Source organism: Nonomuraea sp. CA-218870 (assembly GCF_050936535.1).
Classification (GTDB): Bacteria; Actinomycetota; Actinomycetes; order Streptosporangiales; family Streptosporangiaceae; genus Nonomuraea; species Nonomuraea corallina.
The window spans coordinates 165,266-222,936 of sequence record NZ_JBNJMN010000002.1 but is presented as its reverse complement, the minus strand read 5'-3'; the positions used below and the strand labels follow the sequence as shown (position 1 = coordinate 222,936).

Here is a 57,671-nt window from a genome sequence, read left to right as displayed (position 1 = left end):
CGTCACCCCCGTCGTCCGCCGGGGGCCGCCGCCAGCGGCCGTCCGGGCGATCGGAACGTGCGGGTTGATCGTTCGTCCCCTGATGAACGTCCTGAGCGCCCCCACAGGCCGGATAACGGCACGCGGAACCCCGTGCCCAAACACCCTCCGCAGCCGGCACCGCATCGCCGACCCATCATCCGCCGTAACCGGCCACCGAACAGTGCCGTGCCGTCCACACCACGGCCACCCCGTCGGCCGGCGCAGCGTCTGTCCCAGGTCACCTTGCGGCTTCAAACGCCTCGTCTACCCAGAAGGACGGTACGTCGTGCGCCACGCAAGTAAGGAACGGCTGGTCGCGAAGATCCCAGCCGATGTGGAGATGCCGGACAAGCTCTTCGCGAACCTGACAGTCCGGCAAGCCGCGATCCTGGCCGGCACCGGGGTGCTGGCGGCCTGGGTGTACCTCATGGCCGGCGACCGGTTGCCCGTCCCGGCCCTCGTCGCGACCCTCCTGCCGATGATCGCCTGCGGGTCCGCGTTGGCACTCGGCAGGCGGGACGGGCTCAGCCTCGACCGGCTCGTCCTCCACGCCTTCGCTTACCTGCGGCGGGATCGCAGGCTCGTCACGACCGAGGAAGGAGTCCTCCCGCCGCCGGCCTGGTGTCGCGTGCGGGGCCGCCTGCCGGGTGCGTTGCGGCTCCCTGTCCGGGCGATTCGCGAGGACGGTGTCATGGAGTTGGCCGAAGGCGGGAGCGTCGCCGTTGTTCGAGCCGGGACCGTGGCGTTCGGGCTGCGGACGGGCGAGGAGCAGGCGGCGCTGGTCGGGGTGTTCGCCGGGTGGCTGAACTCGTTGGACGCTCCCGTGCAGATCCTGCTGCAGGCGCGGCCGGTCGACCTGTCCGATCTCGCCGACGTGATCGAGGGGTCGGCAGGGCGTCTGGCTGATCCAGCGCTTGAGCAGGCGGCCCGCCGGCATGCCGAGTTCCTCAGCGAGCTGAGCGCCACCCGAGATCTGCTGACGCGGGATGTTCTCGTTGTCGTTCGTCACCAGGACGCCGAGCAACCGCCCGGATGGATGCGGAGGTCCCGGCGCTCGGCTCGGCGGGACAGCTCGGCGGCGATCGTGATGCGTCGCGCTGAGGAGACCGTGCGTTCTCTGCTCGGTCTCGGGGTTCACGCCTCCGTTGTGGGTGCCGAGGACGCTCGCGATCTGCTCGTACGGTCGCTGTCGCCTCGTCGCCCCGACCCGGTTGGGGTCGCCCGTCCTGATGAGCCGATCACGCTTGGAGAGGGGACTCGATGAGGTTCGCCCGCCCTGCCGGCGACAGCGAGGAGCTGGCCCGTACCGCCGCCGCCTTGCCCGGCCCGTCATCGTTGAGGATCAACGCCCGCTCGGTCGAGTTCCCGGACGGGGTGTGTGCGTCGTTCGCGATCGCGGGGTACCCGCGAGAGGTCGGCGCGGGCTGGCTCGAACCGCTGACCGGCTATCCGGGGCACCTCGATGTGTCGCTGCACATTGAGCCGGTGCCGCCGCTGATCGCCGCCCAGCGTCTTCGCCGTCAGCTCGCCCGGCTGGAGTCCGCCTCTGCGGGTGCCCGGATGCCGGACTTCGCGGCCGAGGCGGCTGCCGACGATGCCGCGGAGCTGGCCGCCTCCCTCGCCCGAGGGCACGGCCGCCTGTTCCGTGTCGGCCTTTATCTCACCGTTCACGCCGCGGATGCCGATGAACTGGAGGCGGAGGTTCAGCACGTCAAGGCGCTGGCGGCGTCGCTGCTGCTCGACGCGCAGCCGGCGACGTTCCGGGCGATGCAGGGGTGGATGGCCACGCTTCCACTCGCTACGGACACGCTGAAGACCCGCCGGACCTTCGACACCTCGGCGCTCGCGGCGGCGTTCCCGTTCGCCTCGCCGGATTTGCGGCCACGGCTTGGCGAGACGCCGGTGTTGCTCGGGCTGAACGTCTACTCCTCTGGCGTCGTGCTGTGGGACCGGTTCGCCCACCACAACTACAACTCCGTGACGATCGCCAGGTCGGGGGCGGGCAAGTCGTACTTCACCAAGCTGGAGGTGCTGCGGCTGCTGTTCCACCAGGTCGAGGTGTGTGTCGTCGATCCCGAGGACGAGTATCGCCGCCTGTCGGACGCCGTCGGAGGAACCGTTCTCGGTCTTGGCACGCCAGGCGTGTGCTTCAACCCGTTCGATTTGCCCGCCTCCGCGGAAGACGACGCGCTCGACCGGCGCGCGATGTTCTTCCAGACCCTGGTCACGACCATGCTCGGCGAACCGCTCACCGCCGCGACGAAGGCGGTACTGGACAAGGCGGTGATCGCCACGTACGCAGCCCAGGGCATCACCTCCGACCAGCGCACGTGGAAGCGTCCTGCGCCGCTGCTCGCCGATCTGGTGACGATGCTGGAAGCCGCTGACGGGTCGGAGGCGTCCGAGCTGGCCGGGCGGCTCGCCCCGTACGTGTCCGGCTCCTACCGGAGCCTGTTCGCCGGTCCGACCACGACTCGGCCGGACGGCCACCTGATCGTGTTCTCGCTGCGGGACCTGCCCGAGGAGACGCGGCCGGTCGGGATGCTCCTGGCGCTCGACGCGATCTGGCGGCGCGTGTCCAACCCCGCCGACCGGCGTCGTCGCCTGGTCGTGGTCGACGAGGCGTGGACGCTCATGCGCGAGAACGAGGGCGCGAGGTTCCTCTACCGGCTCGCCAAATCCGCCCGCAAGCACTGGGCCGGCCTTGCCGTCGTCACCCAGGACGCCGCCGATCTGCTCGGCTCCAACCTCGGCAAGGCGGTCGTCTCCAACGCCAGTACGCAGGTACTGCTGCGGCAGGCTCCGCAGGCCATCGACGAGATCGCCGAAGCCTTCGACCTCACCGAAGGGGAACGGCTCTTCCTGCTGTCGGCCGGCCAGGGTGAGGGCCTGGTCTGCGGCGGCGCAGGAGATCGTGCCGCTTTCGTCGCTGTCGCCAGTGCATCGGAGCATGCGCTCGCCACAACGGATCCGGCCGAATGATCCAGGGCCTTTCTGATCCAGCGCTCTGGGGAGCCGTGGTTGGGGGTGCCGTCGGTCTCAGCACCGCCGAAGCCGTCCTCTGGCGGTGGCGCAACGCGCGCTTCGCGCGTAACGCTCGGCTGGTCGAGATCGCGGTCCCGCCGCAGGTCGAGCCCGGTAGCGCGGCTGCCTGGTGGTCGCAGGTGATGGGGCTGACCGCGCCGCGCTGGAAGCGTCTTCTGTTCGGCCAGCCTCATCTGGCTTGGGAGTACGTGGCCGATGCCGCCGGCGTTCGGGTGCAGTTGTGGGTGCCGGGGCTCGTACCGCCTGGGCTGGTGGAGAAGGCGATCCGGTCGGCTTGGCCAGGCGCGTCTGTGACCACTCGCCCGGCCGGTCCGCCTATGCCGCGCGGTGCCACAGCTTCCCGAGGGCGGATGGTTCTGGCTCGGCCTGACCACTACCCACTCATGACTGCGCACCGCAATGATCCGCTGCGCGCGCTCCTCGGCGCGCTTTCGGGGTTGCGGCAAGGTGAGCATGCCGCCGTCCAGGTCCTGGTCCGCCCGGTGACGGGGCGGCGGCTGTCAGCCGCTCACCGCGCCGCTTCAGGGTTGCGGAACGGGAGGTCCAGCAGCTTCCGGGCTGATCTGTTCGATGTCGTCACTCCCGGCGGTCTGGGCCGCGACCGGCCCGGTGAGCTGTCGCGGTTGTTCCCCGAGCGTGCTGAGGAGATCCGGACCGTCCTCGCCAAGGCGAACCAGCCGCGCTTCGCCGTTCAGATCTCGTATGCCGTCACGAGTGATCGGCCTGACGCCCGCGACCGGCTCCGTGGGCGCGCCCACGAGATCGCCGCCACCTTCGCGCTCTACGCCTCCGGCCACCAGTACTTGCGCCGCCTGCGCGGCCTCGACTTCCCCGGTCGCATGTCGAACCGCCGCATGAACTCCGGCTACCTGCTGGCCGTCGACGAGCTGGCCGCGCTCGCCCACCTGCCCTACGACCAGGCCGCCCCGGGCATTGTCCGAGCCGGAGCCCGGCCCGTCCCGCCCGCGCCCGACGTCCCCGCGTTTGGCCAGGACGTCCGGGTCCTGGGTGACGCCGAGACCGGACACCCGCGCTCTGTGGGGGTCACCGTGGCATCGGCCCGCCAGCACCTGCATGTCCTTGGCCAGACCGGTGTCGGCAAGTCCACCTTCCTGGCCAACCTCATCCTCTCCGACGCCCACGCCGGCCGAGGTGTCCTCGTCATCGATCCCAAAGGTGACCTGATCGACGACGTACTCGACCGCCTGCCCGAACGCGCCATCAAACGGACGGTCCTTTTCGACCCCGCCGAACCCGGCAATCCGCCCTGCTTCAACGTCCTCGCCGGACCGGACCCGGCGTTCGCCGTCGACTCGATCGTCACGATCTTCCACCGCTGTTTCGCCTCGTCCTGGGGTCCGCGGCTGGACGACCTCATGCGCTCGGCCTGTCTCACCCTCGTACGGACCCAGCGCCACCGCGCGACCCTCGCCGACGTACCGAAGCTCCTTACGGACACGCCGTTCCGCGCCCGGATCGTCGGCAAGCTCGACGACGAGCTGCTGCGCGGCTTCTGGTCCGCGTACGACGAGCTGTCACCCGCCGCCCGTGCCTCAGTGATCAGCCCCGTTATGAACAAGCTCCGCGCCGTCCTCCTGCGCCCGTTCGTCCGCGACGCCCTGTCCGGCGGAGCCTCCACCTTCGACCTGGCCCGCACCCTGGACACAGGCGGCCTGGTCCTCGCCCGCCTGCCCAAGGGCGTCCTCGGCGAGGACGCCTCGCGCCTCTTCGGCTCGCTCCTGCTCGCCCACACCTGGCAGGCGATCACTCCCCGGGTCCGCCTGCCCGAGCACGAACGCCGGGATGCTGCCGCCTACATCGACGAGGCCCAGAACTTCCTCAACATGCCCATCTCCGTCAGCGACCTCCTGGCCGAGGCACGCGCGTACCGGTTCTCGCTCACGCTCGCCCACCAGCACCTGTCCCAGCTCCCCAGAGACCTTCGCGAAGCCGTCTCCGCCGACGCGCGTAACAAGGCCTACTTCACCGCCTCTCCGGAAGATGCCCACGACCTCGCCCGCCATGTCGGCCCCGTGCTCACGGCACACGACCTGTCCCACCTGGGCGCGTACCAAGCGGCCGGACGGATCATGACCGGCGCGGGAGGCCAATCACCGGCGTTCACCTTCCGCACCCGTCCCCTCCCCGATCCCATCCCTGGCCGTCAGGAAGCCGTCCGGGCCGCCTCCCGTGCGACGTTCGCCCGCCCCGAGACCGCCACCGCGACCAAGCCGAAGCTCCGCATCCCGACTGACCCACGCCGAACCCACGAGGAGGGCACTCCATGACCCGGCCGAACTCACCCCGCCGCCTGCTTCCTTCCCGGCACCCGCGCGTCCGCGCCGGCCAAGCCCTCGTCGCCGGCCTCGCCGAACGCCTCACGCCGCGAGACGCCGAGATCCTCGACGCCGTCTGGGAGCACCGCGTCCTCACCACGGACCAGCTCACCGCCATCTTCTTCCCCAGCGTCCACCGCGCCCGCCATCGCCTCCTGGACCTCTACGAACTACGCGCCCTGGACCGCTTCCGACCTTGGGCCCCTACCGGGAGCCGGCCCTGGCACTGGATCCTCGGCACCACCGGGGCCCACCACCTGGCCGCCCAGCGCGGCATCACTCCCGCCGAGCTCCGCTACCGCCCCGACTCGGCCGGCGCGATCGCCTTCTCGTCCCGGCTGATTCACCAGACAGGCGTGAACGAGTTCTTCGCCCAGCTGCACGCCACGGCCCGCCGCAGAGCTGACGGTTCCGAAGTCGCCGAATGGTGGCCCGAACGCCGGTGCACCGCCCTGTGGGGCGACCTCGCCCGGCCGGACGCCTTCGGCCGCTGGAGCGAGCCCTCCTCGACCGGCCAGCCGGACACGATCGACTTCTTCCTGGAATACGACACCGGCACCGAGCCGCTGTCCCGCGTCCTGGCCAAAGTCGATGGGTACGCCGCCCTGGCCGAAGCAACCGGCATCAGCACGCCCGTGCTCTTCTGGCTCCCGAGCCCCACCCGCGAAGCCAACTTCCGCAAGTTCCTGACGGCCCCCGACGTGCCCGTCGCCACGGCCGTCCACACACCCGCGACGGTCCCGGACGGTCCGGCCGGGCCCGTATGGCTACCAGCCGGATCAACCGGCCCCCGCCGCCGCCTGATCGCCCTACGGGGCGCGTGGGGCCCCACGGACGCTACCGGCCCCGACCACGTCCCCGCGTAATGCCGATCGTCACGGCCACGGCGATCGGGGCGCTCGCCCTGATCGCCGTCCTTCTCAGCGTCATCGCGACCGTGCTACCTGGTTACGACGCTCCGAGCGTTTCCTGCGGTACGTCCGCGCCCACCGACATCCCGTCCCACTACTTCGAGCTCTACCAGCAGGCCGCCGCCCGCCACGGCATCCCTTGGACCGTCCTGGCTGCGGTCGGCAAGGCCGAATCCGACCACGGCCGAGGCATCGGGCCTGGCGTCACCACCGGCACCAACTCCGCCGGAGCAGCAGGACCTATGCAGTTCATGCCGGCTACCTGGCCGTCCTTCGGTATGGACGACAACGCGGACGGTACCAAAGACATCTACGACCCCGCCGACGCCATCCCCGCCGCAGCCAGCTACCTTCGTCACAGCGGCGCACCGACCCGTCTCGACCAGGCCCTCTTGCGCTACAACCACGATCCCGCCTACGTCGCCAGGGTCCTGCGCATCGCCGACTCCTACGCCACAGCCTGCCCGCCCCTCCTCGTCAGCGGGTCAGAAAGCGGCTCAGCTGCGGTGGCGGCGGCGTCCCGTTGGCTCGGCACTCCCTACTCCTACGGAGGGGGCGGCCTCGATGGCCCCACCACAGGGATAGGACTGGGCGCGAAGGTGACGGGCTTCGACTGCTCTGGCCTCGTCCGTTACGCCTGGCACCAAGCCGGAATCGCCCTTCCTCGTACCGCCGAGGAACAGTGGCAGGCCATCCCCCATGTCCCGTCCGGCCGCCAGACGCCCGGCGATCTCGTGTTCTTCCAGGGCTCCGGCGGAGGCCCCGGCCGTCCCGGGCACGTCGGCATCGTCCTGGACGCTGGTCGCATGATCGAGGCCCCCCGCACCGGCCTACGCGTTCGCATCAGCAGCTACAGCGCACGCGCGGACATCATCGGTTACGGCCGTCCGATCAACTCGACGCGTACGTCCTAAGCTCTTCGGATGCTGCGATTACTGGTGACTTTGCTGGCGGTGACCGCACTCGCCAGAGGCGACCATCTCCTTCTTCAAAGCCTCACGTTCGACGACTACGCCACCCGCGCCGTCTGGACCTGGCGGCTTAGCGGCGCGGCCGAGATCTGGCGCAACGGCTTTGTCCCGATGGGCGGCCTGAGCCAGATGCAGCAGAACGTGAAGGAGCAGATTCTGCGTGATGAGGAGTACGGCTTCGCCGTGGCCGGCCCGCTCCCCGCCACTCCGAAGGAGGCGTGGATCCGCTGGGACGATGGCTCCACCATTCGGGTCCCCGTGATCAGTGCACGCCAGGCGCTGGTCGCGCTGTCCCCCTACGAAACCGAGGCCTCAGTCCAAGACGATCAGGCGTACAAGATGACCTCGGCGACGTTCACGACCATGCGTCTGCGAACCCTGCGCGGCATCGCCACCGTACCGGCGTGGCGGCTGTACTTCTCGAACCTGCCTGGCCCCATTGATCACCTCGCGGTCGACCAAACAACGCTTGGCACCATCGAGGGCGCCGTCGGTCGCGACCGGCCCTACGAAGTCACAGGCTTCCAGATGCTCGACGAACAGACGCTGCGTGTGAGCTACGACTACGGCGTCTGTCTCGGCCGGAGTACGCCGACCGTCCGCCTGCGGTCGAACGAGCGGGACGATGTCGTGGTCCTCGGAGTCGAGGTTCACCAGCACATTCCCAACGGCCTGTGCGCGGGGGTCGGAAAATCTGGCGAGGGCGTCGTACGGCTCGGGGAGCCGCTGGGCGATCGAGTGGTGCTGGATGCGAAAAGCCGAGGGCCCATCTGCCTCCATTGGTCGGCCCCCTGCCACGCCGGGCAATCTACAAGCGCGTCCTGACACCGACCGCCGCCGTCCGACACGACCCAACTTCCCAGCCCGCCGCCCGATCACTGATCCGGCTCGTGCCTGTGGCGCGATCGCCATTCGCCCGCCGTAGCGACGCTGCGGGACGACACACCTCCTGCAGGCGTGAGGCGGGGCGGGTCAGCCACAGCCGCCCCGCCCCCTCCTTCGCCGTATGTCAGATGTCGCCACCTCGTAGGCGACAGGTGCGCTCGTCGGCCGGGTCCAGGAGGATCGCGGGCAGCTTCTCCATTCCGAGGTCCAGGGCGCGGTGTATGCGGTGCCAGCCGTCGATCACCAGGCGGTTGCCGGGAGGCAGCGCGCACGGGAGCGGGACGACCAGGATGGGTTTGGTCAGGTCGACCGTCGCGGCGTGCTTGGGGTCGATGCGGATGAGGTCCTTGACGCCGGTCAACGTCCGGATAGCAGCCGGGCGTACTGGGTGGCGTCGGGCCAGGCGGGTGGCCAGGTCTACATCCCATGCCCACCCCAGGAGGGTGAACATCTCATCGGACATGGTTTCTCCTTTCATTCCAGGGACGTTGGGGCCCTGGCTAGGTGTTCTGGGGCTTGGCCGTGCGGAAGCGGTTGGGGCGCTCGCTGACGAGCTCGGCCTCGCCGTTACGGGCGAGGGTGTCCAGAGCGTTGGCGACCGCCCCGGAGGAACGGCCGAGCACCTTCGCGATCTCGTTCGCGGTGAACGTCAGGTCGGGGTACTTCGTCAGGTGAGCGACGACGTCCGGGCGCAGTGGCCGAGGTGCGCTACGGTCCCCATCCCGCGAGGAACCCCACCCGGTGGTGGTCTTGGGCTGGGTAGTGCGAGTGGCCTTTCGTACGTCTGCCGTACCGCTGTAGATGGCCTCCAGGCCGGTGCTGAACGCCGTGTCGTCATCAGACAGCAGGGCTGCGTATGTGGTGGTCACGGCGTTGAGCAGGTCGGTCAGGGCGCGGCGCGTGTCTTCGATCGTGCGAGCCTTGGCCAAGGTCGCGGCGGCCTGCTGGCGGCGGGCTTCCTCCTCCGCCTGGGCACGGGCCAGCTCGGCCTCGGCCGCCGCGCGGCGGTCGGCCTCCTGTTCGAGGATGCGCATGGCGTCTGTGAGAGACATGGTGGGCGCCGGGGCGTCCTCAGCGGTGGCGTCGGAGGCTTCCGGCGCCGTCGGGGGCTCGTTGCTCTCGTCTGCTGTTACGGCGGCGTCAGCGGTCGTGTCTGGAGGGACGTCGCCATCCTGATCACGCGCATCGTCGGCGAGGATCGGAGACCACGTGTCCGGCAGGGCGCGGCCTTCCTCGGAACGCCCGCCGGGGGTGCGGATGGCGCGGCCTGCCTCGGCGAACGCCGTCAGTGCCTTGGTCGCGGTCGGCCGCGAGACACCGGCCGCCTCGGCGATCATCGTGACGGATGCGGCCGGGGCGGCGGTCAGCGCCTCCCATACCTTGGCCGCCGTGCCTTCGGGGCGAAATTCGGCCGAGGCGTCGGCCTTCTCGGCCATCGTGTTCGTCGTCATTTCTTTTCTCCTTGACCTGGGATGCGGCCCCGGAATTATCCTGGGGCCAATTCGTTCGTACATGACGACTATTTCTCGACCCCGAATGCGAAGCAAGCCGATCCGGGCGTGCGCAGGTAAAAATAAATGACTCGCGACCGCCCGGCCAGGCAATAAATCGCCGCCGATTCTCATACCCCGATCGGTTAGGGCCTTGCAGCTCAACGGGCAACACAAAGAGCTGAACAGAAATCGTTGGACTTACGAGTTGTTGAGCGGAGCCATAGAGTATTCATCGATGGGATCAAAACGATCAGGGTTCGCTTCATGGCGAGTAGTCGACTCGTAAGGCGAGTCGGGCGAGCCACCGGTAGCCCGTGCGGCCCCATCCAGCTGCGCGCGCTCGCCGGCGCGGGAGTACCTGTCAAGGCGGCGGCCCGAACGGTAGGGCGATCGGCACACCGACCGGCGGCCCGAGCGACAGAGCGCAAAGTTCGCGCAACGAGGGCTTCCCGCCTCCGGAAGCCGGGCTCCTCACAGTGGGCTTGCCCGTACTCTGAGGGGGTGGGACCAACCGGATAGCAGCCGGTTGGTCCCACTTCTCGTGAAGGCCGGCGTGGCCTGGTGCATGCCAGGTCAGGTGGCCACGCCGCAGGGCGCCTCGCAGCCGCGTGCTGCGGCATGCACGCCACTGCGAGGCGTTCTTCGCCCCCGGATGCCTGTGCCCCTCACTGGCACCGGCAGTGAGGGGCACCAGAGCCACCGAAATTACTTACCTCGGCGACCCTTCCGGTTCAACCTGTAATAAACGCATGGGCGCACCCCCTTTCAATTATGCGTGCGCGTACGCACGGTTATATGAGGACCCACCTCAGCGCCTGTCGTCAAGCCATCAACAAGAGCCATTCCGACGGCTCAGCTGCTCACACGAAGCCAGTAACACCGCGATAGAGCTGCTCTGTTTGCGAGGACGGTTTTCTACCTCGGGCACGCAGCCGTTCGCGGAGTTCGTCATAGCAGTAGTGAATGGCTTGGAGCCTGCCGAGGCGGGCATAGACCTCCATTCGCCTGCGGTACAGATGTTCGGCGACGCCGTCGAGTTCGGTGGCGCGTTCGAGGTAAGCAATCTCGGCTTCGGGCTGCTCCTCCAGATCGGCGAGCTGGGCGAGGGCTTGGACGACGGCACGGTTGAGAGCGTCCGCCGCGTTCCGCGCCCAGCCATGCGGAACGTCGGGGAGGTAGGGGCCGGTGTAGAGGTCCGCGGCGGCGATCAGCGCTGCAACCTTCTCCGGGCCCTTGGCCCGCGCCGCGGTGGTGAGGAGGTCGCGGATCTGCCAGACGTCGCAGGTGTAGAGGTCGGGGTTGATCCGGTATCCGGTGCTGCCCATGAACTGGATGACGATCCGCCCGTAGTTACCGGGCATCCCGAGCGCCTCGCACATCTTGGCCCGCGTCGCCTTGAGCAGCCCGGCGAACCGGTCATGCGGAGCCTCGGCCTCCGGCCAGAGCTTGTCGCCGGCCGCGTTCTTGGTCAGCAGAGAGGAGCGGTGCTCGGCGAGCAGACCGAGGAGGGCCCAGGTGTCGGTTCCCCAACCGCCCGCCGTACGGTTTCGCCCCTCGATGACGCACTGGCCCACAAGGCGGATCACGCCACGCCGGTCAGCTACCGAGTTGCGCAGGACAGCTGTGGACCTGGTGGACGTAATGGCCGGTTCCGACGCGGGAGCTTCAGCGGGAGGAAGCACCGCCGGGGCACCATGTGGGCCTACGAGCGTAGGAACCGCCGCTGCCTCAGGGCGGACGTCGGCGGGTTGCTGCGCCGTACGGCTGCGCGAACCGAACGGGCCGAACATCACCAGGAGCCCGGCCAGGCTCCGCATTGCCCACGATCGTCTGGCGAGTGCCCTCGCCGTCGTTCTAACGAACTGCCGCCGCATGCTGCCTCCCTTGCCGCTCTTGAGCGTTCGCACTGATCAGATCGCGCACGGCATCGGATCAGAGAGCCTGAAACTCTCCACGGCGTCTACTGACCAGGGGCAGGACGTCCAGGATCATGGAAACGCCTCGCACAGCGGGGCTACGGGCCCCAGAACGCGGTGGTGAAAACCCACCATCGCGCGGAACCACTCACCCTCGACACGGCCCACAAAGGAGCATCACCGTAAGCATCGAAGCCACTACCCTCTGTCCGGGGGGTGTCAGTGGACGGGCAGAATCAGATCAACGCACAACGCCTGCTCGCGGGCGTTGTGCCGGACGAGATCTTCGCGTCGTACTCCAAGCTGCTCGCGGAGGACGGCTGTCCGGAGAGCGACGCCGCGTCCCTGCTGGGAAGCGCTGAGCAGGTGGCGGAGCTGACCGCCCGCGGGATGGCGCATCTGCGGCCGGACGGTCCACTGCTGCCGCCGCGTCTCATACCCGCGCCGCCCGAGCTCGCGCTGCAGGGCGTTCTGTCGGAACTCTCGCGCCGTCTCGTCAACGATCAGGAGCGGCTGCTGGCCGGGCACAAGCGGCTGAGCGACTTCCATCAGACGTCCGCGGCGTCGTCTTCGAGTTCTGGGATGGAAAGGCTCGTGCAGATCGTCACCGATCGGGACGAGATCAGCCGCCTGTCGTACGCGCTCATCAACGCCGCTCGGCACGACTGGCTCACTCTGGACAACTACGTCCTGGAGGCGCCCGTCGAGGACAGCACGGGGTACGCGCCGCTGCCGGTGTTCGAAGGCCAGGTGCAGTGCCGCGCCATCTACGAGATCCGCTGCGCGGAGCATCCGATCGGCGCGAAGACGATCGAGGCCGCGGTGGCCGCCGGTGAGCAGGCGCGGCTGCTGCCCCGCATCGGGATGAAGATGAAGCTCGCGGACGAGGCGGTCGCGCTCCTTCCGCTCACGCCCACGGGGATGGGCGGGGCGTTGCTCGTACGCTCGCCGGTCATCGTCGGCGCCCTGCGGGAGTATTTCGAGCTGCTGTGGGAGAAGGCGATCCCGTTCGGGAGCACGAAGGCCGCCGGGCCGCTCACGCCGGCACAGGCGCAGGTGCTGCAGCTGCTCACCCAAGGACTGTCCGACGAGGCGATCGCCCGCCGAATGGACATCAGCGTCAACACCATGCGCAGACACTGGACCGCCATCCGCGATGAGCTGGGTGTGGAGACCCGCTTCGCCGCAGGAGCCGCAGCGGTACGCCGCGGCTGGATCGACTGACTCGAGAGGCTGTCACATGCTCGGATACCTGGACTTCGTACCTCAGCAGCGATTCCAGCGCACCCTTGCGCTGTCTCCTGATGGCCGATTGGTCGCCTACTCCAGCCACGCCTCCGGCCACTACGACCTTTGGGTCGTCCCCGTAGCCGGCGGCGAACCGCGCCGGGTGACGGGTTTCGACAACCGGACGGTACGGCAGTTCGCCTGGACACCCTCCGGCAGCCAGCTCGTCTTCACCGCTGATGAAAACGGGGACGAGCAGTTCCGCATCTACATAGTCGCTCTGCAGGGCGGCGAACCGAGCGAGGTCAGCTCAGGGCCGGACTGCCAACGTATCTTGGCCGAGTCGCCCTTCGACCCCACCGGTCGTTTCCTGGCCTACACCGCCAACGACCGCGATCCCGCCGCCCAGGACCTCGTCGTCCATGACCTGACAACCGGCGAGCTCCGCCGCTTCACGCCGCCCGAAGGGGTCGCTTTCGAGGCCGTCAGCCTCTCCCCCGACAGCCGCTGGCTGCTGTCGACCGGTTTCCGTTCCAACACCGACATCGCTGTCTACCTCACCGATCTCGACGACCCGGACGCCAAGCCCGTCTGTGTGACGTCCGCCCTCGGCGAGGGTGTCTTCGAACCCGGTGCTTGGGCTCCGGACTCCAGCGGCTTCCACCTGCTCACCGACCACTGGAGCGAGTTCACCGCCGCCGCCTTCTACGACCTCGAAGCCAAGTCCCTGCACGCGATCGCCGCCCCGAACTGGGACGTCGAAACGCTCGACGTCGCCGCAGACGTACGCATCTGGTCCGTCAACGAGGGCGGCCGCTCTCGCCTGCACGCCGAACGCAACGGCTCCCCGCTTCCGCTTCCTGAGATCCCCCCTGGCGTCATCTCGGCGCTCTCTCTGGCACCGGACGCCTCCTTCGCGGTCCTCCTGATCGACTCGGCGGCGCGGCCGGCCGAACTCGCGGTCCTGGACCTGGCCCACCACGACTTCCGCTACCTCACCGACACGCGCCCCGCGGCCCTGCGTGTCATCAGGCCAATCGTCCCCGAGCTGATCACCTACCCGGCCCGCGACGGGCGCGACGTCCATGCCCTGCTCTACCGTCCGGACGGCCCAGGACCTCACCCGGTCCTGCTGTCCGTCCATGGTGGCCCGGAAGCCCAGGAACGCCCCATCTACGCCCGCTCGGGCCTCTACCAGCACCTTCTTCACCAGGGGATCGCCATCCTGGCTCCCAACGCCGCCGGCTCGACCGGGTACGGCACCGCCCACCAGAAGCTCATCTACCGCGACTGGGGCGGCATCGACCTCGACGACCTGGACCACGGCATCCGGTACCTGGAGAGCCTCGACTGGGCCGACACCAGCCGCCTAGCCGTCATGGGGGCGTCCTACGGCGGATTCGCCGCCCTGTCCTGCCTGGCCCGCCTGCCCTACTCATGGGCCGCGGGGGTCTCCATCTGCGGTCCCAGCAACCTCGTCACCCTCGCCAAGGCGTCGCCCCCCACCTGGAAGACCTTCGTCGCAACCGTCCTCGGAGATCCCGACACCTGCGCCGAACAGCTCCTTGAGCGCAGCCCTGTCACACACGCCGACGGCATCACCGCTCCCCTGTTCGTCATCCAGGGCGCCCACGACCCGCGCGTCCCCCAGGCCGAGTCCGACCAGATCGTCACCCGCCTGCGCGAACGCGGCGTCGAAGTCCGCTACGACATCTATCCCGACGAGGGCCACGGCTTCACCAACCGCGCCAACGAGCTCAAGGCGTACGAGGCCATCAGCGCTTTCCTCTATGCCCACCTCATCGCCATCGGTGCCGACAGTCCCGAAGCGCTCAGCGTGGGGTGACGCCCTAATGAGATAGGTGCCCGTCCGAGAACCGGACGGGCACCATCAATCACGCGATCCCGTTTTCAGACGCCACCGTCCGCACCGTCGTTGAGTCTCAACCTGCTGGCCGCGGGCAGGAGCAGGGACAGCGGGCCGAGGTGGTACTCAACCCGCATCTCGCGGACGTTCTCTTCGATGCCTTCAAGTACGCAGTCGAGGCTGAGGTTGAAGTCGCCGATCTCGTCGCTGCTCGCGTAGACGAAGGCCACGTCGCACATCAGCGCGAACAGCTGCGCGCGTACGTCACCGTCGTACCACGGGTAGAGCCTGTTCAGGACGGTCCCGAAGTCCATGGTGCTCAAAGTTCGCCCCTCTTCGTGTTGGATCTCTCGGTACGACGAGGTCGGCCTGATAGCAGCAGGCCGACCCCTCATCCCGCCCCGGCTCCCGTTCGCTCGACGTTCTTGGCTTCGAGGTCGAGGTGGACCCAGACCGTGTGCCCGGTTGCCGGGGTCCCGATCTGGGAGAGCTGCACGACGAGATCCCTGACGATCGCGAGCCCGAACCCGCCTACCGTCAGCTTCCCGTCAGTCGGTCGACGGTCGAACAGCGGTACGCCTGCTCCCCCGAGGTCGCACACCCCGAGGTAGGCCGGGCCGTTCTCCGGGAGGTGGACTTCTACCCCGAACCAGCCTCCGGCGAGGCCGGACCTGGTGTGCAGCAGGGCGTTCGTCGAGAGCTCGGAGACGATGAGTGCGGCATCATCCTCGCGGCCCGTTCCATCGAACAGCGCCTCGACCACGCGCCGCACGCGAGCCACCTGATCGTGTTCACCGGGGAACACAGCTCGCCAATCCATGCGGTCGGACGAGCGCATCCATTCCCATCGTTTCGTTGTGTACGGTATTTCGATCATTCGCGGCGTTCCTCCTGTCGTCGGTGGCCGTCGCACCCGGGCGGACACGACCGGCCCAATGAGCGCTCGACTTCATGTGAAGGGTCAAGTCATCCAGTACGTGCGGGGCTGCTCAGGAAGATCCATAGCGGTGTGGTGGCTCAGGACGTCACCCGCGGCGTACCCCTCTCCTGAGGCGAGCACCTCCAGTGACCGGACAGATGCTCATGCCGGGTGCTCCGAGAGCTTGTCGGGCCCTGGCCTCTGCCCCCGCGTGGTGTGGGTGCGCTGTGATCCCGAGTCGATGCGCGAGTACATCGAGTTCCGCAGGAGCGGCTCGTGATGCCTGGAAACTGTCAACTGGCAGACGTACGTCAGCGGCCTCAACACCGACACCAGCCCACCGACCGAGCACATCACCGTCGACAACCGCCTCAGCGTCGCGATCAGCCTCGCCGACAAGACGTGCGAGACCCTGAAACGGATCCTCACATGATGGGCGTCGTACTGTACGGGCCACCCGCCAGCGGCAAGAGCGCCACCACCGTCGCCCTCGGCGAAGTCGACCCGAGGTTCGCCCTGGTACGCAAGCTCAAGGTAGGGAACCGGCGCGGCACCGAGTATGAGTTCGTCAGCGCCGAGGAACTCACCCAGCTCCGGGCCGCCGGGCGGCTGTTGATCGAAACTCACCGCTACGGCAACAACTACGCCATCGACCGCCACCACATCGACCGGCTCACCGCAGCCGGGCAGGTGCCGATCGTCCACCTGGACAACATCGCCGACATCCGCCGCCTGATCCAGTCCGCGCCGTGGCTCGTCGTACTGCTCTGGACCCCCGCCAGGTCTGTGAGCAGCGCTCCCGCCAGCGTGGCGACAGCGACACCACCAATCGCCTCCAAGCATGGGACGAAACGCTGGCTGACCTGCACACCAACGACAGCGAGCTGTTCCACCGCCGCTTCACACCGATCTGGCCACCCCGCAAGAGATCGCCCAGCAGACTGCCGGCGTCTTCTTCAACCAGCGCGCGAGCACTCCGTAGTCACTGCGCCTCGCCGCTGAGGATCTGCCCCCACAGCTTATGTGCGGCGCGAGCGGGCATCCACGCGCTCTCCAGGATGCTCGCGGGGTCCCTGGTCGGGTGGCACCGGACGAACCACAGACCCCCGGACGTGCAGAACTCGAACATCGGGTACCTACACGAGCACGAATGGTCGCGGATCCGCAGCCGGTCAGCCCGAGGCAGGATCGGCGACCACTCCACTCGTACCGCCCCCACTCGGTCAGCCGGCACATGGGGGCCGTGATGCTTGAAGTGCGGGGGCGGGCCGACACTCACGACCTCACCGCCATCTGAGTCTGATCCCGAAGCAGCGACACGAAGACCTCCGCGTCGTCTGCACTGACGGTCTGCCACAGACCCTTGTCGATGTCGGCATCCCGGAGATGGACACCGCGCCGGGTCGCGTAGAAGACGCCCGCGTCGCTACAGAACAGCGACCAGGCCGGGAACGCCGCGCGAAGTATGTCGAGGTCATAGCCGCGTGCTGACATACAGTCACCGTACAGTCCTATGTATACCCACGTCTATCCACGTAGGCGAGCGTGGGGCGACCGGGCCGGTTTTCTACCGTTGACCCATGTTCGAGTTCGAGCCCGACCGGCCGAAGTGGCAGCAGGTGGCAGACGTCATTCGTCAGCGCATCCAGTCCGGCACCTATCCGCCCAAGTACCTGGTCTCCGAGCTCTCACTCGTCCAGGAATTCGGCATCGCTCGCGACACTGCCCGCAAAGCGGTACGCGCCCTCCGCGAAGAGGGCCTCCTCTACACCATCCCGCACATGGGCAGCTTCGTCAGCCCACCGTCTGACGCCGAACCTGCACACAGCTGAACGCCCCAACGCCCGAGCAGGCTGCATGACGTGAGCAGGCGGATCGCCAACAACGACCCGGACGCGCACGAGCTGAACAGCCTCGTGCCTTCTGTCAACAACGTGGCCCTCAATGAGGCTGGCGCCCCGGGACTGTAAAACTAACGGCGGATCTGATGATCAAGGAAGAGACGCTTGATGTCCGAGACCGCCGTGGAGTCGCTGTCCATGAACGAACTGCCTGTCGAGCCGGATCGCTCGCTGACGGACGAGCAGTTGATCTCGATGCTCGTGAACCGGGCCCGCAGCGACGGGCTGCAGCTGACCGGTGAGGGCGGCCTGCTGCAGCAGCTGACCAAGCGGGTGCTGGAGTCGGCCCTGGAAGGCGAGATCACCGATCATCTGGGCTATGGCAGGCACGACCCGGCCGGGAAGAACAGCGGCAACAGCCGCAACGGCACCCGTAGCAAGACCGTGGTGACCGATGTCGGCCCCGTAGAGGTGCGGGTGCCGCGTGATGTAGCGGGCACGTTCGAGCCCCAGCTCGTTCGCAAGCGGCAGCGCCGGCTGTCCGGCGTGGATGAGATGGTCCTGTCGCTTTCGGCCAAGGGGCTGACCCATGGGGAGATCTCCGCCCACCTGGCCGAGGTGTACGGGGCGAACGTGTCCAAGCAGACCATCTCCACCATCACCGACAAGGTCATGGACGGCATGGCCGAATGGCAGAACCGGCCGCTCGATCGCGTGTACCCGGTCCTGTTCGTGGACGCGATCAACGTCAAGATCCGGGACGGTCACGTCGCCAACCGGCCCATCTACCTGGTCATGGCCGTCACCGTCGAGGGGCACCGCGACATCCTGGGTATCTGGGCCGGCGACGGCGGTGAGGGCGCCAAGCACTGGCTGGCGGTGCTGACCGAGCTGAAGAACCGCGGCGTCGACGACGTGCTCATGCTGGTCTGCGACGGGCTCAAGGGCCTGCCGCAGGCGGTGGAGGCGGTCTGGCCCCGCACGATCGTGCAGACCTGCGTGATTCACCTGCTGCGCAACTCGTTCCGCTACGCATCCCGGCAGGACTGGGACAAGATCGCGCGTGCGCTCAAGCCCGTCTACACCGCCGCGACCGAGGAGGCGGCGCTGGAGCGGTTCTATGAGTTCTGCGAGACCTGGGGGCGCAAGTACCCGGCGATCGTGCGCCTGTGGGAGACCAGCTGGGCCGAGTTCGTGCCCTTCCTGGCCTTCGACGTCGAGATCCGCAAGGTGATCTGCTCCACCAACGCGATCGAGAGTGTCAACGCCCGCATCCGCAAGGCCGTGCGGGCCCGCGGCCACTTCCCGAACGAGAACGCCGCCCTGAAGTGCGTGTTCATGGCCCTGATGAGCCTCGATCCCACTGGGCAGGGCCGCAAGAGATGGACCATGCGCTGGAAAGCGCCCTTGAATGCCTTCCAGATCGCCTTCGAAGGCCGCCTCACCCCTGCCAACCTCTGACCACTTCAACAACCAAGATCAGCCGTTAAGTTGACACTCCCGGCGCCTCCTCCTGATCCGCCATACCGACAGCGGGCCGTGTCCCGGTCACGGGGGCGGAAGTTCTTCGATGGTCAGGTCGGAGAAGACCAGGGTGAGGTCGTGCACGTTGGTCTCGATCCGGACTTCATGGAAATCGATGCCGATGGCTGCGGCCCAACTGCGGGCGGTGGGTGAGTCGGTGATGAGCGTGGCGCCGGGATAAAGCTCCTGCCAGTTGACGCCCCAGACGTATCCGTCGAGCTCGACGCCGGTTTCGTAGGTGGTGAGCCGGTCATCGAGCGAGACCCGCCAGGTGTGGGCCGGCAGCGCGGTGGTGCAGGTGGCCTGCACGCAGTACCGGAACAGATAACGCCGCGTCGCCGGCGTGGTCCCGGTTCGGTGATCGGACATCGGCAGGATCACGAGCTGGTAGTCGCGCAGGTGATCCACGAAGCCATGCCGCAGCAGGGCCTGGTCGAAAAGATCGTCTAACGCCTGCTCCAGCTTGATCACGTCCATGGACGCAGTTCTACCCGCCCGAGGTGACCTTCCGTTGGTGCTGGGGCTTGCGGACTTTGAACCGGGCGATCGGCTTGGTGGTGGTGCGGGCGACCTCGGCGATGACCTGGCCGACATGCGTGGTGATGCGGAAGGTCCCGTCGGTGTCCTCGATGGTCACGGTCGTGGCGGCGTAGCCGATGCCCACACGGATGCGCTGGCCCGCGACCGAAAGCTGCCCGCGGCTGCTGACGCGCCGCTGCACGCGGACGGGTTCGGCGGCGAGGCGTGGTTCGGGCCCGGCGGGGCGGGCGTCCCGGAGGCGGGCCATCTCGGTGCTGGTGAGCGGGTTGGGCAGGGTGCGCAGCAGCGTGTGCCCATCGCTGAGGTGCAGCACGGCACCGTCGATGCGGACGGTCAACCGGCGCCCGGCGAACTGGTAGCCGACCGAGTGCTGCCGGCCGCCCAGGGCGACCAGGCCGCTGGCGTTGATGGTCCGGTCGACCAAGACCGCCTCACCGGCGCCGGGCCGGATCGGTGCGGGAGCGGGCCGGATGCGCCTGCCGCCCTCGACGATCAGCCGTTGCAGTTGCTGGTGGGTGAGCCGGGACGGGACCTTCTTGATCCTGACCCCGCCGGTCACCAGCTCGACGGTGCCGGTATCGGCCCGCAGCGTGAGGGTGAGGCCGGCGCGGTGGGTGCCCAGCCAGAACTGCTGCCCGCAAACGGCCAGGTTGCCCGAGGCGGGAACGACCCGGGTGAACTCCACGGCCAGCTCGACCGGGTCAACGTCGTCAGCCACCGGGTCGACCAGTAGCGGTGCCGGCGCCGGCTCAACCCGAGGTCGGGCTCGGACTCGGGCTGTGGTTCGGACGGGGCGCGCAGGGCCGGCGGCAGTCGTAGCGGCAAGGCGTCCTCGTGGCGGGGTTGGAACCGGTCGACGGGCCGGTCTATGTCCAGCGCCTGATGCGGCCGGTGGGTGTTGTAGTCGGCGACGAAGGCGTCCAGGACCTGCTGGGCGTGCTCGATGCTGGCGAACGGGCCGTGCTCGTCCAGTAGTTCCCGGCGCAGCGTCTGGTGGAAACGCTCGACCTTGCCGGTGGTGGTGGGTGAATGCGGACGGGCGAGCCGGTGCGTGATGCCGTTCTCACGACAGATCCGATCGAACAGCACCTCTCCGCCGCGGCCGAAGCGGGCTGTGAACTGCTTGCCGTTGTCGGTCAGCAGCTCATCGGGGATGCCGTAGCGGCCCAGCGCGTCGGCCAGGGCCAGGCAGACGGCCCGCCCGGTGGAGCGCGCCACCACGGTGGCGGCGACGCAGTAACGGGAATGGTCATCGACCCCGGTGACGATCTTGCACTCGGTGCCGTCGGCCAGCATGATCCCGCCGACGATGTCCATCTGCCATAACTGCATCGACTCCGAGCGCTGCCAGCGCGTGTAGTCCTCTCGTCGCCGGCCTCGGGGGTGACCTGCACCAGCCCGTGGCGCACCAGCACCCGGTGCACCGTCGCTTTCGACCGCACCGGCCCGGGGCAGCCGCGGCGGGTCAGTTCCCACACCAGCCGGCGGGCTCCCCAGCGGGGATGGTTACGCCGCAACTCGCAGATCAGTGCCTCCACCGCGGCCGGTGTCCGGGCCGGCGAGGAACGCGGGCGCGAGGAGCGGTCCGACAGCCCGGCCAGCCCCTGATCGCGGTATCGGCCCAGCCATCGATGAACGGCCTGACGGGAGACTCCGAATCGGCGGGCGACCTCGGTGACACTCGCCCCTGACAGCACCTGCAGCACGGCTTGATACCGCTGCTCGACCACGGACATATCCACCAGGGCCAATCCCGGCCTCCTGACGCACGACGCCGCAACGACGCACGCCAGACTGGCCGATAACGGCACCTGTCGCCCATGTCCTGGGACTCACGCGTCAAGCATGTCCCGGGACAGCACAATGTCAGGAAGATCACCCGATGAGACTTATCTCCACGTCTTCAAGGGCGGTCCGCTCCGCGGCCCGCCGCACGTCGGGCGGTCGCCGGCCGCCCTGCGGCTCTTCGGCCGGTCGCAGCCGACACCGCCCACGCGCTGATAGGCCAGCAGCGGACCATCACGAGAGTAGAAGAGACGCTCCGACCGTGATTTCCAGCTTCGAGGTGAGCGTCGCCGTGGAACTCGAATTCTGCGGAGTGACTGAGGATACCCTGATCACCGCGCGCATCATCGACCCAGGCAAGCTCAGTAGGCCACTCGCCGGGTCGATGATGTGCAAGGCGATCAGGGTAGCGATGTGTGCGGGACCGCACCAGGGCCTGGGAACTGCGCTGAAGCGGCGGATGTAACGATCTTCTTGATTTTCCAGGAGTGACTGTCTGATCTTGGATGTGCGGTTCATCATTGGGCCATGGCGCGTGGGTGGCGGACGGCGGGCGAGATAGCGGCAGGGCTCGCCCTGGTGGTGCTAGGAGTGCTGCTGTTCAAGACCGGCCTTAACCATGCCAACAAGGGGGCCTGCCTGATCGGTGTATTTGCGGCGCTGCTCGGCCTGGTTATTTCTGGGTACAGGGTAATGATCAGTCGCCGTGCTCTGCGGTCCGCCCCGCAGGCCGCAGGTGACAGAGTCCGGAACGCGGTCGATCGCCGCGCACACCATTTCCGGGAGCGTCTCCACTGGCGACACCGTGCCCTACAGTTCGGCCAAGAAGGGCAATACGGCAGGCAACACCCCATCGCCGATCCCATGCCCGCTGCCGAGCCGGCTCAGGTGACCACGACGGCGTTCTGGGTACGGTCGATCGCCGCGTCGACCATCTTCGGAGCTGCCGCAATAGAGCGGACTGCCAGCTATCGGACGAGCCTTCCACTCATGGACGTGCTCGAGACGTCCTCGTGGAGGACGATAACGATGACGCCTGCAATGACGTGCCACAACTAACGCGACCACCCAATTGAGTTCGAAGGACGCCCCATGCCCACTCAAGCCAAAGAGATATTTGAGGCGCAGAGCAAGAGCCTCCGTGAGTTGCTGTCGGACAATGGTCTCGGCCTGTACCTTCCGCCGTATCAGCGACCGTATGGCTGGGGTAGGGACAAAGTCGAGAAGCTGCTCGACGATACCCTCCACGGCCTGAAGAATCTCGGCGAGGCTTCCGACAGCTTCACATTCCTAGGCACCGTAATCACCATCCACGACGTCAATCACGTTACGGTGCAACCGATTCTGAAGCCCGAAGTGCCTTCCAAGGTTCTCACCGTGATCGACGGGCAGCAACGTCTGTCGAGCCTGCTCCTTCTGCTCGTGAGCCTTCACAATCTGATCCGTCAGCACTCGTGGAGGGTCTTCAAGGGCAAGACACCGGATTCCACGGATCCTGCCGGTGTCGCGCTCTACTCAGAAACCGTTAGCATCCTGCAGACCCTCAGCACTGCTTTTTATGAGCGAAAGAACTTCGGCGATGCGCCGATCTATCCCCGCTTGATCCGCGCCTTCACCGACCAGTGGTCCAAGGATGCAAAGCTCAAACTATATGAGTCTCCAATTGCGAACCTAATCTACGTCTACTCGGTGAAGGCAGACGCGGAGCCCCCAACCGTGAAGCCGACCGACTTCAGGCCGAAGGCGCGTTCCGGTGCGGGTGAGAGCGAGAGCGATCTAATCAAGCGGTTCAGCGAGATCCGTACCGCGCTAACCAAGCTCGCTCAGCGCAAACCGATTGAGGAGCTTGAGGGTTTGCCGCCGCTCTCGATCTTGGCCACTCAGATCGAGTTTCAGCGTGCGCTATTCAACCATGAACTCGACCCCGAGCTATGCAGGTGGCTATGCGAGCTGGAAGACGAGCCTGAGGCCGTCTTGATGCGTCTCGTGTTGTTCGCCGCCTATGCCCTGAACCGCATTGCGCTGACTGTGGTGCAGGGCAAGGACGAGGACTATGCCTTCACCATCTTCGAGTCGCTGAACACAACCGGTGAGCCCTTAACTGCCTTCGAGACATTCTTGCCGCGCGTTGTGATGGCAGAAAAAGTTCAGGACTACCGGGGCTCTAGCGCGCACGAGCGGATGAAGGCTGTCCAAAGCTACCTTGACCGATTTGACGTGGGAGAGAAGCTACAGAATGCGACACGTGAGCTGCTAGTAACGTTTGCCCTTGCGGAGACGGCCAAGAAGCTCTCAAAGCGGCTACCTGACCAACGCGTCTACATGAAGGACACCTTCGACCGCCATAGGGACTCCGACGAAGATCGCGCTGCGTACTTGCGTCACCTGAGCGACACAGCGACCTTCGTTGGCACGACGTGGGAGCCGGCGAAGGACGCTACCCGTCAACTCGTCGGACTCCCCACCTCCGCCATGACGGACACGGTCAAGCTCTGTCTAGCGTTCCTGAAAGACCTCAACCACACGATCGCCATTGCACCCCTGCTACGGTTCTACTCCGAGGCTGTTCATGCAGAAGAGGGTGAGGAGCGGGACAGACGAGTCGCGGAGTTTGAAACGGCAATCAAGGCAATCACCGCCTTCACAGTCCTCTGGCGAGCAACCCGACGTGGCACCGGGAACATCGACAGCCAGTATCGAGCCATCATGGCGGGTGACTCCTCGCTGACTGGCATGGGCCCTCTCGCGCGTCAGCGGGCGGTGCCGGACCAAAACGAGCCTGAGCCGATGGTGGACGCCGAAGCCCTGAAGAAGGAGCTCGCGGCGCGCTTGTCCAGTACCGACAAGAAGTACGGCGGCATCCCGAACCTTGCGTCGTTTCTGGCAGCGGCAACAGCGTTGCCTCTCTATACGATCAGCCGGCCACTGACACGCTTCCTTCTGCTGGCGGCTTACCACGACACCATCGAAGACCCTGACCGTCCCGGCTTGATAATGCAGGGGAAGGTGGGTGTGGCTCCGTGCTTCACGTCAGACGGCTGGTTCGATGAAACACACTTCACGATCGAGCACATCGCTCCGCAGCAAGAGACTGGTGGATGGCACAAGGGGTTCTATAGCGAAAAAGAGATCGTTCACAAGATCGGCAATTTAGTCCTTGCACCGGGGGCTGCTAACGCGTCACTAAGTTCGCGGCCGTGGACTGAGAAGAAGGTGCTGTATGCCGCACTTGGCGCTACGACAACCGGGGAGGCCGAGATCATCCTCAACGAGTCGGGCATGACGTTCGCGCAGTCCACCCAGGAACTGGCCCAGATGTCACGTTACCTGCCGCATCTGCGAGCGCTCGGGCAGCGCGATGCGGAATGGGATCCGGCTTTCATGGATCAGCGAGCCGCCGTTCTCCTTCGGCTCGCCTACACACGGCTGAAGGACTGGCTCGGCATCGCGTGGTCAGAGTCGACGACTGATCCAGTAGTCCACCATGTCGATGACGAGGTTGAACCCGACGATGGTGAGGACTCCGCGGAAAACACCGTCTGAGTCGGCTTGGATCACATAGCAATCCACAAATCGGTTCATTTGGCGAGCCGTCGACGTGATTGAAGGAGCTACACGGCCTCGGAGCGTGGAGTGTTGCTGGCAGTAGCCGTACAGCAACGCCGCCTTACACAATCACGCCCGAGGCCCGCAGCTATCGATCAGGCAGGGCGGCAGGCCATCGACGAGAGGTCTGCCTTTCCTACGGATCGGATGATCAGAGTTCAGGCCGTGACAACCACCGGTTAAGTTCGCGCTTTCCAGGGCAAGGGACATCGGCTGCGTCACTCTCCTTCATCGGGGCCTGCACTGGGGTGATCACGGCTCAGTTGACGGCAGCGCCCTCAGCTGCCAGTCACGGCAAACTGATAGCCGCCCAGCTATTTGCGGAGATCGGCATGACGGCTCTTCGAAGTTAAGCGGGGTTGAGGCATCCGCGGCTACGTCGGGTGGTGGCGCATCGGGTGCGTAGCCGTTGATTTTCGGGGTTGCGGAAGCCGTAGGCGTCGCGGGCGACGGTTTTGATGACGCGGTTGGTGCCTTCGGAGCCGGCGTTGGTGATGCCGGTCTGGATGAACGCGAGGATCTCGGGCCACCAGGTCTCGATCGTGGTGGCCAGGCGTTCGAGTTCGGCCAGGCCGGAGGCTGCGCATCGGTCGTAGAAGCGAAACAGCCGATTGCTGATCATGCTGCGGTCAGGGTGGGTGCGGGCCAGGGCGAGCAGGTCCAGCAAGTCTTCTGTGGCGTTCCAGGCGGCCAGGATCGGCCGGCCCAGTCGGGCGGGCAGGGCCTGCAGGTCATCAACCATCGGATCCAGCTGGCGGCCGTGCATCCGGGCCGCGGAGCGAGTGAGCCGGTTGCGCAGTTCCTACTCGCGGTTACCTTTGCGCCCGCGCCGTCCGCGGACCTGAACGGTGAGGCGGCGACGGACCTCGGTGAGGGCCTGGTTGGCCAGCTGGACGACGTGGAAGTGATCGACGACCAGTGTGGCCTGCGGTAACGCGACGCGGACGGCAGCTTTGAAGATGGTGCACATGTCGATGGCGACGAAGGCCACCTGCCGCCGCCAGGTGGCGTCACGCTGGCTGAGCCAGTCGGTAACGGCGGCGATGGTGCGGCCCTCGACCTGGCCGAGCAGGCCCTGGTCGCCGGACAGGTCCACGAATCCGGTGTGCCAGCGATCCACCGCCGTCGTCCAGGTGCCGGTGGCCTCCTCCAGCACCCAGCGAGGACGGCCTCGCCGGACCTCGTCGATGCCCAGCACCGTGACCGGTCCGGGCTGGGCGGGCAGCACCCGGCGTGCGTGCTCGGTGAAGGCGGCGGACACGATCGGCCAGGACACTCCGTGATCTCGAGCCGATTGGATCACCGTTCGCCCGCCGTCGCCCACGGCGGCACCACTGACCTGGCGTAATCGCACGGTGAGTCGAGACCGGGCGGGAATCTGCGGCACCTGCTCGGTGAACGTCCGACGCGGGCAGGACACCTGGTCACAGCACCAGCGACGCTTGCGCCAGCGCAACGCACACCGCCGGCCCGCCACGGGCAGGTCCCGCGGACGGGTGGTCACCCACTCCTTCACCCGGACCGCGGCGACCCCGCATTGGGGACAGCATCGGGCCCGTTCATCGGCGGTGGCCAGGTGCACCACCGGTCCGTCCTGCACCCCGCCACCTGCGGCGACGACCTTTGTGACGGTCACCCCGTCCAGGCCGAGCAGCAGCGTCGTATCGTTGACCATGCTCGTGGCTCTCTGACGTGATCTTCTTGCCTCGACAACAAGAAGAATCACCGAGAGCCACGAGCTCTCTCAAGCCTCCTGCACCAGGCGGAACCTCAGACCCCGATTAAGTTCGAAGAGCCGGCATGACCTGCACCTACTTCGCCAACTCCCCCACACTTTAGGCCTACGCCGGCGCCGCCCCGATACCTCCCAAGCGGGCGCAGCCGAGGCATCGTCCACCGCCGGTCAAGAGCCGGCGCCTGACCTCGGTCGGCTACATTTGGCCCTTCGTCGAGCCCACAACGGCTGCCGCAAAGAACGCGGCGACCGGCACTCCGCCGCGTTGCGGGAACCTATGCAACCGCTGCCTTGCCACCCACCAGGCCTACAGCAAACACCTCGCCTGACCAGTCTCCCTGGGCGCTCCACCGCCCCCAGGCCCCCGCGAGCCGCGGCAGCCATCGACGCCCAACTCCGCTGATCACAACTCGCCGTAAGCGTCGATGGTCACCGCGGACCGAGCGAGCTCGACGCCGCCGCCGATCGGATGCCTTGTAGCAGCTCAGGTCATGCACCAACCCGAGTCACAGCCTGCGTCGACAATTCCAGGCTCCCGGGGCGTCAGCTGAATAGCGCGGTCGAGCGAGACTCCGTAACGGGTCAGGTAGGCGGCATCCCGTCCCAACATTGCCCGCTTCTCGTTTAGCGTGGCCTCGAGTTTCTCGCACTTGGCAAAGAGTTCTGGCTCATGACGTCGCTGATGCCGCCACGCATCCACCGTTTTGAAGGGACAAAAGAAGCATGCGCTCTTTGGAGGCACAGGAAGCCCGGCGGCAGTGATGATCTGTACACAGTCATCGCGGCGGAGAGCGAGATCGAGAAGGGGATACTCGATTTGCTCATACGGGTCGCTTCGACGCTTGTTGGCTCGCTGAATCTCATCCAAAGAGATCCCAACACCGACAATCGCAGGACGGTTCGCTGTCGCGCCATGCTCTTTCAGCCACTTAGCTACTACCTTGATCTTGAAGTCTGTTGTACAAGATCGTCGGCCGGGCGCACCGTTGTCCATGCGGATGGGTATTGGGATTGATCGCAACCGCGGCCGATGGAGACGCCCCCAAAGGGTTTCGATGCTCCCATCTCGCCGTCGGCGCTGTATCTCATGTATGTCGATGCCGTGCTCTCTGGCGTACCCAGTGGCGATCTCGCGCACGTAAGCGAGCGTGGACGGATGCTCGCTATCGTCTCCGACGTTTGCGAACAGGAACGTCGGGAAGTCGATCTCGCGCTGTGCGGCAAGCACTAGCAACGCAGTCGACTGAACCCCTCCGCCGTACGAGATCACTCGGAGAGCCTCTCCCCGGGCTGTCTTCATACGGTGATTTCTTCGACGGCCGGATGGGGCTGCTTTTCCTGAACTGGCCATTCGACACCTCCCCTCTGACCATAAGTTTTTACGGTCATAGGGGTCAAGCATTTTCCGCCATCGAGCGGCTACGCTTCGCGTGATAGCGAGTGGATCTACGAGAGGAGACCTAGGTTACTGGTTCATACCGCTTGGCGAATCATGAGCAGATTAACCGTCTTGGTTTGGTCTATGCGAGTTGGATAGGTGAGGTCTGATTTCAACGGCATGGCCAGCGGCGAAGACGTTTTCAAGAAAGCTGGTGGCAGCTGGACGCTCCTCGCTGGTGAAGGTTCGTGCCGCGGGGACGGCTCCCGGCTGTCCTGGCTGAGGGCTAGCAAGCCGCCGGCGGCTCGGTTGCGCTCTCTCTCCGGCGCGGATTCGTGCGACAGCTGCTCGCGAGATGGAACGGTCTCGCCGCTCAGCGTCGGCAAGGATAGTCTCCAGGCTCCACAATGGCGAGCCCGACAGGATGAGGTCAGGATCAGGAAGAGTGCCACGGTTGCGCCACTGCCCGATAGCAGACGAGTTCTTGCCGAAGATCCAGGAGATTTCTTGGATTCCAATCAGAGAGGGCACATGGTCCGTGTCTTGCGTGACATAGCCACCCGGAATGCCCGCTTTATAGCCGTCAAGCCACTGCAGGTCCATCTCCCGGTAACCGGGTTTGGAGAGCGCGAGGACCGTAGGCAGCAGCCAGTAGGGACTACCAGAGATTACCCAGTCCGGTTCTCGGAGCAGAGATCGCTTGCGCCATTGCAGCGGAGCGTCACGGGCCACCCGAAAGAGGCGCGCGATCTCATGGTAGCCGAGCAGGTACGGAATGCGCTCGGCGCCCATGGCCACGTTCTCCCCACACCGTTGAGCCTCACGGCCCCATCCAGGCCGTGCAAAGGCCACATTAGCGCGCCTCTGCGAAGGCACACTGACACCAGTCGGCCGACACAGAACCGGGAGAATGCGTCCTGCAGGTACACCAGGCGGAGGACCGCAGCTGGTGTGGTATTCAACCCCTTCCCGGCCGCCTCTACCGCTTAGGGAAGGGATTGAAGCTCACAGCGCATCAGAGATGGCAGACGGCGCATCCAACCTGATCGTCGTCCTCATCGTGCGCGTCGGACAGTATCTCGAGAAGGGGACGGTTCGGCTTGATGCGTCGGGCAGCGCGTTCCATCGCGCCGCGATGCTTTGCCTCTATCTCTTGTCGCCGGGCAAGCAGTTCATCGAGTGACTCACCTTGAGACCAGGTGTACTTGCGCCCCTTCATGGCAGTCTGCTGGTAATTGACCTTCTCCTCGTAGGCGACGGCCTTCTCGAACAGCTCGGGGTGGCGGTCCTTGAGCCCGACCCATTCGTGCTTTCGCTGGAAGAAGCAGAAGTAGCAGCCCGAGCGGGTGCGCCATTCGTAGTAGGCCGGCAGGCCAATGCCCGCTTCGTCGAGGATGCGATCGACACCGGCCCGATCGATCCCATCTTCTCGGAAGGGAAAGACTGCGGTGATGTTGGGCTTGGTGCTGACGTAGCCGAGGCGGTTCTCATCTGCACGGATGGCTACGTAGGAGATGACCTCGTCATCGCCGACCCAGGCCTCTAGCGGCTTGATCTTGAGATTCTTGGTGCACCAGCGCATCTGAGGGCTTGGGAGGGTCCCCTGGTAGACCTCGAGCCAGTGATCGAAATCGCGGCTGGAGTTGAGCCGTTCGATCGGCTTGCCAAGCGCGGCTTCCAGCCGGTTGAGGTACTCGTAGGTTTCGGGAAGCTCAGCGCCGGTATCGCAGAAGAAATACTCCATCTCGGGGACCCGGTCGCGCATGTAGATCGCCAGGGCTGAGGAGTCCTTCCCTCCAGAGATTCCCAGCACATGCCGAGTCCCTCTGCCAGAGTCGTTGGCCTTGGTCACAGCTTCTCCTCCTCCTGGGGGTCATGGTCAGAGTCCGTCGCGGTGAGACGCTCCGCAAGAGCGGCAAGCAAGATACGCGCACCGCCAGGCCCTAGCTCTTGCTCAGCTTGCCTTATGACACCGACAACCAGAGTCTCGGCAGTGTTCCTGACCTTCTTGGGCACATGGATGAGCGTGCGAACTTCTGTCCCTTGAGGTGTGGTAAGTGTCAGCAGGTGGGTGTCGATCTGCTTAGGTTCGGGCGCGCGAGTCTGAGGTGCTGGTACCTCCTGCACCTGATAGAGGTGGCCGACACGGTCAAGGCGACGGGCCATCTCTCTGACACGCGGATAGAAGCTGTCGACGTCCTGGTCGGTCCAGTCGCCGAGCGCCTTGTTAGTGAGGCGAATGATGATCGGATCGAGCCAGTCCTCATTCGGCAGGCTGGTATTGAGGACACGGGAGACGAACCCTTGCAGATCAAGCTCGAGGCTGGCGTCGGCGAAGCCGCTGAGTGCCTCTGCTAGCTCTGACCGCAGTTGGGTGAGGTCCCCGGCGATACCGAAAGCCCGGCCTATCGCGGCTACGACGTCTCGCCGCAGTGCTGTGCTAGCTCCGGAGATAGCGTCCAGGGCGTTGGTCACCCGAGCGACGTACGAGTCGGCGGCCCGCTCGTCTTTAGTCGCGTTGGCAGGAATGGCGTTGAGTGCAAGTGCCTGTGGCAGGGCGGTGAAGACCAGTTGGTCGGGGTCGGTTGCCTCGGAGAGGACTTTTCGTACCTGCAGCGCCTCCGGAGTGAGGCGCTTGGTGTGGAGCGCGTAGGGAGTAAGCACCATGACGCGCTCGAGCATGGCCCGAGTCACTGCCAGCAGCGCCGAGTTGCGGGCGGTACGAGAACGGGGAGCATCAACGTTGAGAGCCGCCGCAAGGCGCTCAACAACCAGGCTGCGCTGCCCTTCTCCGATCGGTACGGCCTTGACCGTAAAACGGTAGGGCCCCGTATCAGCAAGCAGGCGCTCGATGATCTCCGGGTTGAGCCGCGGACAATAGTTGCCCTCTTCGAACAGCGCGACGTCGGAGCTGCGGAGAATCAGCGCAGCGACCATCAGGATCGGGACAACGCCGGACTTGACGCCGAAGGGCGGCGCCATCAGCTGCTCGTAGATGTCGACAATCGGGGTGGGCTGAGCAGCATCAGTGAGTGCCTGCTCTAGTCGCTCCCAGGTAGGGGTGACCTCTGGATGCTTCTTTGGATCCGGCCGGGAGACACCGTGGGTGGCGAGGGTCTGGGCCTGTATCGCCTGGCCTACCTCCTTGGCAGCACGATGCAGGCCCAGGTACTCCACGACGCCGTGGTACATGGCCCGTTCCTGCGAGTACTTGGTGGTGTCATATCCCAGCACCGCCAGCCCCGTGTTGGTCACCAAGTCGGACAGAAGCACACGCCGTGCACGCGCGCCGTTGCTGGTGAGTTCGTGACGGCCGGCCATCTCGTTGCGGATGTGCGGTGTCTGCGGGTACACCCGGTCGCAGGCAGCCGACACCAACGCACCGTAGCTTCGAGCCTCGATAGGCTCGCTCCGTTCGGAACGGGTGTCCTGCCCGCTCTGCCACAGGTACCAGGAGGACACTTCGCCCTGCGGGTTGAATGCCTCGTCTAGCTGGGTTCCCAGGTCTTGTGAAATCTCCGCGATGCGTTCTTCGATCTCGCGTCCCGCCACGAGATCGATGTCGTCCTGGTGTCGGAGGTCTTCGAGGGCTCTGAGGGTGATCCCTGCATCGAGGATGGCGGCAGGGTCTTTCGTGGTTCCGATGAGTACGGGCAGTGGGGAGTTGACCAGTGGCCGCGTACCGGGCTCTCCAAGATGGAAGATGATCATCCCGTCGGCCGCGTCGCTCACGACGCCAGGACCGTCGAGTTTGTCGGCCTGAAGACTGATGGCGGTGCGGAAGTACCGCAACATCCCCGTGCGCTGCATGTGCGCTCCAGCAACCACCTCCCTGGGCAAAACCGTTCCGAGATGCTCGCCCAGGTGGTCAACGACATGGCTGGGGGCAACGTGGCCAGCGATTTCCTTGACACGGGCATCGATGTCGATGTTGGTTCCCTGCCAGACCCTGTACTCATTGCTGTAGGTCCGGTGGGTGAGGAACCCAGTTTCGACGAGATGCTGCAGTCGCTGCTGCAGTATCTCGAATCGCTCAGGATCCGCGGCGTTGCTCGGATCGTTCATGGCGAACTGGATCATCGCCGGGGTTGCCCGCAGAACGCCGTCGACATCTATGAGGTTCAGGATGCCGATCGTCTTGAGGATGTCTCGGTCCTCGGGGGGAAGCCCGTGGGCCTCGTTGAGCCGGTTGTCGACCTCCAGCCAACGACTGGCGTTGGACGAGGCCAGGATGGTGGTACGACCGGAGGCGAAGAAATAGTCATACAGCTGGGGCAGCAGGATGGTGGAGGCCCGCTCCGATTCAGAGCTTGAGGCTTCATCGATGGTACGGCGGACCGTGTTGGGCTCGTCGTTGGTGAGAAACCCGACGAGGCTACGGTCGTGCTGACCGATTTGGAAGGCTAGGAGCGGCGCCGCCACGGCGGTAAGGGGATGCAAGGGGTAGAGGCCGGCGAGCATCTCCGGGGAGATGTGGACCACAGAATCGAGGCCGTGCTCGGTCCAGGCTTGGGCGGCCGCTTCCGCCTGCCTGCGGATGAGCTGCTGGCCAGCTTCAGCGACGGCGGACTGATCGAGGCGTCTTTGCAGGAGGTGAACGGCATCGCCGAGATTCGGCGTGAAGGTGATGTCTTCGAAGCGGCCTTGGACCTTGGCCCATTCCTTGGTCTGGATCAGGCTGGATCGCGCTGCATAGTCGCTGAAGGCCAAGTGCTGCAGGGTGAAGATGAACAGCGGAAGTCCTGACCGTCCCGCGCCCTTCTCGGCGAGCATCTGTAGCAGGAACACATCGTTCTCGGCGCTGCCAGAGTCGCCCGAGGCGGCAAGGTATTCCAGCGACTTGCCGAACTCATCGAGAATCAGCAGAACCGGGTGGCCGGTGTCACACAGCGCGGTAAGCGCGTCCAGAAGGTTCTCGGTCGTCGGAACTTCACGCTCTGCACAGGCGTGGAGGGCTTGTACCACGTCCTTCGGTGGCTGTTTCCTCCATCTGCGTTCCACGGCGGTGGCCAATGCTCGATACACGGTGACGGCCAGGGGTTCACGGCGCGCAGTCGCCACGGCACCCAGGAACCCCTTCTCGGCACGTTCGTCACGCGCCTGCTCCATGCGCGCAGCGAGTCCTGGGCTCGTAGCCTCCACGGCTTGCCGAGCCTCGTCCTGCCGCTCCGGGTCATGGCCCAAGAAGGCGTCGAGCAGGTTCGATAGTGTCGACTTTCCTGAACCGTAGGGGCCGGTGAAGGACCACGCACGTGTCCTCTTGAGGTCGGCGACCGCGTTCGCCACACGATCGAGAACGTCCAGCGCTCTTGCTCCCACGTAGGGGGAGTTCAAGTGGGGTTCGCGGACATCACGCTCAAGGTTGGTGGAACGTAGTTCGGAGCCAACCAGAGTGATACCTGCGGGAAGCTCAGCGACGATTCGGTCCTCGTGAGTGCCAGGGAGGGGATTGATGGTTGTAGTCACACCTGCTCCTCGATCAATTCCAGGGCTCCGGGCTGCTCAGATAGCTGCTCGCGTTTGCGGCCCTTGCCAGCGTGCTTCAGACCGGGGTAACGCTGTTTCCACTCGTCTGCAGTGGGAAATCCGTCCTGGCGGCGAACGTGGCCATAGTGACGATCGAGGATCTCCCAGGCCAGTTCCTGAGGATTAGCCGCAAAGGACAGGCTCCGCTGGCCTAGCGAGTCGGTGATCTGCATGTCATCTTGATCCGCGACCAACGGTTCGATGACCTTGATGAGCTCGGGTTCTCTCATGCGGAAGGCACGCCCGGGAGCGCCAGGCTCGTTGGCGAGTCGTGCAAGCGAGATGGAATTGCCTCCAGTGACATGGGATGCATAGTCGAGGCATGCGTAGAGCAGTACCGCTGCGGGGAGGTTGACCCGCGACCGGGTGGTGAATCGCCAGACCCGGCTCTTGCCCTTCCCCTGACCTTCCAGCAAGCCGAGTTCCCGGAACGGGCTCATTAGCTGGTCTTCGAAGCTGCCCTGCGATTGCGGGTTGGGCTCCAGGTCGAGGGCGTACATCTTTATGAGGCAGTCCACGTCTCTCTTGATCGACTCGGCGGCTGGCACAGCGTTCTCGGCATAACTCTCGTTCACGTGTCGGGTGATCAACGTGATCATCTCCGCCGTCGTGACCTTGGAGAAGGGGGCCAAGTGGAACATGACGTACCAGCTGGGCACCATGCACTTTGCCCCTTGTTCCCCGGGCTCACTGGACAACAGCCACCAATGCAGCAGCCACAGGCTCCCCGTGTCTTCCAAATAGGGGTCCGCCCCGTTCTTGCCAAGCAGCCACTCCGCTCTCCAGGTCGGGGAGGCGATGTAGGCTCGGTTTGAGGGATCGGGGTGTGGGTGTTCTCGGGTGAGTTTGAATGCTTGCGTCCAGAACCGAATGGCGTTGACCATGTTACGGCCGACGCCCAGCAGCACAGGCGCGTTCTCCCGGTGAAAAATGTCGCTGCCGCCCTCACCGTCCCGAACGATCTCGGTGTGGGCTTTGTAAAGCCAGCCATAGCGAGGAGCGAAGGTCTCGTGCCGCGCGAATCTCGGCTCTGTCGCTTCTGCCAGCCGGCTGTCGGACATGTGCTGGATCCTTTCGATGGGTAGTGGTGGGTATACGCTTCAAGACGACGATGCTGGCTCTGAAGTGGCCGCCATGGCCGTTCGAACCTCTCCAACAGCCCGGACTGTTGCTTCTACAGCCCGTTCGACGTCGTGCTCGGTGGTGGCGTATCCCAAGGAGAAACGCAGCGTGGAATCAGCGTCTGGTCGACTAAGCCCCATCGCCAGCAACACGTGGCTTGGGGTGGGGGCGCCCGAGGCGCAGGCGCTGCCATCCGAGGCAGCGATCTCCGGCATAGCGGCCAGAAGTGCATCCGCTGGCAGCCCAGGGAGGGTGACGCTAGTGACGCCAGGCAGCCGTGGAGAGCGAACGCCGTTGATATGGCAGTCGGGCAGACGAGAAGTCAATCCCTCCTCGAGCACGCCACGTAGAGCGGTGACACGAGTGGATTCATTTTGCAGGTGAATCCGTGCTGCTTCGGCGGCAGCGCCTAGTCCAGCGATACCGGGCACGTTCAGCGTTCCTGCGCGCCAGCCCCGCTCCTGACCACCTCCGATCAGAAGCGGACGATGAGGCACGGACGCTCCGCGGCGAACGAATAGTGCACCGACACCCTGCGGGCCGCCAAATTTGTGAGCCGACAACGACACCAGGTCGACATCAAGTTCGCTCAGATCTATCGGGAGCCGACCGACATACTGTGTGGCATCTGTGTGGACCAGCGCCCCTGCCTCGTGCGCCAGTTTGATGATGGGCTCCAGGTCGGTCAGGACGCCGGTCTCGTTGTTGGCCAGCATCGCCGAGACAACCGCCACCTTGCCCTGACGGCAAGCCGCTTCCAGAGGCGCCAGCTCGACCGCACCGTCTCGGTCCACGGGCAGCTCAACTAGCGTGCCGGGACCATCCACGGTGATGGCACGCGCCGCCTCAAGGATCGCCGGATGTTCAACGGCAGTGGTCACAAGGATCCCGCCGCTCGAGTAGCCTGCACGAAGTGCCAGGTTGTTCGCCTCGGTGGCTCCGGAGGTGAAGATGAGTTCGCCCGGCGCACAGTTGAGCAAGCGGGCGAGCTGCTGACGCGCTAGCTCGACACGCGAGGCCGCATCACGGCCGGCCGCATGGACGCTGGAGGCGTTACCGACGCTTCGCAGGGCGTCCAACATGGCTTCAAGTGCCTCATGACGCAGAGGCGCAGTGGCGTTGTAGTCGAGATACACCTCTTCCGCGCGATCAGGATCAATCGGCACGTGTCGCTCCATACGCCGCTGCGCCTCCCTCTAGCTACGCCTGGGGGATTCCAAGATGGGCCACGCTCGCCCCACCAGGAGTGCTCTGAGATCCTAGCTAACCCCTATGGCATCATGCGTTGCCTCACAGAAATGAAGCGAGATCGAAGCCCGAGTCGGCTTGCTCACGAGCACCGGATCCTCCTCAGGCTCGTTGCCGAAAGCAGCCTGAGGTCTCTGTAGCTCGTCTTACACCCTCGTAGGGAGCAACTCGAACGGCCGCCGGCGCACGTCACGCACCGACCACTACGACGCCTACTGATCCACCCATAGCGGGCGTTAGGCCCCCACCTCGCTATACCGCCGCGGCGACAGTCTACGATGAGCGAATCCGAATGATGTATCGGAGCCTGGTGTGGCGAGGCGGTGGATTGCGATCGCTGATGTCCACTTCGCTGCGACTGAACCGTGGCGATGAGGGCCGCGCTCGAGCGCGAGCAAGGCAACGGTCCTGCTGTGTGCAAGAACGGCACCGCCTATTGATCGCAGGGTGAGCCGCGATCGATGCCCTCCTCAAGGAGCTACGCGATGTCATCAGCCCATCGCTGTCGGGAGCCGACATCGCTCGAGACCATATGTGCTGGCCTCGCTTCTCAAGCCTCCCACGCGACAACGCACTGAACGGATAGCCAGACTAGTGAGACCAAGCTCGAGCGCTCCAGTACCAACCCATCTGCTGAGCGACCTCATTTCCGATAGCCTCAGCCCTACTGCTAACCCGCCATAGCCTAATTCCGGCTCAACGTTTCAACTCCAGACTTAGCAGGCAGCCAGCCAGCAGCGGCACAATCTATATCGGCCCAATATGGGGCGCAAACTTAAAATACTAGACCGCGATATTCGTGGGAGTTTTCCTCTACAACGAGGGAAAAGATATCTGCGGCGACATACAACTTCGGCATGGCCAGATTATCTTGCTCCCGGAGGACCTCTAAAAGCGCAGGCGCACCAACCTCTGCATATCGATTTGCTAGATCGATGACCTTTCTGACATCGGAGGCATCTTTAGAGTCATGACCAAACTCATAGACAGCCAGAACTGTCAGCAAGTCTCCTCGCCAATCTTCAAACATGCGAATATCGTTCTGATTCGGTCCCAGGTTCACGAATTGCTTACCAGTAGCCTTTTCGGCAGGCTTAAGGTCATGGTGCACTGCCCAGGCAATGGACATGAACCAGAAGTCGATCAAGCGGCTGAAGGCGGTTTGGTCTGGTGATCGATGAGACGAAACGGCCTGTTGCTTGATCCATGAGTTGACAGCTTCTCGTGTATCTGGCGGCAAGAGGAGTTTGTGCTGGCTGCCTGTGAATGTCAATCCGGTCATGCATTCCCCCTAGAGTGGCGAACTGTTTGGGCGAGACGTGAAGCGAGGGTCAGTCGCGTAGGAAACATGTTCGCAGATATGGCAGTATTCGTTGATACCGCACTCGCAAATAACGGTTTGCCGGCCGTTGATGCGACTAGGTGCAGCTCTTACCACGTCGACTCCGACATGGGATTGATTCGTAACAGTGTAAGTACGACCCGCGGCTTCGATCAGATCTTGGCGGATTTCATCGTCCATCAGATCGTGAGTATGTCCAAAGATGATGGGTTGTCCGACTCGCTGACCGTCGACAAGATAGCGCACCATTCGTCGTAGCACTCCGCCAGAGAATGCATGAAGCAGCGAATCAGCAACGAACGGTACACTGCTGGCGGTCGTTTCAGCGAGCGCAAGAACGAAAGAGACGGCCAGTGCCCTTCGAGAAGCTCCATTAGCAATGCCTAGCGGCTTATCCTGCTTGCCATCCTTGGCATAAAGCTCATAGTCATTCTGCGAACTGGCTATTCTGGCTCTGGTTCTGACGCCAACCTTGCTGAAGTGGCTGTCCTCCGTCGCACCAATCACATCCCGGAAGATACGGTTCATGGAGTTGGACAGCTCTTCCACTTGCTTAGACTCAATTGCATAGAGCGCTGAGCTCAAAAGAGTTTCCAAATCGGCACATACCTCGGCCCGATCGCGAAGGTCTTGCGATCGCCGTTGGCCAGCGAGCAAAGTGCGTATCTTTTCAGAAGCGCTTCGGAGGCTCGTGTTAATATCCTTGAGCTCTTTCTCCTTAGCAGCAATCCGTTCGCCTAGTTGGCGATGAATGCCACGAAGCTCCTGCACATGCCGGTCGCGTTCCTCGTATGCAGCTCCTTCAAGAGCATGGGCTGCGTCGCGTTGTTTTTCTTTTAGAACATCGAGCTCGCTGCGCACATTATTAATGTCCTGATCGAGATTACCGAGATTCTGCCTATAGTCCTCGACATCTTCTATCCAAGCGCCCCCAGACCTCCCTATCGCTTGGTTTCCCAACCGTTGCGCACAATTCAAGACATTGTCGAGGAACTGAGCACTCTGCTGATAGTTTTCTGAATCTGCGAGCCTCCTCTCCACAAATGCCTTACGCTCGGGATGTTCAGCAAACGAGACGCCGCATACGCATTTGCCATCATTCAGCAGGCGTGGGAGAAGAGTTATCTCGGATGGAGGAATCAGCCCTTGCCTTTTCATTGGCTGCAGACGCCGGAAAACGGCATGGATGACACGCAGCATAAGAAAAGAACTGAGGCGAGGGTCGCGATCGACACAGGCACTAAGAGAACTAATTAGGCTCGCACGCTGTTCCAATAGTGCGCTTAGGCGATCCTGAGCGTCGCTGACCTGTCGATTGATCTCAGTCGAGGCAGTTAGACGCGCTATATCTGCCTTGAGCTTGCCTTCATACTCATGTAGATCTTTATCCACAGTGGCGTATTGCAGCTGAAATGCCTCCAGCTCTTTCGTTGCGTGGTCCCTCTTATCCTCTAGCTCTCTAAGGTGCGCAGCCAGCTGCTCCTGCTGAGCGTTACCTGAATCTTGTCCCGCCTGCTGAATATGATAGTTGTGGCGACGACTAAGGCGTTCAACGGAACCACGAAGCGAATCTAGGCCAAGCAGATTATTAATGGACTGAGTCGTCATCGACCGCATGACAGAATCATCGTGAGCGCCCTCAGGGCCCCCGACAAACTGCACAGCCTTATCTGCATCAATGAAGAAGAAGTCGCGCAGCTCGGGCCGGAAGTATCGCCTCATTAGTAGTGCAAGGCTCTGGCTATCGGCCGAATCCCAGCTTCCGTCGCTGATGTTTCTAAAGTAGAGCTTAACCTCTTCCCTGTAGTACTTTACTCTTCCACCAGTGGAAGAGGTAGTCGCATGGCGAACCAGCTTATAGTTTGCTGCATTGCGATTGCTGCGAACCTCGAAAAGAAGCTCAACGGTGGTCTGAACAGGCTGATCGTCGGACCAGACAGGGCGAATAGGGTGTAGTACCTCTTTCATTTCAGGCAGGCCCTGCTCGCCATAGAGCACCCACAAGAATGCGCGCATCAATGTGGTCTTGCCACACTCATTTTCCCCTCGAATAACAGTAAGGGGGCGTGCCGGATCCGTTGAGAACTTGATGTGGGCTTCAGGGTACAGCGCAAAGTTCTGCACCGTTAAACTATGAAAGCGAATCATGAACTGCTCTAGCTCCGCTTCTCATTGATAGTCCGAGCTACTTTGCTTACTACCTCATCGTATTTCTTATCGATGGCCGTGCGCTTTTCAGCATGCTCGGCAGTCAGCTTGTAACACTCCACTGCAGCCTCGACGAGCACGTCCCGATAACCAGAGAACCGTTCATCTACACCCTGTGCAGCCTTCTGGATTTCCTCACGAATACGTTCGATGTTCGAAGTACCATCGCCACGCTCAGCCGAAGTACGCACCATGAACCTCCCGGATCTTAGCTAGGACTTCTTGGGCATTCCGGGCATACCGCCCAAATGACCTGACTCGATCGAGCTCGCGGCTTATTGTGTTCAAGACACTGTCTTCATATCGTATAGAAGCCGGTGGAGGCAAGGCAATCATGTCCTGGATAGTGGCATGCTCCTTCCCTGGTGCACGACGAAGGATGCGGCCCCGGCGCTGAATCCACTCACGTTCGACAGTCGAAGATGCTAGGAGGATCGCCTCCCTCGCTTGAGGGATATCAATTCCTTCGTCGAGAACCTTCTTGGCAAGTAGCACTTGGATGTCGCCGGACGAGAATGCTTGCAATATCCTTCTCAGCTTTGCCTTGTTTCTTGATTCCGCTTGAGTAACACGAGCATACGGAATAAGTCGTTCATCTAGAACTTTGGCGGCAGCTTCCATCTGAAGCGGATTTTTCGATGTGGTGTACACCAATAGATGACGTGGGCGATCATAGCTTCGCAGAATTTCTGCAAGGCGCTCGATCTTTGCTTCTGCATTTTCAGAAACCTCTCGACGCCTGATAAGCCAGCGACGAAGAGTTTCATCCCGCGGGTCAAACTTGCCAGCCGCTCCAACCCTTCGGGATATTTTTTCAGATAGCTCCTGAAATTTGGCGAACTCAGAGTCCGTCAGATGCGTTATTGTGAAGTTGTAATCATAAGGTGTTAGGCAGAAGCCGATAGCCTTATCGAGGCCGAACTCGTAAACCGTGGCACCAAAGTAGGAAATTAGTTCGCCAGTCCCGTCTTCATCATATTGGCGAACGGGAGTCGCGGAGAGGCCCAGGCGCATTTGCAGAAACTCCGGCGTTTTAGATAGAAATGAAGGAGTTCCAAGCGTGTGCACTTCGTCGGCAATCAACAGCACGGCAAGATTTGGAGCCATGCGCTGCGCATGCTTCAGTGTCTCCTGGAAAGAAGTCGATGTTAGGGCTTTATTGGTTACTACAAGGCACTCGGTAGCTTCAGAGCTAGGAGATCTCAGCCGGTGAAGCACATTGGCCAGTACGCTTTGGCCGTCTGGAGTTCCGGGGCTCGGATTGAGTGGGTTAAGACCGAACTTTACACACTCCTCGTTCCATTGAAGTGTCAGAGCGGTAGTAGGGGCTGAGACAACAATCAGGAACGGTCCAATATGTTCTTGTCGCGCTCTGTAAGCGGAAATTAGCGAGCTGATCGTTTTTCCGGCTCCTGTAGCCATCGCTAGGATGCCACGACGGCCGGCGGACTCCCATGCCTGAACAGCTTCGCCTTGATGTTTGTACGGCCCCACCTTCCATTCTAGATCGGAAGGAATCATGAAGCTTCGGCTTGAACGCACCAGCCTCCTGCTGCTAGAGAGTTTATCTTTTCGCTCGGCTGCCTCATATTCCAGAGTTGTTGGACGTTCGTTGGGGGCCAGTTTGATCAGCCGTTCTTTAAGGGCAATAGGCATCGGAACGGTGCGTTCAAGTATGGGGTCTCGTCCCTTTGCCCAATCTGCAATCATTATCTCGGCGCTTCGAACTCTCTCAGAGCTAATTTTTTCCCATGAGCAGTCCACATCCATGTGCTCCACCGCACGTTCGTGTGCCCGCCCTGTTGCGTTCGCCGATCCTCTTACGGCTACAGCCTCATGGCCGTCTGTGAAGAGCCACATCTTGGGATGGTAGTTAGCGTATGGGAGCGGGATTGCGACCGATATGTCCATACGCCTCGTTGCGACCATCCAAGCTAGGCACTCGACGGCATGGTTGGAAAGTGCCCCAGCGTTTGGATGGGCAGCCTTTATGATTTCTTGTTCGATTCGATCGGCGACTTTCGTAGGGTCGAAAACTGCTTCTTCGATAACCTCGTGTTCAACCGGGAACAGTGCTGGTGCTATCGTGAATTCGATTGGGCACACATCACTTCGCTGGAGATAGATGGCCAGCCCTGGTGCGAGACTACGGATCCATCCCGCTGTGAACCAGCCAAATGCGCCTTGCACTCGTGTTGCCTGGCGAAATGCTGGTATTAGGATATCCGTTGCAAGAGGGTCGTTAGGGAGTCGATAGAGGGCAGGGCGGAGCGTAGGCTCATCTCGGAGCACGTTGGCAGCTCCTCTTCAGCAAAAGCATGGCTGCTCCAGTGGGATGCATGGTGGTGCCGGGGATACTACAGCCAGTGGCTGCGACGCCAGTTGTAGTCTAGAGCGGTTTGGCCTCTTGCGGAGGATAGAGCTTGGCGAGATTAGATGACATATGGTGCTATTTGAGTATTTTATCCACCTTCGCGCAGCGAACGCCGATGCCTTTAGCGTGCAGCAGGCAGACTTCTTGCTGCATAGGCATGGTTCAGGAGCCAGCCGGCCCGTATCACCTGGATAGCGGGACGATCACGGTCTTCATGACTGGGCCGCCGGGGAGATGCGCGGGATGATCTTGCATGGGACACGCGCTGCGCAGGCTATTTGCCCAGCTCAAGCTATCCGAGGATGCGGATTAGCTCACGCTCTCCTAAAGCGAGTGCCGCTGGTTCGATCCTGCCAGGGCGCACTCATCTGGTAGCCCATCCCATAACCCCGGCCACACCCAGCCAAACATCAAGATCAACGCTTGCGCTTTTTCCGGCGCCCACGGCCCCCCGGTGGCCGGGTAGGGACCAGGCGGAGAGGGTGGCGGCCGGTCCTGCGGAGCGGCTCGGCCACCTGCTCGCGCAGCTCCCGCATCCCCACGACATCAGGGCGCCCCGACACCAGAACCGCCTCCACGAACTCGTAAGCGTCCCCACCCCCCATCCTCCTGAGCTGCTCGACCAGCCCTTCGGGCCCCGCGAGTTCCAGCACCGACAGGAAGTTCTCCGCCCCCCAGCAGCAGGTTCTCCCGCTCGCTCAACGCCTCAGCCGTCATCTCCCCGGCGTCGATGAGCTGTGTCCACACGGCGGGCCCGAGGACCGGGTCGTCCCGTAGGTCCTGCAGCAGCCGCCTCCCGGGAAGGGCGTCGGTCAGGACGCGCAGCATCGCCCCCGCCCGCGTACGGAATGGGCATTCCCGTACGGCCTGTACCAGCGTCTCGATGTCCTGCCCCGGCTGGGCCAGCCACCCGTGGAGCTCCGCGACGGCGTCCTCCGGTGGGTAGTGCTGGGCGAGCACTCCGAGCAGTTCGGCCGGCGGGGCGGTGGCGAGTTCGCCGACGAGGGGGGCGTCGCGGCCGTCGGCGAGGAGGCGGTCGCGGACGCCGCGCACGCCGAGCGCGGTGAGGCGGACCAGCGGGAGGTCGGGCTCGGCGAGGGCGGTGCGCAGGCGTTCGACCGCGTCGGAGGGCAAGGGCTGGTCGTCGTGGTCGAGGTCGCTCGCGTAGAGGGGGTCGGCGGGGCCGCGGCTGAGTTCCACGGCCCCGAGGTCAGACAGGATCTCGAACATGCGCCCCAGGTCCTGGGCGACCTCGCGGCGCCAGAGATCGAGCAGGCGCTTCTCCTGGTCGAGGACGAAGTATTCCTGGCAGGCCAGCCATACCGTCTCTTCGAGCCGGACGACCGGCATCTCGTCCATCCCGTACATGGAGTTGAGCACGTCCGGCAGGATCTCGTCGAAGACCTCGGCCAGGATGGGCTCGGGCCGCCACGTCGTGACGGGCACGGTGACCGCGCGTCCCAGTTCCGGCAGCGTCTCGAACGCGCGCCGCCACAGCGTCTCCGGGTCGCGGAGCAGGGGTGCGGCCTTGGCCACGCGGAGGAGCCGGCCCTTGCTGGTGCGGGTGAGGCGCAGCTTCTTGGCCCAGGCGAGCAGCAGGTTGAGCTGCGGCAGGTCGGCGGCGCTGCGGACGCGCAGCTGGTCCTCGCCGGTGCCGAGCAGGGCCGACACCTCGAGGGCGTCGGCGACGCGGAGGTTGCCGGCGTCGGTGAGGGCGCGGCCGTCCTTGCCCAGCCAGTCGGCCAGGGTGATGAGACGCTGGACGGTCCGGCTGCGCCGGGCGGCCTCCGTCAGCTCGGCCGCGGGGGGGCAGGGTGACGGGCGGCTGGGGGAAGGCGCGTTCCTCCTCGATGCCGCCGTACAGCAGGCGGTTCTGCATGATCTTGTCGAGGACCTGCTCGTCGTACGGGACGCGACCGGCGTCGAGCTCGCGTTTGAACCGCTCGAACGCCCCCGGGACGGTGAGGTCGAATCCCTGGTCGATGGCCGTGTGCGCCCAGAACGTCGCCACCCCGCGCAGCGTGGGATCGTCGAGCGCGGCCGCGTACTCGGCCCGCGTCCCGGCGACGATCTCCTCCGCCTCCTTGACCGTGGCCCCGCGCGGGTCGCGCAGGCCGGTGACGTCGAGATAGCGCAAGTACGTGAGCAGTACCTCGGGGGCGAGGTCGAGCTTCTCCCGCGGTGCCGTCACCTTGTACGGCACGTACCGCAGCAGGAAGAACCTGATGCACGGGCCGTCCCAGTACGCCAGCCGGCCGTCGCGGCTCTCGTGCCGCGCGTCGACGGCGGCGGACAGCAGCAGCTCGTCGACGGGATGTTCGTCCTCCTCCGCCCAGGCGGCGCACCGCCGGATCAGCAAATCCTTGGCGGCCTCGAACTCCTCGGCCTCTTCGGGCTCGAACCAGGTACGCACCCTCCCAAGCCTCCCATCTCCGCAGGCTCGTCGTCTCGCCTGTCAGGGGTTCTCGGCGGCCCAGGCGATGAGACGGCGTTCGACGCGGGTACCGGTCGAACCCGTCAGTGATGGGGCCGTGGCGTTCCGCAGCCGGAAACGCTCACTCCACCCGCTGATCGTTTCCGGTCACGGAAAGGGAGCCTGGAAGCGGGGCGGGTTCCGGCTCGCCCCGCGTCCGATCGTCAGCGGTGGATCCGGACGGAGCCCTTGTCGCTGGCCGGCGGGTCGGCGTGATCGAGGTCGTACGAGACTCCCTCGCGGTTGTCGTAGACGATCTCGCCGGCCGGGTGGGAGCCGTCGGACAGCCGCCAGACGACCAGCCGGAACCCGTCGGGTTCGTCGGTCAGGTAGGCGACGAAGCCGTGGTCGCCCGAGGCTCCCTTGACGGCCGCGCCGCCCTGGGGGGTGACGACCAGCCATTCCAGTGCTGTGGATTCGATCACGATGTCGGGCAGGTTCGCCTTGAGCCGCCCGTGGCCGGGAGCCGGGCCCTCGTCGTGCGGTCCGTACTGCGGGTTGAGCGCGAACCGGCCGCCCTCGAACGCGCCCGAGCCCGTCACGAAGCCGGCCTCCGGATCGTAGACGACCACCATGACCTCGGCGGTGTCCGTGGCGCCGTCGTCGTCGGCGACCTTCACCTTGATGGTGTACATGCCCGGCGCGGCGAAGGTGTGGGAGCGGTCGCACGATCCGTCTGCGGCGTACCGGTCGGTGCTGCCGTCGTCCCAGACGACCTCGCAGGTGTGGCTGTCGTTCGCACCCGTGTCGGTGAATCCGGCGGTGAGCGGCACCTCCGTACCGGCCCTGAACACCTGCCAGGGACGGGGCCCGGTAAGCGTGAGCACCGGGGCGGCGTTGGCGATCCTCACCAGGGCGGTATCGCGGACCGGCGGGTTGACCCCGTCGTCGGCCGTCAACTCGGCGGCGTAGACGCCGTCGTCGGTGCAGGTGATCGTGGTCCGGAGGGCCTGTGGCGCGGAGAACGAGCAGCTCGCGCCCGGGTCGGTCCTGTCGAGCGGCGTGTACGTCCACTGCGTGGTGACGCCGTCCTCGCGGTCGAAGGCGGAGCCGGCCAGCTCGACGGCCTGCCCTTCGTCGCCCGTGACATTGGGGCCCGCGTCCACGTCGGGCGGGAAGTTCGCCGGGTCGGTGCCGCCTCCGCCGCCTCCGCCGGGCGTGGACAGGTCAACGGTGATGTCGGCCCAGAGCGGGTCGTGGTCGGAGTGGAGCGCGTGCGTGACGTCGGCGTCCCGTACGTGGATGTCAGGCGAGACGAAGAGATAGTCGATCTTCTTGCGGGTGAAGAAGTTGCCGTGCGTGGACTCGCCCGACCGGCAGGGGATGACGACGATGGGCGTCTCGATGATGATCCGTTCCGTGATCAGGTTGCGGCACGGGCTGTCGACCTCTTTGAACTCGCCGTTCGCGCCGGAGCCGTAGCCGGAGTGGTAGAAGCTGTCCAGGGCGTCCTCACCCGGTTCGGCGTTGATGTCGCCGCCCAGGAACTTGGTGTAGCCGGCGTACTCGGTGTCGAGGATCTTCTTGGCCTGCGCCGCCTCGCCCTCCCGGGCGTCCGTGTCCTCATCGGAACCCCCGGGCGTGAGGTGGGCGCTGCAGATGACGAACTTCCTGGCCGCCGAGGCCACGCAGAGCATCTCCCGCTGCTCGAAGCCGGCGGGGCTGCCCAGGCTGTAGCCTTCGGGGCGGGTGTCGATCCCCAGGTCGTCGCGGTAGATGATCGCGTTCCCGAAGGGGCTCGGGTGCTTGCAGTTGGCCGGCGCGCCGCCTCCGGTGAGGATCGCATCGAACTGCACGCTGTACGCGGGGAGCTGGTCGTCCAGCCTCTGCAGCCAGTCCTCGCACCCTTCCTGGATGGTGATGAAGGCGGGGTTGCGATCCTGGATACTGCGCACCAGCGCGTCGGGCGCCTCGTCACCCTTGTGTCCGTGGTCGTCGTTGCCGCCCGCCATGTTGAACTGGCCGATCTGTATCTCCACGATCTCGGCTTGGGCGGGCATGGCGCCGAACGTGGCCGTGACCATCATGGCGGCCAGTGCCGTCACCAGAACGCCGCGTAACTCTCCGGGCATATCGCTTCCTCTCCTCGGTTTCGGGCTTATGACATCCCGGTTCCCCTCGGCTGGCAAGCCTTGTGTTTAAGTCCGCGACGGCTTTTCCGGTAATGCATGTACGGTCCATGCCTGCGAACTTCACAAGCCCCGGAATATGTTGACAATCCGTGTAAAATCACTCAACTGAAAGTCACGGGTGCGTTTGAGTTCTCCGATGGCGGTGGGCGATGATCAGGTCGGCGTGGGCGTCGAAGAACCGCGCCCTTCCGAGGAGTCCACGTAATACCGGTCGTCCTGAAGCTGCGGATTCGGGCGTCGCTTGCCCGCCGTGCCCTCCCGGCGTGGCCGCGACGCCCGGGTGTCGAAAGGAGATCGCCATGATGGAGAACCTGGGCGACACGAATGATGCTCATCGCACAATATTCCCGGACCGGCGACATTGACCATCTGCGAAAGCTCGCTGGGAGTATTGAGGTGACGGTTCACCTCCGTTCCCCATTGTCCGGACCGGTTCGAAGTCCTTTCGAAGACCTCGCCCCCGGGGCTCCGGCGTAGCGGAGTTCGGCGCCCGACCTGTCCGCACCCCGTTCTGTTCCATCGGCTGCGGCCGCGAGCGGTCAACCGTGCGTGCGGCGAACGCGCCGTCGCCACCTCGAAGATCTGGCAGCGTCTGGCCCGGCTGCGTCGAAGCCCCCGCCGTACGACCCGATCGTGCCGGTCGTCCTGATCCTGCGGCTACGGCGTTTCGGGCTGTCGTGGCCCAACTCTCTTTCCCAAGACATGTTGGGAAGCTACGATCCCAACATGTCTTGGGAAAACGGTGGCGATCTGGTGCCCCTGCGGGCCCTGGCCAACCCGCTCCGCATCCGCATCGTCTCGCTGCTCACCGGCGCGTCCATGTCGGCCACCGAGGTGGCGGAGGAGCTGGGCATCGCCCACGCCTCGGCCAGCTACCACCTGCGCCAGCTCGCCGAGGCGGGTTTCCTGGAACAGGTCGACGAGCAGCCGCCGCGAGGAGGCAGGGGCAGACCCCGCAGGCGCTACCGTTACGACCCCTCCAGCGGAGCCCGGCTGGACCGGGCCGAGGGGCGGCAGCTCCTGCACGAGGCGCTGAGCGTCGACCTGTCACGACGCCTCGCCCAGGCGCGGGCCACGCGCATGTCGATGGACGCCGAGATATGGCTGGACCGGTCCGTGTGGGAGGAGGTCGCAGGGCTGATCGACCAGGCGGTCGCGCTGGTCCATGACAAGGCGGGGCCGCCCCGGTCCGGCGACAGGATCAAGGTGAGCATGACCGCCCTGCTGCTGGAACTCGACGACGCGCGATGACCCGCCTGCTGCTGTGCACGGGGGCGTGCTTCCTGTCGCTGGGGCTGCTCGTCCCCGTCATCCCCAGGTACGTCACCGGCCCACTGGACCAGGGCCCCGGCCTGGTCGGCGTCTGTCTGGCGATGACCTCCGTGTCCGCCCTGCTCGCCCGGCCGGTCGCGGGCAGGCTGGCCGACCGCCGGGGTCGCAGGGCGACCGCCGGCGCCGGCGCCTTGCTGCTGGCCGCCGCCTCGTCGGCGGTGCTCCTGGCCGACTCGCTGCCGCTGTTCCTGGCCTGCCGGGCCGTCGCGGGGATCGGCGAGGCTCTGACGTACGTCGGCCTGGCCGCCGCGGCCAGCGACCACGGACGGCGCGGCGCGGCGATCACCCACTTCTCCGTCGCGGTCAACGCCGGTCTGCTCGCCGGACCGCCGCTCGCCGAGGCCGTTCGCGTCGCCGCCGGTCTGTGGGCCGTGTGGGCGTTGTCGGGAGCCGTGGCCGTCGCCGCCTTCGCCGTCTGCCTGTCCCTGACCGGCCCGGCGGGCGGCGAGCCGTCCCGGACGAGGAAGACCGGGCCGCTCGTCCACCGGGCGGGACTGGCTCCCGGGTTCGGCTACTGGGCGTCGGTGTGGGGATACACGGCCTTCAGCGCCTTCCTGCCGTTGCACGTCGCGGCGCTGGGCGGCGACGACAGCGGCGCCCACTTCCTGCTCTACGGCTGTGTGCTGCTCACGGTACGGCTGGCCGGTCATCGGCCGGCGGCCCGGATCGGCCCGCGCGCGATGGCGGCGGCCTCGCTCGTCCTCACGGCGGCGGGGCTGTCCATGCTGGTCGTCTGGCCGTCCGTCACCGGGGCGCTGGTCGCGGCGGCGGTGCTGGGCGCCGGGCAGGCGCTGGGCCTTCCGGCGTTCCTGACCATGGCGGTGACCGGCCTGCCCGCCGAGCAGCGCGGCTCGGCGCTGGCCACCACGACGGCGTTCTTCGACCTGGGGTTCCTGACCGCCGCGCTCGCGCTCGGCGCCATCGTCCAGTCCCTCGGCCTGGCGTACGGGTTCGCCGCCGCGGGCGCGGTGGCGGCGCTGGCGCCCCTGCTGTTCCTCCCCTTCAGCCGCACACCTCGTAAGGCATCCCCTCAAGGAGACCTCCATGACCATTCCCGCCACTGAGCTGGCCGGGTACGCCGACGTCGTCTTCGACATCGCCGTGCCGGTCGTCCGCGACGACCGGGTTCTGATCAACGCCGAGATCGAGCATGCTCCGCTCGCCCGCGCCCTGGCGGAGGCCGCGTACGCCCGAGGCGCTCGCTATGCCGACATCTGGTACTTCGACCCGTATGCCAGACGGTCCCGGGTCCAGCACGCGGACGCGGAGACGCTGGGCGAGGTTCCGTCCTGGCTGGACGCGCGGAACGAGGAGCTCGCCCGCCACTGCGGCGTCCTGGTCAACATCCGGGGCACCGCGACACCGGATCTCCTCGTCGGGCAGGATCCGATCCGGGCGGGTCTGGATCGGATGCCCCACCTCACGTCGAGGCAGCGGCTCCAGCTCGGCAGCCTGGTCCGCTGGACCATCGTCCCCTGTCCGACCGCGGAGTGGGCTCAGGCGATCTTCGGGGAGCCGGACGAGGCCCGGCTGTGGCAGCACCTGCGCCGCATCCTCCGGCTCGACCAGCCCGATCCGCGGGCCGCCTGGGAGCGACGCATCGCCGAGCTGCTCCACCGCGCGGAGGTGCTGAAGGACCTGCGTCTCGACGCCGTACGGTTCGAAGGTCCGGGGACCGACCTGACCATCGGCCTGCTGCCCGACGCCCACTGGACCGCGGCGCGCCTCGAATCGGTCGAGGGGCACGTCTTCCAGTGCAACCTCCCCACGGAGGAGGTGTTCACCACTCCCGACCACCGCCGGGTGGAGGGCACGGTTCGCTCGACGCGTCCGCTGGTCCTCAACGGCACCGTCATCCGCGACCTCGAACTGACCTTCACGGCGGGCGTGGTGACCGAGGTACGGGCGAGCAGCGGCGCGGACGTCGTCCGCACCCACCAGGCGACCGATGCCGGGGCCGCGCGGCTCGGTGAGCTGGCTCTCGTCGACGGTTCCTCACCGGTCGGGCAATCGGGGATCACCTACCTCGAAACTCTGCTGGACGAGAACGCCACCTGCCATCTCGCCTGGGGCGCCGGGCTGCCTCCCGGCGTGCCCGCACATCTGCGGGAGGCCGCCGGCCTGGACGCGGCCGGGGTCAACCGTTCCCGCGTGCACGTCGACTTCATGGTGGGCGGCCCCGATGTCACCGTCACCGGCATCGGCCACGACGGCGGCGCGGTCGAGCTCCTCCGCGACGACGAATGGCAGGTATGACCGGGCATCGAGACGCCCCGAGAGTGGCCGGGTCAGAGCTCCGGCGGGGGCCCGGTGACGCTCGTGTGGAGGATGAGCCCGTCTCCGTCCGCCGGCTGGAACCCGAGTTCACGGAGCTCGGGGGCGTCGATCGCGGTGACCACGCGCAGAGCGCCGGCTTCGGTCACCGCGCGGACCGCGAAGCGCGCCAGCGCCGTCCGCACGTCCGGCGGGACCCCGGGCTGGATGTGCACCAGTGCCAGCCGGGCGGTGGTGTGCGGCGGGTCGTCCCAGGACGCGACCGCGTGCCCGACGTGCGGTTCTCCGCGGGAGTTGTCGACGTAGGCCTCATGCCAGCAGGCCAGCCTGTCCTCGGCGAGCAGCCGCCGGGGAAGGCTCACGTCCATCCCCTCCTCGGCCAGGTGGGAACCCACCTCGGACGGAGGCAGCGGAACCGGCTCCTCCGGCGATTCGTACGTGAAGAAGGTGCCCTCCCTGAGGAGGCTCCCCCTCCGCTTCGGCCACGAGGAGCGGGGCATGCCGACGCGGGAGACCGACGTGATGTGGTACCCGGCGGGAAGGACGTCGACGGGATCACGGGAGGCCAGGACGATGGAGCCGTCCCGGATCGTCCGGCGGCCCCACATGACCAGCCCGGTCGCGAGGTTCTCCTCGAGGCCGGCCATGACGTCCGCGGCCCATGCGTGGGCCGAGGTCACCGACAGGCCGGTCCAAGGGCTGATGGGCTCCGCCGGATAGGCGACCTCGACGGCGTAGACGTTCGGATCACGGCACCAGCGGAACGTCAGGAGCATGGCGTCCGGCTCCGCGACGACGTCGAGGCCGGAGTACCCGTCCACCGTCGTGGCCGAGTGCAGCGCGCACGTCCTGAGCGCTTCGAGGATCTCCGCTCGCGACCACTTCACCGCCATCGGGCCAGGCTGGCACAGCCTTCCCGGCCGGATCAAGAGCTGCCGCTCCCGGCCCGCCGGATCGTGCCGGCTAGGTCGGCTGCCGTGAGGCGCTTCTGTCGTGGTCGTGGTCGTGGTCGGGGTCGTGGTCGGGGTCGTGGTCGGGGTCTGGGTCGGGGACGGGCTGCGGGTCACCGGGAGCGGCGGCACGGCGGCGCAGGCCGAAGGCGGTGATCAGGGCGCCGGCGGCCACGGCCGCGACGGGGACGAGGAGGGCGAGCCGCTGGGACTCCAGCACCGCTGCCGGCGTGCCGGCGTCGCCGAGCGCGGCGACGCTCACGGCGGTCACCGCGGACAGGCCGAGCGCGGTGCCGAACTGCATGGAGGTGTAGAGCAGCCCGCCGGCCAGGCCGTGCTCGGGCTCCGCGACCCCCTCGGTGGCGGCCATGGTCAGCGGGCCGTATGCCAGGGAGAACGCCAGGCCGAGCAGGAACATGGTCGGCAGCATGGCCGCGTACGTCCAGTCCATGCCCATCGGCAGGAAGAGCGCGTACCCGAGGACGGCGAGGACCATCCCGGCGAACAGCACGCGGGCGTTGCCGAACCGGTTGACCAGCCAGGGGGTGAGCGTCGGCGCGAGGATCACGTCCAGGCTGATCACCAGCATGGCCAGGCCGGTCTGCAGGCTGCTCCAGCCGCGCACCTCCTGGAGGTAGAGGGTGACCACGAACTGGAAGCCGGCGAACGCGGCCAGGAACAGCAGGGCGCCCAGGTTGGCGCGTACGAGCGAGGGTGAGCGCAGGATGCCGAGCCGGACCAGGGGGTGGCGCGCCCGCCGTTCGATCAGTACGAAGACGATCAGCAGGGCGAGGCCGGCGGCGAGCACGCCGAGCGTGAGGGCGAGGCCGTCGCCGGGCTGTTCCAGCCGGACCACGCCGTACACCAGCAGCAGCATCGCGCCGGTGATGCTGAACGCGCCGGCCAGGTCGAAGCCGCCGGGCGGGCGTTCGGGGACCGGGGTCTCCTTGAGCAGGAGCAGCGCCGCGACCAGGATCACCGCCGACAGGATGACCGGGGCGAAGAACACCCAGCGCCAGCCGATGGAGGCCAGCAGGCCGCCGGCGACCAGGCCGAGCACGTAGCCGCCCGAGGCGGTGCCGGCGTACACCCCGAGCGCCTTCGTGCGCTGCGGCCCTTCGGGGAAGTTGCCGGTGATCAGGGAGAGCCCCGCGGGCGTCATGAACGCGGCCGCGACCCCGGTCACGAAGCGGGCCGTCAGCAGGGTCCACCCGTCGTTCGCGAAGCCTCCCAGGCCGGAGAAGATCAGGAAGACGGTCAGCCAGAACAGGAACATCCGGCGGCGTCCCAGCAGGTCGGCGGCCCGGCCGCCGAGCAGCATGAAGCCGCCGTAGCCGAGCACGTAGGCGCTGACCACGCCGCTGAGCATGCCGGTGGACAGGCCGAGATCCGCCCGGATCGCCGGCAGCGCCACGTTCAGCATGGCCACGTCGATCCCTTCCAGGAAGATCGCGCCGGCGAGCACGAAGAGCACGCCCCAGGCGCGGGGGGACATCGAGGTGGGCACGGTGCGGTCCTTTCACAGACGACGGAACCGGCCGCGGTTCCTCGACTGCCTGCCGGTTCCTTCTTGTAACCGTGAGAATCGTCGAGCATCATGAAATGTCATGGAAGAGGGCACTTTTAAGTCACTCGGTCACTGCGGGGATACCGACGACGACTACGACATTCTTCAGTGGGACACGCGGGAGGACTGCGAGGTCCGGCAGATCCTCGACCGCGTGGCCGACAAGTGGTCACTGCTGGTCATCGCCCTGCTCGACCGGCGCAGCCTGCGCTTCACCGAGCTGCGCCGCCTGATCGACGGGGTCAGCCAGCGCATGCTCACCCGTACGCTGCGGCACCTGGAACGGGACGGGCTGGTGAGCAGGACCGTGCACCCGACCGTCCCGCCGCGCGTCGACTACGAGCTCACCTCGCTGGGCGCGACCCTGCACTCGACCATCCGCGAGCTGGTCATCTGGACCGAGACGCACCAGAACGAGATCGCCGCGGCCCGCACCGCCTACGACGCCCGCGTGCTCGCCGAGCAGCGGGCCGCCGAGGCGGAGGCCGCCGAACGGGCCGAGATCGCCCGCACCGCCCTGACCGGCACCCGCTGACCCCCGACGGGTACGTGCCGCCCGCGCGCAGGAACAGGCCCTTTCCGAGCGGCAGCCGGATCAGGTAGAGGGCAGGCGGGACTGCTGATCCGGGTTCCGGACGATGACCAGCTCGCGCATCTCCCCAGTCTGTCCCAAGTCGCGCGTACGCCTGCGGAAGGCGCGGAGCGTCGTCCCCGGCCGCGGTCCGGCGCGGGCTAGCGTCGGGTGGCATGAGGATCGACGGCGCGCGCGTCCTGATCACGGGGGCGTCCTCGGGCATAGGCGCGGCGACCGCGCGGGCGATGGCCGCCGCGGGTTCGCGGCTGGTGCTGGCGGGACGTGACGGGGAGCGGCTGCACGCGGTGGCGGCCGAGACCGGCGGGCGGGCCGTCGTCGGCGACGTCACGACGGACGCCTCCGGGCTCGCCCGGCGGGCCGCCCCCGTGGACGTCCTGGTCTGCAACGCGGGAGAGGGCTGGGCCGGGCCGTTCGCCCGGATGCCGGCGGGGCGGGTGGACGCGCTGGTGGCGGTCAACCTGACCGCGCCGATCGAGCTGGCGCGGCTCCTGCTGCCCGGCATGATCGAGCGGCGCCGGGGACACCTCGTCTTCGTCGCCTCGATCGCCGGCGCCGTCGGCGTGGGAGGCGAGGCGGTCTACTCGGCCGCCAAGGCGGGGCTGGTCGTCTTCGCCGAGGCGCTGCGGGACGAGCTGTCCGGGTCGCCCGGCATCGGGGTGTCGGTGGTGTTCCCGGGGGTGGTGGCCACGCCGTTCTTCGCCAGGCGCGGCGCCCCGTACGACCGGCGCTGGCCCGCGCCGATCCCTGCGGAGCGGGTGGCGCGCGGCATCGTGACGGCGGTCCGGCGCGGCAGGCCGGAGTGCTACGTGCCGGGCTGGCTGCGCCTGCCGGCGCGGCTGCGCGGCGCCGCGCCCGGCCTGTTCCACGGGCTCGCCCGGCGGATGGGCTGAGCCGGGGTCAGTGGTCTCGTACGGCGCGCAGCGACTGACGGAGTGAGCCGAGCGTGGCGAAGATCGCCGTGGGTTCGTAGCCGCAGTGGGCCATGCAGTTGGCGCACCGGTCGTCACGGCCGCGGCCGTAGGCGTCCCAGTCGGTCTCCTCGACCAGCTCCCGGTAGGTGCGGGCGTATCCGTCGGACATCAGGTAGCACGGCCGCTGCCAGCCGAACAGGGAGTACGACGGGATCGCCCACGCCGTGCACGGGAAGTCGACGCGGCCTTCGAGGAAGTCGAGGAAGAGGGGCGAGTGGTTGAACCGCCACCTGCGGCGGTTGCCTCCGGCGAACGCCTGGCGGAACAGGGCGCGGATCTCCGAGACGCCGAGGAAGTGGTCCTGGTCCGGCGCCTTCTCGTAGGCGTACGCGGGAGAGATCATCATCTGGTCCACGCCCAGGTCGTCGTTGAGGTAGTCGAGCACCTCGATGACGGTCCGCGGGCTGTCGGTGCTGAAGAAGGTGGTGTTCGTGGTGACGCGGAACCCGCGCCGCCGGCACTCGCGGACGGCGGCGACCGCCTCCTCGAACACCCCTTCCTTGCACACGGCCGCGTCGTGGCGCTCCTTCAGCCCGTCGATGTGCACTGTCCAGGCGAAGTACCGGGACGGCTCGAACTGGTCGATCTTCTTGGGGATGAGCAGCGCGTTGGTGCAGAGGTAGACGTACTTCTTGCGCGCGATGAGCTCCCGGACCAGTTCCCCGATCTGCGGGTGCATGAGCGGTTCCCCGCCGGCGATGGACACCATCGGGGCGCCGCACTCCTCGATCGCCGCGACCGCCTGCTCGACGGGCATCCGCCGGCGCAGCACGTCGGCCGGGTGCTGGATCTTGCCGCAGCCGCCGCAGGCGAGGTTGCAGGCGAACAGCGGTTCCAGCTCGACCAGCAGCGGGAACTTGGCGCGTCGCCGTACCTTGTTGCGCAGGATGTAGCCGGCGACACGCAGACTCTGGCGGACCGGGATCGTCATGGCTGTGCGTCCTCCGAGATGGGTTCCCCGGCGGTCCGGCGGATGCCGGAGGTCACCGGGCCGAGGCCGCGCAGCGCGTTCTCGGCGGTGTCGACGAGGGAGGGCGGGGTGGAGCCGGTGGCGGTGAGGGCGACGGTGCGGACCCCGCGGAGCCAGCCGAGCTCGATCCGCTCCGGCGCGTCGACGAGCCGGGCGGGCGGCGTGGCGGTCTCCAGCAGCCGCCGGGCCTCCGGGGAGCCGGCCGGCCCGAGCACGAGGACGAGGTCGGCCCCGCCGAGGCCGGGCGGGTCGCGCAGCACCGTGCGGGGCGCGATGGCCGCGGCCCAGCGGGCGAGGACCGGGCCGAGGCGGCGCAGCACGCGGCGGGCCGCCAGCGCGCCGCGCAGGGTGGCCGGGCTGAGCAGCGGGTCGGCGGGCGTGTCGACGATGACCCGGACGGCGGCCACCGGCCGGCCGGCGGCGGCGCGGGCCAGCGGCGCGGTCTCCATGTCGACGGCGTGCGCCCCCTGCTCGGCGAGGTCGCGCCGCAGTGCCCCGGTCACCACGTGATCGCAGGTCAGCAGCGAGCCGGTCCGGGCGCGCAGGCCCGCGCGGGTCAGTTCCCCCGCCAGCAGCGGCGCCGACGGGCAGGCGAACGTCTGATCGCCGTAGCGGACCTCCTCGGCCGCCAGGACGTCCCCGGCCCGCAGGCCGGGGACGAGCGATCCGGCGAAGCCCGTCACGGCCAGCGCGTCGAACGCCGGCAGGGCGGCCGCGACGCGCGCGGCCCGGCGCGGCCCGACCCCCGTCCGGCGGAACTGGACGCGCACCGGGCAGCGGGAGAGGCCGCGCCTGACGGCCCGCGCCTCCAGGGCCAGGGCGGTGCAGATCAGCAGGTCCGTCATGGCGCCTGCCCGCAGGCTCGCAGGTAGCGGCCGAGGGCGCTGACGGGGAAGACGAGCCGGTACAGGTGGTAGTTGATGAAGAAGTCGCCGGGGAACCCCGTCCCGGTGAAGTACGGTTCGTCCCAGGTGCCGTCGGGGCGCTGGTGCTCGACCAGCCAGCGCACGCCGCCGTCCACCGCGGGCGACAGCTCTCCGGCGGCGAGCAGGGCCAGCAGCGCCCACGCCGTCTGCGAGGGCGTGGAGGCGCCGCGCCCGATCCACGCCGGGTCGGTGTAGGAGCGCAGGTCCTCGCCCCAGCCGCCGTCCCGGTTCTGGTGGGACTCCAGCCAGGCGACCGCCCGGCGGACGCAGACCGCCTCGCGCCGCACCCCCGCCGCGACCAGGGCGGGGACCACGGCGCCGGTGCCGTAGACGTGGTTGGCCCCCCAGCGGCCGAACCAGGACCCGTCCGGCTCCTGCGCCTTGAGCAGCCAGAGCACGGCCCGCCGCAGCTCGGGCGAGCCGGGCAGCTCGTGCGCCAGCGCCTCGACGGCGTGCGCGGTCACGTCGGCCGACGGCGGGTCGATCACCGCCCCGAAGTCGCAGAACGGCAGCCTGGTGCAGAGCGTCCTGGTGTTGTCGGCGTCGAAGGCGGCGAACCCGCCGTCGCGTGAGGCCATCCCGGTCATCCAGCGCACGCCCCTGGCGATGGCGGCCCGGGCGTCCGGCCGGCCCGTCCGGCGCAGGGCGAGGACCACTTCGGCGGTGTCGTCGACGTCGGGGTAGAGGTCGTTGTCGAACTCGAACGCCCAGCCGCCCGGCGCCAGACCTGGCCGTCGCACCGCCCAGTCGCCCGGCCCCCTGACCTCCTCCTGCAGCAGCCAGTCCGCGGCCTCGGCGACGGCCGGGTGCTCGGCGGGGACGCCGGCGTCGAGCAGCGCGTTGACGGCGAGCGCGGTGTCCCACACCGGGGACTGGCAGGCTTCGAGTCTGCGGCCCCGCTCGTCCCTGACGGTGAACCGGTCGAGGCCGCGGATCCCCCGGCTCATGACCGGGTGGTCCAGGTCGTAGCCGGACAGGTGGAGCGCGATCAGCGAGTACACCCAGGGCGGCTGGATGCCTCCCCAGGAGCCGTCGGCCTCCTGCCGCGCCACGATCCACTCGGCGGCCCTTCTGAGCGCCGCCTCGCGCGGGCCTTTCACGGGCCGTCGTGCGTACCGGTTCAGCAGCCGGTCCAGGCCGTGGAAGAACCCCTCCCAGCCCGTCCGGGCCCGCCTCTGCGCGGGACGGCCGGTGCGCAGCTCGGCCAGGTCGAACGGGAGCGGGCGGACCGGCCGGTGCGCGCTGACGACCGTGAGCGGGACGATCGTCTGCCGGGCCCAGCAGGCCCAGTCGTAGACGTTCAGCGGGAACCACGACGGCAGGAACATCAGCTCCGGCGGCAGGACGGGCAGCCGGTCCCAGGGCCACTGCCCGAACAGGGCCAGCCAGATCCGGGTGAAGACCCGCGCCGACTCGATCCCGCCGGAGTCCCGTACGAAGGAGCGGGCGGCGCGCAGGTGGGCCGCCTCGGCGGGGTCGCCGGCCAGGCGCAGGGCGGCGTAGGCCTCGATCGTGGTGGACAGGTCGGGCGGGCCGCCGTGGAAGGTGGCCCAGGTGCCGTCGGCCCGCTGCTGGGACCGGATCCAGTGGGCCGCCTCGGCGGTGTCGTCCTTCGCCCGGATGCCGAGGAACTCCCGCAGCAGCAGGTCCTCGGCGTCCAT

At 66.2% G+C, this 57,671-nt stretch carries 45 protein-coding genes and 2 pseudogenes (2 of these 47 running past the window's edge); 21 read left to right on the top strand and 26 right to left on the bottom strand.

What is annotated here, in order from left to right; all coding sequences use genetic code 11:
- The 7 genes from ACQEUU_RS29700 to ACQEUU_RS29670 form a co-directional block, all read left to right on the top strand.
- Nucleotides 1-324: the end of a hypothetical protein gene (locus ACQEUU_RS29700; protein ID WP_433072398.1), read on the top strand. The gene continues 1,095 nt to the left of window position 1, outside the view; 324 of the gene's 1,419 nt are visible here — the last part of the coding sequence; its start codon lies beyond the left edge, outside the window; its stop codon occupies nucleotides 322-324.
- Nucleotides 308-1,285, top strand: a complete 978-nt coding sequence (locus tag ACQEUU_RS29695) for a PrgI family mobile element protein (protein ID WP_433072397.1) — start codon at nucleotides 308-310, stop codon at nucleotides 1,283-1,285. The genes ACQEUU_RS29700 and ACQEUU_RS29695 overlap by 17 nt, the downstream gene beginning before the upstream one ends.
- Nucleotides 1,282-3,003: a VirB4 family type IV secretion system protein gene (locus ACQEUU_RS29690; protein ID WP_433072396.1), complete on the top strand. Its 1,722-nt coding sequence runs from the start codon at nucleotides 1,282-1,284 to the stop codon at nucleotides 3,001-3,003. Before ACQEUU_RS29695 ends, ACQEUU_RS29690 begins: the two co-directional genes overlap by 4 nt.
- 446 nt (nucleotides 3,004-3,449) lie before the next feature.
- A complete protein-coding gene (locus ACQEUU_RS29685; protein WP_433072395.1) occupies nucleotides 3,450-5,354 on the top strand; it encodes a type IV secretory system conjugative DNA transfer family protein in 1,905 nt (634 codons plus the stop codon).
- The gene (locus tag ACQEUU_RS29680; RefSeq protein WP_433072394.1) at nucleotides 5,351-6,268 is read left to right on the top strand and encodes a replication-relaxation family protein; all 918 of its coding nucleotides are present in this window, start codon (nucleotides 5,351-5,353) and stop codon (nucleotides 6,266-6,268) included. Before ACQEUU_RS29685 ends, ACQEUU_RS29680 begins: the two co-directional genes overlap by 4 nt.
- Complete coding sequence (locus tag ACQEUU_RS29675; protein WP_433072393.1) at nucleotides 6,268-7,227, top strand: NlpC/P60 family protein; 960 nt, start codon at nucleotides 6,268-6,270, stop codon at nucleotides 7,225-7,227. Before ACQEUU_RS29680 ends, ACQEUU_RS29675 begins: the two co-directional genes overlap by 1 nt.
- Before the next feature lie 9 nt (nucleotides 7,228-7,236).
- On the top strand, nucleotides 7,237-8,109 hold the full coding sequence (locus tag ACQEUU_RS29670) for a hypothetical protein (protein WP_433072392.1): 873 nt from the start codon (nucleotides 7,237-7,239) through the stop codon (nucleotides 8,107-8,109).
- Nucleotides 8,110-8,293: 184 nt separating this feature from the next.
- Here ACQEUU_RS29670 and ACQEUU_RS29665 read toward each other — a convergent pair whose 3' ends face one another.
- The 3 genes from ACQEUU_RS29665 to ACQEUU_RS29655 form a co-directional block, all read right to left on the bottom strand.
- Entirely contained in the window at nucleotides 8,294-8,632 is a 339-nt protein-coding gene (locus ACQEUU_RS29665) for a hypothetical protein (protein ID WP_371249775.1), read from the bottom strand.
- A gap of 37 nt (nucleotides 8,633-8,669) precedes the next feature.
- A complete protein-coding gene (locus ACQEUU_RS29660) occupies nucleotides 8,670-9,620 on the bottom strand; it encodes a hypothetical protein (RefSeq protein WP_433072391.1) in 951 nt (316 codons plus the stop codon).
- Between the two features lie 902 nt (nucleotides 9,621-10,522).
- Complete coding sequence (locus tag ACQEUU_RS29655) at nucleotides 10,523-11,248, bottom strand: AfsR/SARP family transcriptional regulator (RefSeq protein WP_433072390.1); 726 nt, start codon at nucleotides 11,246-11,248, stop codon at nucleotides 10,523-10,525.
- A gap of 552 nt (nucleotides 11,249-11,800) precedes the next feature.
- Here ACQEUU_RS29655 and ACQEUU_RS29650 point away from each other — a divergent pair.
- Both ACQEUU_RS29650 and ACQEUU_RS29645 read left to right on the top strand, forming a co-directional pair.
- Complete coding sequence (locus tag ACQEUU_RS29650) at nucleotides 11,801-12,802, top strand: LuxR C-terminal-related transcriptional regulator (RefSeq protein ID WP_433072389.1); 1,002 nt, start codon at nucleotides 11,801-11,803, stop codon at nucleotides 12,800-12,802.
- Between the two features lie 16 nt (nucleotides 12,803-12,818).
- Nucleotides 12,819-14,651 carry a S9 family peptidase gene (locus ACQEUU_RS29645; RefSeq protein WP_433072388.1) on the top strand — a complete coding sequence of 611 codons (1,833 nt, stop codon included), beginning with the start codon at nucleotides 12,819-12,821 and terminating at the stop codon, nucleotides 14,649-14,651.
- A gap of 65 nt (nucleotides 14,652-14,716) precedes the next feature.
- Here ACQEUU_RS29645 and ACQEUU_RS29640 read toward each other — a convergent pair whose 3' ends face one another.
- Together ACQEUU_RS29640 and ACQEUU_RS29635 are read right to left on the bottom strand one after the other, a co-directional pair.
- Nucleotides 14,717-14,986: a hypothetical protein gene (locus tag ACQEUU_RS29640; RefSeq protein ID WP_329588360.1), complete on the bottom strand. Its 270-nt coding sequence runs from the start codon at nucleotides 14,984-14,986 to the stop codon at nucleotides 14,717-14,719.
- A gap of 77 nt (nucleotides 14,987-15,063) precedes the next feature.
- Entirely contained in the window at nucleotides 15,064-15,510 is a 447-nt protein-coding gene (locus tag ACQEUU_RS29635; protein WP_433072387.1) for an ATP-binding protein, read from the bottom strand.
- A 510-nt stretch (nucleotides 15,511-16,020) separates the two neighbouring features.
- On the opposite strand from ACQEUU_RS29635, the gene ACQEUU_RS29630 reads away from it, so the two are divergent.
- The gene (locus ACQEUU_RS29630; RefSeq protein ID WP_433072386.1) at nucleotides 16,021-16,593 is read left to right on the top strand and encodes a hypothetical protein; all 573 of its coding nucleotides are present in this window, start codon (nucleotides 16,021-16,023) and stop codon (nucleotides 16,591-16,593) included.
- A gap of 273 nt (nucleotides 16,594-16,866) precedes the next feature.
- Here ACQEUU_RS29630 and ACQEUU_RS29625 read toward each other — a convergent pair whose 3' ends face one another.
- Nucleotides 16,867-17,085 carry a hypothetical protein gene (locus tag ACQEUU_RS29625; protein WP_433072385.1) on the bottom strand — a complete coding sequence of 73 codons (219 nt, stop codon included), beginning with the start codon at nucleotides 17,083-17,085 and terminating at the stop codon, nucleotides 16,867-16,869.
- Nucleotides 17,086-17,171: 86 nt separating this feature from the next.
- Here ACQEUU_RS29625 and ACQEUU_RS29620 point away from each other — a divergent pair, with 86 nt between their 5' ends.
- Both ACQEUU_RS29620 and ACQEUU_RS29615 read left to right on the top strand, forming a co-directional pair.
- Complete coding sequence (locus ACQEUU_RS29620; protein ID WP_433072384.1) at nucleotides 17,172-17,423, top strand: GntR family transcriptional regulator; 252 nt, start codon at nucleotides 17,172-17,174, stop codon at nucleotides 17,421-17,423.
- A 207-nt stretch (nucleotides 17,424-17,630) separates the two neighbouring features.
- Nucleotides 17,631-18,893, top strand: coding sequence for an IS256 family transposase (locus tag ACQEUU_RS29615; protein WP_433074401.1), 1,263 nt, complete (start codon nucleotides 17,631-17,633; stop codon nucleotides 18,891-18,893).
- Between the two features lie 87 nt (nucleotides 18,894-18,980).
- Here ACQEUU_RS29615 and ACQEUU_RS29610 read toward each other — a convergent pair whose 3' ends face one another.
- Together ACQEUU_RS29610 and ACQEUU_RS29605 are read right to left on the bottom strand one after the other, a co-directional pair.
- Complete coding sequence (locus ACQEUU_RS29610) at nucleotides 18,981-19,433, bottom strand: hypothetical protein (RefSeq protein WP_433072383.1); 453 nt, start codon at nucleotides 19,431-19,433, stop codon at nucleotides 18,981-18,983.
- A gap of 10 nt (nucleotides 19,434-19,443) precedes the next feature.
- Nucleotides 19,444-21,232, bottom strand: a pseudogene (locus ACQEUU_RS29605) (IS481 family transposase).
- Nucleotides 21,233-21,543: 311 nt separating this feature from the next.
- Here ACQEUU_RS29605 and ACQEUU_RS29600 point away from each other — a divergent pair.
- From ACQEUU_RS29600 to ACQEUU_RS29590, 3 genes are all read left to right on the top strand, one after another.
- Complete coding sequence (locus tag ACQEUU_RS29600; RefSeq protein ID WP_433072382.1) at nucleotides 21,544-21,747, top strand: hypothetical protein; 204 nt, start codon at nucleotides 21,544-21,546, stop codon at nucleotides 21,745-21,747.
- Between the two features lie 125 nt (nucleotides 21,748-21,872).
- On the top strand, nucleotides 21,873-22,340 hold the full coding sequence (locus tag ACQEUU_RS29595; protein WP_433072381.1) for a hypothetical protein: 468 nt from the start codon (nucleotides 21,873-21,875) through the stop codon (nucleotides 22,338-22,340).
- Nucleotides 22,341-22,373: 33 nt separating this feature from the next.
- Nucleotides 22,374-24,824, top strand: a complete 2,451-nt coding sequence (locus tag ACQEUU_RS29590) for a DUF262 domain-containing protein (RefSeq protein ID WP_433072380.1) — start codon at nucleotides 22,374-22,376, stop codon at nucleotides 24,822-24,824.
- Nucleotides 24,825-25,236: 412 nt separating this feature from the next.
- On the opposite strand, the pseudogene ACQEUU_RS29585 reads toward ACQEUU_RS29590, so the two are convergent.
- From ACQEUU_RS29585 to ACQEUU_RS29530, 12 genes and pseudogenes are all read right to left on the bottom strand, one after another.
- Nucleotides 25,237-26,562: pseudogene (locus tag ACQEUU_RS29585) on the bottom strand (ISL3 family transposase).
- A gap of 544 nt (nucleotides 26,563-27,106) precedes the next feature.
- Nucleotides 27,107-27,892 carry a phosphoadenosine phosphosulfate reductase gene (locus ACQEUU_RS29580; protein WP_433072379.1) on the bottom strand — a complete coding sequence of 262 codons (786 nt, stop codon included), beginning with the start codon at nucleotides 27,890-27,892 and terminating at the stop codon, nucleotides 27,107-27,109.
- A gap of 231 nt (nucleotides 27,893-28,123) precedes the next feature.
- On the bottom strand, nucleotides 28,124-28,792 hold the full coding sequence (locus ACQEUU_RS29575; RefSeq protein WP_433072378.1) for a hypothetical protein: 669 nt from the start codon (nucleotides 28,790-28,792) through the stop codon (nucleotides 28,124-28,126).
- A gap of 223 nt (nucleotides 28,793-29,015) precedes the next feature.
- Complete coding sequence (locus ACQEUU_RS29570) at nucleotides 29,016-29,852, bottom strand: phosphoadenosine phosphosulfate reductase family protein (protein WP_433072377.1); 837 nt, start codon at nucleotides 29,850-29,852, stop codon at nucleotides 29,016-29,018.
- Nucleotides 29,849-33,466 carry an ATP-binding protein gene (locus ACQEUU_RS29565; RefSeq protein ID WP_433072376.1) on the bottom strand — a complete coding sequence of 1,206 codons (3,618 nt, stop codon included), beginning with the start codon at nucleotides 33,464-33,466 and terminating at the stop codon, nucleotides 29,849-29,851. Before ACQEUU_RS29565 ends, ACQEUU_RS29570 begins: the two co-directional genes overlap by 4 nt.
- A complete protein-coding gene (locus tag ACQEUU_RS29560; RefSeq protein WP_433072375.1) occupies nucleotides 33,463-34,587 on the bottom strand; it encodes a DUF4007 family protein in 1,125 nt (374 codons plus the stop codon). Before ACQEUU_RS29560 ends, ACQEUU_RS29565 begins: the two co-directional genes overlap by 4 nt.
- A 39-nt stretch (nucleotides 34,588-34,626) precedes the next feature.
- Complete coding sequence (locus ACQEUU_RS29555; RefSeq protein WP_433072374.1) at nucleotides 34,627-35,814, bottom strand: cysteine desulfurase family protein; 1,188 nt, start codon at nucleotides 35,812-35,814, stop codon at nucleotides 34,627-34,629.
- An 857-nt stretch (nucleotides 35,815-36,671) separates the two neighbouring features.
- Nucleotides 36,672-37,178 (bottom strand): hypothetical protein, encoded by a 507-nt coding sequence (locus ACQEUU_RS29550; RefSeq protein ID WP_433072373.1) that lies wholly within the window; start codon nucleotides 37,176-37,178, stop codon nucleotides 36,672-36,674.
- Nucleotides 37,179-37,187: 9 nt separating this feature from the next.
- Nucleotides 37,188-39,386, bottom strand: coding sequence for an AAA family ATPase (locus ACQEUU_RS29545; protein ID WP_433072372.1), 2,199 nt, complete (start codon nucleotides 39,384-39,386; stop codon nucleotides 37,188-37,190).
- 8 nt (nucleotides 39,387-39,394) lie between these two features.
- Nucleotides 39,395-39,640 (bottom strand): hypothetical protein, encoded by a 246-nt coding sequence (locus ACQEUU_RS29540; RefSeq protein WP_433072371.1) that lies wholly within the window; start codon nucleotides 39,638-39,640, stop codon nucleotides 39,395-39,397.
- A complete protein-coding gene (locus ACQEUU_RS29535) occupies nucleotides 39,621-41,306 on the bottom strand; it encodes a DEAD/DEAH box helicase family protein (protein ID WP_433072370.1) in 1,686 nt (561 codons plus the stop codon). Before ACQEUU_RS29535 ends, ACQEUU_RS29540 begins: the two co-directional genes overlap by 20 nt.
- Nucleotides 41,307-42,366: 1,060 nt before the next feature.
- On the bottom strand, nucleotides 42,367-43,491 hold the full coding sequence (locus ACQEUU_RS29530) for a hypothetical protein (RefSeq protein WP_433072369.1): 1,125 nt from the start codon (nucleotides 43,489-43,491) through the stop codon (nucleotides 42,367-42,369).
- 79 nt (nucleotides 43,492-43,570) lie between these two features.
- Between ACQEUU_RS29530 and ACQEUU_RS29525 the strand changes: the two genes are divergently transcribed.
- A complete protein-coding gene (locus ACQEUU_RS29525) occupies nucleotides 43,571-44,344 on the top strand; it encodes a hypothetical protein (RefSeq protein ID WP_433072368.1) in 774 nt (257 codons plus the stop codon).
- Between the two features lie 113 nt (nucleotides 44,345-44,457).
- Here ACQEUU_RS29525 and ACQEUU_RS29520 read toward each other — a convergent pair whose 3' ends face one another.
- Entirely contained in the window at nucleotides 44,458-46,365 is a 1,908-nt protein-coding gene (locus ACQEUU_RS29520; protein ID WP_433072367.1) for a PKD domain-containing protein, read from the bottom strand.
- Nucleotides 46,366-47,151: 786 nt separating this feature from the next.
- Here ACQEUU_RS29520 and ACQEUU_RS29515 point away from each other — a divergent pair.
- The 3 genes from ACQEUU_RS29515 to ACQEUU_RS29505 are packed head-to-tail and all read left to right on the top strand — an operon-like array spanning nucleotide 47,152 to nucleotide 50,013.
- On the top strand, nucleotides 47,152-47,676 hold the full coding sequence (locus ACQEUU_RS29515) for an ArsR/SmtB family transcription factor (protein ID WP_433072366.1): 525 nt from the start codon (nucleotides 47,152-47,154) through the stop codon (nucleotides 47,674-47,676).
- The gene (locus tag ACQEUU_RS29510; RefSeq protein WP_433072365.1) at nucleotides 47,673-48,821 is read left to right on the top strand and encodes an MFS transporter; all 1,149 of its coding nucleotides are present in this window, start codon (nucleotides 47,673-47,675) and stop codon (nucleotides 48,819-48,821) included. The genes ACQEUU_RS29515 and ACQEUU_RS29510 overlap by 4 nt, the downstream gene beginning before the upstream one ends.
- The gene (locus tag ACQEUU_RS29505) at nucleotides 48,802-50,013 is read left to right on the top strand and encodes an aminopeptidase (RefSeq protein WP_433072364.1); all 1,212 of its coding nucleotides are present in this window, start codon (nucleotides 48,802-48,804) and stop codon (nucleotides 50,011-50,013) included. The genes ACQEUU_RS29510 and ACQEUU_RS29505 overlap by 20 nt, the downstream gene beginning before the upstream one ends.
- A gap of 32 nt (nucleotides 50,014-50,045) precedes the next feature.
- Here ACQEUU_RS29505 and ACQEUU_RS29500 read toward each other — a convergent pair whose 3' ends face one another.
- Both ACQEUU_RS29500 and ACQEUU_RS29495 read right to left on the bottom strand, forming a co-directional pair.
- On the bottom strand, nucleotides 50,046-50,924 hold the full coding sequence (locus ACQEUU_RS29500; RefSeq protein WP_433072363.1) for a hypothetical protein: 879 nt from the start codon (nucleotides 50,922-50,924) through the stop codon (nucleotides 50,046-50,048).
- Between the two features lie 70 nt (nucleotides 50,925-50,994).
- Complete coding sequence (locus ACQEUU_RS29495; protein WP_433072362.1) at nucleotides 50,995-52,488, bottom strand: MFS transporter; 1,494 nt, start codon at nucleotides 52,486-52,488, stop codon at nucleotides 50,995-50,997.
- Nucleotides 52,489-52,588: 100 nt separating this feature from the next.
- Between ACQEUU_RS29495 and ACQEUU_RS29490 the strand changes: the two genes are divergently transcribed.
- Both ACQEUU_RS29490 and ACQEUU_RS29485 read left to right on the top strand, forming a co-directional pair.
- Nucleotides 52,589-53,083 (top strand): winged helix-turn-helix transcriptional regulator, encoded by a 495-nt coding sequence (locus tag ACQEUU_RS29490; RefSeq protein ID WP_433072361.1) that lies wholly within the window; start codon nucleotides 52,589-52,591, stop codon nucleotides 53,081-53,083.
- Between the two features lie 212 nt (nucleotides 53,084-53,295).
- On the top strand, nucleotides 53,296-54,033 hold the full coding sequence (locus ACQEUU_RS29485; RefSeq protein ID WP_433072360.1) for an SDR family NAD(P)-dependent oxidoreductase: 738 nt from the start codon (nucleotides 53,296-53,298) through the stop codon (nucleotides 54,031-54,033).
- Between the two features lie 7 nt (nucleotides 54,034-54,040).
- Here the strand turns inward: ACQEUU_RS29485 and hpnH are convergent, their stop codons facing one another.
- The 3 genes in view from hpnH to shc are tightly spaced (each overlapping or abutting the next) and all read right to left on the bottom strand, a layout consistent with a single transcriptional unit that may run on beyond the window.
- Nucleotides 54,041-55,045: an adenosyl-hopene transferase HpnH gene (hpnH, locus tag ACQEUU_RS29480; protein ID WP_433072359.1), complete on the bottom strand. Its 1,005-nt coding sequence runs from the start codon at nucleotides 55,043-55,045 to the stop codon at nucleotides 54,041-54,043.
- Nucleotides 55,042-55,929: a hypothetical protein gene (locus tag ACQEUU_RS29475; RefSeq protein ID WP_433072358.1), complete on the bottom strand. Its 888-nt coding sequence runs from the start codon at nucleotides 55,927-55,929 to the stop codon at nucleotides 55,042-55,044. The genes hpnH and ACQEUU_RS29475 overlap by 4 nt, the downstream gene beginning before the upstream one ends.
- On the bottom strand, nucleotides 55,926-57,671 hold the 3' portion of the coding sequence (shc, locus tag ACQEUU_RS29470; RefSeq protein ID WP_433072357.1) for a squalene--hopene cyclase. It continues 144 nt past the right edge of the window; the window shows 1,746 of its 1,890 coding nt (coding positions 145-1,890); its start codon lies off the right edge, out of view; it ends in the stop codon at nucleotides 55,926-55,928. Before shc ends, ACQEUU_RS29475 begins: the two co-directional genes overlap by 4 nt.

What these genes read in the sequence shown, in the direction of transcription:
- ACQEUU_RS29690 (WP_433072396.1), top strand. Translation starts at nt 1,282, where the DNA reads ATGAGGTTCGCCCGCCCTGCCGGCGACAGCGAGGAGCTGGCCCGTACC.
- ACQEUU_RS29685 (WP_433072395.1), top strand. Translation starts at nt 3,450, where the DNA reads ATGACTGCGCACCGCAATGATCCGCTGCGCGCGCTCCTCGGCGCGCTT.
- ACQEUU_RS29680 (WP_433072394.1), top strand. Translation starts at nt 5,351, where the DNA reads ATGACCCGGCCGAACTCACCCCGCCGCCTGCTTCCTTCCCGGCACCCG.
- ACQEUU_RS29675 (WP_433072393.1), top strand. Translation starts at nt 6,268, where the DNA reads ATGCCGATCGTCACGGCCACGGCGATCGGGGCGCTCGCCCTGATCGCC.
- ACQEUU_RS29670 (WP_433072392.1), top strand. Translation starts at nt 7,237, where the DNA reads ATGCTGCGATTACTGGTGACTTTGCTGGCGGTGACCGCACTCGCCAGA.
- ACQEUU_RS29665 (WP_371249775.1), bottom strand. Translation starts at nt 8,632, where the DNA reads ATGTCCGATGAGATGTTCACCCTCCTGGGGTGGGCATGGGATGTAGAC.
- ACQEUU_RS29660 (WP_433072391.1), bottom strand. Translation starts at nt 9,620, where the DNA reads ATGACGACGAACACGATGGCCGAGAAGGCCGACGCCTCGGCCGAATTT.
- ACQEUU_RS29645 (WP_433072388.1), top strand. Translation starts at nt 12,819, where the DNA reads ATGCTCGGATACCTGGACTTCGTACCTCAGCAGCGATTCCAGCGCACC.
- ACQEUU_RS29640 (WP_329588360.1), bottom strand. Translation starts at nt 14,986, where the DNA reads ATGGACTTCGGGACCGTCCTGAACAGGCTCTACCCGTGGTACGACGGT.
- ACQEUU_RS29635 (WP_433072387.1), bottom strand. Translation starts at nt 15,510, where the DNA reads ATGCGCTCGTCCGACCGCATGGATTGGCGAGCTGTGTTCCCCGGTGAA.
- ACQEUU_RS29630 (WP_433072386.1), top strand. Translation starts at nt 16,021, where the DNA reads ATGATGGGCGTCGTACTGTACGGGCCACCCGCCAGCGGCAAGAGCGCC.
- ACQEUU_RS29625 (WP_433072385.1), bottom strand. Translation starts at nt 17,085, where the DNA reads ATGTCAGCACGCGGCTATGACCTCGACATACTTCGCGCGGCGTTCCCG.
- ACQEUU_RS29620 (WP_433072384.1), top strand. Translation starts at nt 17,172, where the DNA reads ATGTTCGAGTTCGAGCCCGACCGGCCGAAGTGGCAGCAGGTGGCAGAC.
- ACQEUU_RS29615 (WP_433074401.1), top strand. Translation starts at nt 17,631, where the DNA reads ATGAACGAACTGCCTGTCGAGCCGGATCGCTCGCTGACGGACGAGCAG.
- ACQEUU_RS29610 (WP_433072383.1), bottom strand. Translation starts at nt 19,433, where the DNA reads ATGGACGTGATCAAGCTGGAGCAGGCGTTAGACGATCTTTTCGACCAG.
- ACQEUU_RS29590 (WP_433072380.1), top strand. Translation starts at nt 22,374, where the DNA reads ATGCCCACTCAAGCCAAAGAGATATTTGAGGCGCAGAGCAAGAGCCTC.
- ACQEUU_RS29575 (WP_433072378.1), bottom strand. Translation starts at nt 28,792, where the DNA reads ATGGGCGCCGAGCGCATTCCGTACCTGCTCGGCTACCATGAGATCGCG.
- ACQEUU_RS29560 (WP_433072375.1), bottom strand. Translation starts at nt 34,587, where the DNA reads ATGTCCGACAGCCGGCTGGCAGAAGCGACAGAGCCGAGATTCGCGCGG.
- ACQEUU_RS29550 (WP_433072373.1), bottom strand. Translation starts at nt 37,178, where the DNA reads ATGACCGGATTGACATTCACAGGCAGCCAGCACAAACTCCTCTTGCCG.
- ACQEUU_RS29545 (WP_433072372.1), bottom strand. Translation starts at nt 39,386, where the DNA reads ATGATTCGCTTTCATAGTTTAACGGTGCAGAACTTTGCGCTGTACCCT.
- ACQEUU_RS29540 (WP_433072371.1), bottom strand. Translation starts at nt 39,640, where the DNA reads ATGGTGCGTACTTCGGCTGAGCGTGGCGATGGTACTTCGAACATCGAA.
- ACQEUU_RS29535 (WP_433072370.1), bottom strand. Translation starts at nt 41,306, where the DNA reads ATGTGGCTCTTCACAGACGGCCATGAGGCTGTAGCCGTAAGAGGATCG.
- ACQEUU_RS29525 (WP_433072368.1), top strand. Translation starts at nt 43,571, where the DNA reads ATGAGACGCTGGACGGTCCGGCTGCGCCGGGCGGCCTCCGTCAGCTCG.
- ACQEUU_RS29520 (WP_433072367.1), bottom strand. Translation starts at nt 46,365, where the DNA reads ATGCCCGGAGAGTTACGCGGCGTTCTGGTGACGGCACTGGCCGCCATG.
- ACQEUU_RS29515 (WP_433072366.1), top strand. Translation starts at nt 47,152, where the DNA reads ATGTCTTGGGAAAACGGTGGCGATCTGGTGCCCCTGCGGGCCCTGGCC.
- ACQEUU_RS29510 (WP_433072365.1), top strand. Translation starts at nt 47,673, where the DNA reads ATGACCCGCCTGCTGCTGTGCACGGGGGCGTGCTTCCTGTCGCTGGGG.
- ACQEUU_RS29505 (WP_433072364.1), top strand. Translation starts at nt 48,802, where the DNA reads ATGACCATTCCCGCCACTGAGCTGGCCGGGTACGCCGACGTCGTCTTC.
- ACQEUU_RS29500 (WP_433072363.1), bottom strand. Translation starts at nt 50,924, where the DNA reads ATGGCGGTGAAGTGGTCGCGAGCGGAGATCCTCGAAGCGCTCAGGACG.
- ACQEUU_RS29490 (WP_433072361.1), top strand. Translation starts at nt 52,589, where the DNA reads ATGGAAGAGGGCACTTTTAAGTCACTCGGTCACTGCGGGGATACCGAC.
- ACQEUU_RS29485 (WP_433072360.1), top strand. Translation starts at nt 53,296, where the DNA reads ATGAGGATCGACGGCGCGCGCGTCCTGATCACGGGGGCGTCCTCGGGC.
- hpnH (WP_433072359.1), bottom strand. Translation starts at nt 55,045, where the DNA reads ATGACGATCCCGGTCCGCCAGAGTCTGCGTGTCGCCGGCTACATCCTG.
- ACQEUU_RS29475 (WP_433072358.1), bottom strand. Translation starts at nt 55,929, where the DNA reads ATGACGGACCTGCTGATCTGCACCGCCCTGGCCCTGGAGGCGCGGGCC.